Source organism: Leifsonia sp. NCR5 (genome assembly GCF_002105485.1).
Lineage (GTDB): Bacteria > Actinomycetota > Actinomycetes > Actinomycetales > Microbacteriaceae > Leifsonia.
This window is the reverse complement of the sequence record NZ_NCSR01000012.1, coordinates 57,264-113,330: the sequence shown is the minus strand read 5'-3', so window position 1 is coordinate 113,330 and position 56,067 is coordinate 57,264. Positions and strand designations below refer to the sequence as shown.

Annotated in this window: 51 protein-coding genes and 1 pseudogene (2 of these 52 running past the window's edge); 30 read left to right on the top strand and 22 right to left on the bottom strand. The window is 69.6% G+C overall.

The features are described from left to right. Positions 1-506, top strand: the 3' portion of a protein-coding gene (locus B7438_RS11870; RefSeq protein WP_085369804.1) for a LysR family transcriptional regulator ArgP. The gene continues 394 nt to the left of window position 1, outside the view; the window shows 506 of its 900 coding nt (coding positions 395-900); its start codon lies beyond the left edge, outside the window; its stop codon occupies positions 504-506. Positions 507-557: 51 nt separating this feature from the next. Here the strand turns inward: B7438_RS11870 and B7438_RS11865 are convergent, their stop codons facing one another. Then, entirely contained in the window at positions 558-1,718 is a 1,161-nt protein-coding gene (locus B7438_RS11865) for an epoxide hydrolase family protein (protein ID WP_085369803.1), read from the bottom strand. 89 nt (positions 1,719-1,807) lie between these two features. Next, entirely contained in the window at positions 1,808-4,687 is a 2,880-nt protein-coding gene (locus tag B7438_RS11860) for an aminotransferase (RefSeq protein WP_085369802.1), read from the bottom strand. Between the two features lie 97 nt (positions 4,688-4,784). Here B7438_RS11860 and B7438_RS11855 point away from each other — a divergent pair, with 97 nt between their 5' ends. Further along, positions 4,785-5,168, top strand: a complete 384-nt coding sequence (locus B7438_RS11855) for a DUF3054 domain-containing protein (RefSeq protein WP_256921998.1) — start codon at positions 4,785-4,787, stop codon at positions 5,166-5,168. 71 nt (positions 5,169-5,239) lie between these two features. On the opposite strand, the gene B7438_RS11850 is transcribed toward B7438_RS11855, so the two are convergent. From B7438_RS11850 to B7438_RS11835, 4 genes are read right to left on the bottom strand one after another with little or no spacing between them, the layout of a single operon-like run. After that, positions 5,240-6,511 (bottom strand): DUF445 domain-containing protein, encoded by a 1,272-nt coding sequence (locus tag B7438_RS11850; RefSeq protein WP_085369801.1) that lies wholly within the window; start codon positions 6,509-6,511, stop codon positions 5,240-5,242. Then, positions 6,508-7,620: an aminopeptidase P family protein gene (locus B7438_RS11845; RefSeq protein ID WP_085369800.1), complete on the bottom strand. Its 1,113-nt coding sequence runs from the start codon at positions 7,618-7,620 to the stop codon at positions 6,508-6,510. Before B7438_RS11845 ends, B7438_RS11850 begins: the two co-directional genes overlap by 4 nt. Continuing rightward, positions 7,617-8,795 (bottom strand): acyl-CoA dehydrogenase family protein, encoded by a 1,179-nt coding sequence (locus B7438_RS11840; protein ID WP_085369799.1) that lies wholly within the window; start codon positions 8,793-8,795, stop codon positions 7,617-7,619. Before B7438_RS11840 ends, B7438_RS11845 begins: the two co-directional genes overlap by 4 nt. A gap of 52 nt (positions 8,796-8,847) precedes the next feature. Next, complete coding sequence (locus B7438_RS11835) at positions 8,848-9,603, bottom strand: SDR family NAD(P)-dependent oxidoreductase (RefSeq protein WP_085369798.1); 756 nt, start codon at positions 9,601-9,603, stop codon at positions 8,848-8,850. A 60-nt stretch (positions 9,604-9,663) separates the two neighbouring features. Between B7438_RS11835 and B7438_RS11830 the strand changes: the two genes are divergently transcribed. Next, positions 9,664-10,239 carry a TetR/AcrR family transcriptional regulator gene (locus B7438_RS11830; protein WP_085369797.1) on the top strand — a complete coding sequence of 192 codons (576 nt, stop codon included), beginning with the start codon at positions 9,664-9,666 and terminating at the stop codon, positions 10,237-10,239. Positions 10,240-10,252: 13 nt separating this feature from the next. Further along, positions 10,253-11,047 carry an alpha/beta fold hydrolase gene (locus B7438_RS11825; protein ID WP_085369796.1) on the top strand — a complete coding sequence of 265 codons (795 nt, stop codon included), beginning with the start codon at positions 10,253-10,255 and terminating at the stop codon, positions 11,045-11,047. Between the two features lie 20 nt (positions 11,048-11,067). Here B7438_RS11825 and B7438_RS11820 read toward each other — a convergent pair whose 3' ends face one another. After that, on the bottom strand, positions 11,068-11,661 hold the full coding sequence (locus B7438_RS11820; RefSeq protein WP_085369795.1) for a TetR/AcrR family transcriptional regulator: 594 nt from the start codon (positions 11,659-11,661) through the stop codon (positions 11,068-11,070). A 100-nt stretch (positions 11,662-11,761) separates the two neighbouring features. Here B7438_RS11820 and B7438_RS11815 point away from each other — a divergent pair, with 100 nt between their 5' ends. Beyond that, positions 11,762-12,856, top strand: coding sequence for a hypothetical protein (locus B7438_RS11815; protein WP_085369794.1), 1,095 nt, complete (start codon positions 11,762-11,764; stop codon positions 12,854-12,856). 41 nt (positions 12,857-12,897) lie between these two features. Continuing rightward, the gene (locus tag B7438_RS11810; RefSeq protein WP_085369793.1) at positions 12,898-13,881 is read left to right on the top strand and encodes an aldo/keto reductase; all 984 of its coding nucleotides are present in this window, start codon (positions 12,898-12,900) and stop codon (positions 13,879-13,881) included. A 408-nt stretch (positions 13,882-14,289) separates the two neighbouring features. On the opposite strand, the gene B7438_RS11805 is transcribed toward B7438_RS11810, so the two are convergent. After that, a complete protein-coding gene (locus B7438_RS11805; RefSeq protein ID WP_085369792.1) occupies positions 14,290-15,501 on the bottom strand; it encodes an MFS transporter in 1,212 nt (403 codons plus the stop codon). A 281-nt stretch (positions 15,502-15,782) separates the two neighbouring features. On the opposite strand from B7438_RS11805, the gene B7438_RS11800 reads away from it, so the two are divergent. Together B7438_RS11800 and B7438_RS11795 are read left to right on the top strand one after the other, a co-directional pair. Beyond that, a complete protein-coding gene (locus B7438_RS11800) occupies positions 15,783-18,254 on the top strand; it encodes a ribonucleoside-diphosphate reductase subunit alpha (RefSeq protein ID WP_179150798.1) in 2,472 nt (823 codons plus the stop codon). A 106-nt stretch (positions 18,255-18,360) separates the two neighbouring features. Continuing rightward, positions 18,361-19,350, top strand: a complete 990-nt coding sequence (locus B7438_RS11795; RefSeq protein ID WP_085369791.1) for a ribonucleotide-diphosphate reductase subunit beta — start codon at positions 18,361-18,363, stop codon at positions 19,348-19,350. Between the two features lie 91 nt (positions 19,351-19,441). Here B7438_RS11795 and B7438_RS11790 read toward each other — a convergent pair whose 3' ends face one another. Next, on the bottom strand, positions 19,442-20,428 hold the full coding sequence (locus B7438_RS11790) for an AraC family transcriptional regulator (RefSeq protein ID WP_085369790.1): 987 nt from the start codon (positions 20,426-20,428) through the stop codon (positions 19,442-19,444). Positions 20,429-20,492: 64 nt separating this feature from the next. Here B7438_RS11790 and B7438_RS11785 point away from each other — a divergent pair, with 64 nt between their 5' ends. The 4 genes from B7438_RS11785 to B7438_RS11770 all read left to right on the top strand — a co-directional run bounded on the left by B7438_RS11785 (position 20,493) and on the right by B7438_RS11770 (position 25,241). Next, positions 20,493-21,335 carry a sulfurtransferase gene (locus B7438_RS11785; RefSeq protein WP_085369789.1) on the top strand — a complete coding sequence of 281 codons (843 nt, stop codon included), beginning with the start codon at positions 20,493-20,495 and terminating at the stop codon, positions 21,333-21,335. A gap of 91 nt (positions 21,336-21,426) precedes the next feature. Continuing rightward, complete coding sequence (locus B7438_RS11780; protein ID WP_085369788.1) at positions 21,427-22,455, top strand: PLP-dependent cysteine synthase family protein; 1,029 nt, start codon at positions 21,427-21,429, stop codon at positions 22,453-22,455. Between the two features lie 21 nt (positions 22,456-22,476). Next, positions 22,477-23,778, top strand: a complete 1,302-nt coding sequence (locus tag B7438_RS11775; RefSeq protein ID WP_085369787.1) for an NtaA/DmoA family FMN-dependent monooxygenase — start codon at positions 22,477-22,479, stop codon at positions 23,776-23,778. Then, the gene (locus B7438_RS11770) at positions 23,778-25,241 is read left to right on the top strand and encodes an aromatic amino acid ammonia-lyase (RefSeq protein ID WP_085369786.1); all 1,464 of its coding nucleotides are present in this window, start codon (positions 23,778-23,780) and stop codon (positions 25,239-25,241) included. Before B7438_RS11775 ends, B7438_RS11770 begins: the two co-directional genes overlap by 1 nt. Here B7438_RS11770 and B7438_RS11765 read toward each other — a convergent pair. Next, positions 25,214-25,720 carry a GNAT family N-acetyltransferase gene (locus B7438_RS11765; protein WP_256921997.1) on the bottom strand — a complete coding sequence of 169 codons (507 nt, stop codon included), beginning with the start codon at positions 25,718-25,720 and terminating at the stop codon, positions 25,214-25,216. The two genes, B7438_RS11770 and B7438_RS11765, sit on opposite strands and share 28 nt — an antisense overlap. A gap of 231 nt (positions 25,721-25,951) precedes the next feature. Between B7438_RS11765 and B7438_RS11760 the strand changes: the two genes are divergently transcribed. The 3 genes from B7438_RS11760 to B7438_RS11750 are packed head-to-tail and all read left to right on the top strand — an operon-like array spanning position 25,952 to position 28,631. Further along, positions 25,952-26,851, top strand: coding sequence for an ABC transporter substrate-binding protein (locus B7438_RS11760; protein ID WP_179150797.1), 900 nt, complete (start codon positions 25,952-25,954; stop codon positions 26,849-26,851). A gap of 5 nt (positions 26,852-26,856) precedes the next feature. Then, positions 26,857-27,843 carry an amino acid ABC transporter permease gene (locus tag B7438_RS11755; protein WP_085369784.1) on the top strand — a complete coding sequence of 329 codons (987 nt, stop codon included), beginning with the start codon at positions 26,857-26,859 and terminating at the stop codon, positions 27,841-27,843. A 35-nt stretch (positions 27,844-27,878) separates the two neighbouring features. Next, a complete protein-coding gene (locus tag B7438_RS11750) occupies positions 27,879-28,631 on the top strand; it encodes an amino acid ABC transporter ATP-binding protein (RefSeq protein ID WP_085369783.1) in 753 nt (250 codons plus the stop codon). A 166-nt stretch (positions 28,632-28,797) separates the two neighbouring features. On the opposite strand, the gene B7438_RS21020 is transcribed toward B7438_RS11750, so the two are convergent. After that, positions 28,798-29,163 (bottom strand): SdpI family protein, encoded by a 366-nt coding sequence (locus tag B7438_RS21020; protein WP_085369782.1) that lies wholly within the window; start codon positions 29,161-29,163, stop codon positions 28,798-28,800. A gap of 144 nt (positions 29,164-29,307) precedes the next feature. Between B7438_RS21020 and B7438_RS11740 the strand changes: the two genes are divergently transcribed. The 4 genes from B7438_RS11740 to B7438_RS11725 all read left to right on the top strand — a co-directional run bounded on the left by B7438_RS11740 (position 29,308) and on the right by B7438_RS11725 (position 32,822). After that, on the top strand, positions 29,308-29,892 hold the full coding sequence (locus B7438_RS11740; protein WP_085369781.1) for a hypothetical protein: 585 nt from the start codon (positions 29,308-29,310) through the stop codon (positions 29,890-29,892). A gap of 88 nt (positions 29,893-29,980) precedes the next feature. Continuing rightward, complete coding sequence (locus B7438_RS11735; protein ID WP_179150796.1) at positions 29,981-30,484, top strand: SdpA family antimicrobial peptide system protein; 504 nt, start codon at positions 29,981-29,983, stop codon at positions 30,482-30,484. Continuing rightward, on the top strand, positions 30,370-31,416 hold the full coding sequence (locus tag B7438_RS11730) for a sporulation-delaying protein SdpB family protein (RefSeq protein WP_085369779.1): 1,047 nt from the start codon (positions 30,370-30,372) through the stop codon (positions 31,414-31,416). Before B7438_RS11735 ends, B7438_RS11730 begins: the two co-directional genes overlap by 115 nt. Beyond that, positions 31,413-32,822, top strand: coding sequence for a serine hydrolase (locus tag B7438_RS11725; RefSeq protein WP_143465847.1), 1,410 nt, complete (start codon positions 31,413-31,415; stop codon positions 32,820-32,822). The genes B7438_RS11730 and B7438_RS11725 overlap by 4 nt, the downstream gene beginning before the upstream one ends. Before the next feature lie 36 nt (positions 32,823-32,858). On the opposite strand, the gene hrpA is transcribed toward B7438_RS11725, so the two are convergent. After that, positions 32,859-36,707, bottom strand: a complete 3,849-nt coding sequence (hrpA, locus tag B7438_RS11720; RefSeq protein WP_085369777.1) for an ATP-dependent RNA helicase HrpA — start codon at positions 36,705-36,707, stop codon at positions 32,859-32,861. Positions 36,708-36,828: 121 nt separating this feature from the next. On the opposite strand from hrpA, the gene B7438_RS11715 reads away from it, so the two are divergent. Continuing rightward, positions 36,829-38,391 (top strand): long-chain fatty acid--CoA ligase, encoded by a 1,563-nt coding sequence (locus tag B7438_RS11715; protein WP_085369776.1) that lies wholly within the window; start codon positions 36,829-36,831, stop codon positions 38,389-38,391. On the opposite strand, the gene B7438_RS11710 is transcribed toward B7438_RS11715, so the two are convergent. The 3 genes from B7438_RS11710 to B7438_RS11700 are packed head-to-tail and all read right to left on the bottom strand — an operon-like array spanning position 38,388 to position 40,215. After that, positions 38,388-38,870, bottom strand: a complete 483-nt coding sequence (locus tag B7438_RS11710) for a hypothetical protein (protein ID WP_085369775.1) — start codon at positions 38,868-38,870, stop codon at positions 38,388-38,390. The two genes, B7438_RS11715 and B7438_RS11710, sit on opposite strands and share 4 nt — an antisense overlap. 55 nt (positions 38,871-38,925) lie before the next feature. Continuing rightward, positions 38,926-39,336 carry a hypothetical protein gene (locus tag B7438_RS11705; protein WP_085369774.1) on the bottom strand — a complete coding sequence of 137 codons (411 nt, stop codon included), beginning with the start codon at positions 39,334-39,336 and terminating at the stop codon, positions 38,926-38,928. Positions 39,337-39,381: 45 nt separating this feature from the next. Next, positions 39,382-40,215 (bottom strand): aldo/keto reductase, encoded by an 834-nt coding sequence (locus B7438_RS11700; RefSeq protein ID WP_085369773.1) that lies wholly within the window; start codon positions 40,213-40,215, stop codon positions 39,382-39,384. A gap of 177 nt (positions 40,216-40,392) precedes the next feature. On the opposite strand from B7438_RS11700, the gene msuE reads away from it, so the two are divergent. The 3 genes from msuE to B7438_RS11685 all read left to right on the top strand — a co-directional run bounded on the left by msuE (position 40,393) and on the right by B7438_RS11685 (position 44,425). Further along, positions 40,393-41,004 (top strand): FMN reductase, encoded by a 612-nt coding sequence (msuE, locus tag B7438_RS11695; protein ID WP_085369772.1) that lies wholly within the window; start codon positions 40,393-40,395, stop codon positions 41,002-41,004. A 46-nt stretch (positions 41,005-41,050) separates the two neighbouring features. After that, the gene (locus B7438_RS11690) at positions 41,051-42,475 is read left to right on the top strand and encodes an NtaA/DmoA family FMN-dependent monooxygenase (protein ID WP_085369771.1); all 1,425 of its coding nucleotides are present in this window, start codon (positions 41,051-41,053) and stop codon (positions 42,473-42,475) included. Positions 42,476-42,541: 66 nt separating this feature from the next. Further along, entirely contained in the window at positions 42,542-44,425 is a 1,884-nt protein-coding gene (locus B7438_RS11685; protein ID WP_085369770.1) for a thioredoxin domain-containing protein, read from the top strand. A gap of 23 nt (positions 44,426-44,448) precedes the next feature. Here the strand turns inward: B7438_RS11685 and B7438_RS11680 are convergent, their stop codons facing one another. From B7438_RS11680 to B7438_RS11670, 3 genes are all read right to left on the bottom strand, one after another. Next, positions 44,449-44,832 carry a hypothetical protein gene (locus B7438_RS11680; protein ID WP_373270195.1) on the bottom strand — a complete coding sequence of 128 codons (384 nt, stop codon included), beginning with the start codon at positions 44,830-44,832 and terminating at the stop codon, positions 44,449-44,451. Positions 44,833-44,912: 80 nt separating this feature from the next. Further along, a complete protein-coding gene (locus B7438_RS11675; protein ID WP_085369768.1) occupies positions 44,913-45,803 on the bottom strand; it encodes an aminodeoxychorismate lyase in 891 nt (296 codons plus the stop codon). A gap of 49 nt (positions 45,804-45,852) precedes the next feature. Beyond that, complete coding sequence (locus B7438_RS11670; protein WP_085369767.1) at positions 45,853-46,128, bottom strand: acylphosphatase; 276 nt, start codon at positions 46,126-46,128, stop codon at positions 45,853-45,855. A gap of 48 nt (positions 46,129-46,176) precedes the next feature. Between B7438_RS11670 and B7438_RS11665 the strand changes: the two genes are divergently transcribed. After that, complete coding sequence (locus B7438_RS11665; protein WP_143465845.1) at positions 46,177-47,766, top strand: methyltransferase; 1,590 nt, start codon at positions 46,177-46,179, stop codon at positions 47,764-47,766. Here B7438_RS11665 and B7438_RS11660 read toward each other — a convergent pair whose 3' ends face one another. Next, complete coding sequence (locus B7438_RS11660; RefSeq protein WP_085369765.1) at positions 47,767-48,279, bottom strand: metallophosphoesterase; 513 nt, start codon at positions 48,277-48,279, stop codon at positions 47,767-47,769. A gap of 115 nt (positions 48,280-48,394) precedes the next feature. Here B7438_RS11660 and B7438_RS11655 point away from each other — a divergent pair, with 115 nt between their 5' ends. The 3 genes and pseudogenes from B7438_RS11655 to B7438_RS20845 all read left to right on the top strand — a co-directional run bounded on the left by B7438_RS11655 (position 48,395) and on the right by B7438_RS20845 (position 50,901). Further along, positions 48,395-49,426, top strand: coding sequence for an aldo/keto reductase (locus B7438_RS11655; protein ID WP_085369764.1), 1,032 nt, complete (start codon positions 48,395-48,397; stop codon positions 49,424-49,426). Positions 49,427-49,475: 49 nt separating this feature from the next. Beyond that, a pseudogene (locus B7438_RS20850) lies at positions 49,476-50,138 on the top strand (MFS transporter); the annotation flags it as partial. A 172-nt stretch (positions 50,139-50,310) separates the two neighbouring features. After that, positions 50,311-50,901 (top strand): MFS transporter, encoded by a 591-nt coding sequence (locus tag B7438_RS20845; protein WP_256921994.1) that lies wholly within the window; start codon positions 50,311-50,313, stop codon positions 50,899-50,901. Here B7438_RS20845 and B7438_RS11645 read toward each other — a convergent pair. Further along, complete coding sequence (locus tag B7438_RS11645; RefSeq protein ID WP_085369763.1) at positions 50,876-51,469, bottom strand: NADPH-dependent FMN reductase; 594 nt, start codon at positions 51,467-51,469, stop codon at positions 50,876-50,878. The genes B7438_RS20845 and B7438_RS11645 overlap by 26 nt on opposite strands. 144 nt (positions 51,470-51,613) lie before the next feature. Between B7438_RS11645 and B7438_RS20550 the strand changes: the two genes are divergently transcribed. Together B7438_RS20550 and B7438_RS11635 are read left to right on the top strand one after the other, a co-directional pair. Further along, the gene (locus tag B7438_RS20550; RefSeq protein WP_179150794.1) at positions 51,614-51,967 is read left to right on the top strand and encodes a hypothetical protein; all 354 of its coding nucleotides are present in this window, start codon (positions 51,614-51,616) and stop codon (positions 51,965-51,967) included. Positions 51,968-52,065: 98 nt separating this feature from the next. Further along, the gene (locus B7438_RS11635) at positions 52,066-55,017 is read left to right on the top strand and encodes a helix-turn-helix transcriptional regulator (RefSeq protein WP_085369761.1); all 2,952 of its coding nucleotides are present in this window, start codon (positions 52,066-52,068) and stop codon (positions 55,015-55,017) included. Between the two features lie 28 nt (positions 55,018-55,045). Here B7438_RS11635 and B7438_RS11630 read toward each other — a convergent pair whose 3' ends face one another. Further along, the gene (locus B7438_RS11630) at positions 55,046-55,516 is read right to left on the bottom strand and encodes a TraR/DksA C4-type zinc finger protein (RefSeq protein ID WP_085369760.1); all 471 of its coding nucleotides are present in this window, start codon (positions 55,514-55,516) and stop codon (positions 55,046-55,048) included. A gap of 93 nt (positions 55,517-55,609) precedes the next feature. Between B7438_RS11630 and B7438_RS11625 the strand changes: the two genes are divergently transcribed. Continuing rightward, the gene (locus tag B7438_RS11625; protein WP_373270194.1) at positions 55,610-55,903 is read left to right on the top strand and encodes a hypothetical protein; all 294 of its coding nucleotides are present in this window, start codon (positions 55,610-55,612) and stop codon (positions 55,901-55,903) included. A 78-nt stretch (positions 55,904-55,981) separates the two neighbouring features. On the opposite strand, the gene B7438_RS11620 is transcribed toward B7438_RS11625, so the two are convergent. Beyond that, positions 55,982-56,067, bottom strand: the 3' portion of a protein-coding gene (locus tag B7438_RS11620) for a glutathione peroxidase (protein ID WP_085369759.1). Its footprint extends 403 nt past the window's final position; 86 of the gene's 489 nt are visible here — the last part of the coding sequence; its start codon lies off the right edge, out of view; it ends in the stop codon at positions 55,982-55,984.

Here is a 56,067-nt window from a genome sequence, read left to right as displayed (position 1 = left end):
ACGACCAGGAGCACACCCTCGACCGGCTGCGCGACGGCACGGCGATGGCCGCGATCAGTTCCGACAGGGAGCCGGTGCAGGGCTGCACCGTCACGAGACTCGGCGCGATGCGCTACCGGGCGGCGGCGAGCCCGGCGTTCGTCGCGCGGTGGCTGCCGGACGGTTGGACGCCCTCCGCGATGGCCGCGGCGCCGATGCTGGTGTTCGACAGGAAGGATGCGCTGCAGGACAGATACCTGGCCGCCCGGGCGCCGGACGCGCATCCATCCCGGCACTACGTCCCCGCGTCGGCGGAGTTCGTGCGGGCGGCGGAACTGGGCCTCGGCTGGGGGATGCTCCCCGACCTGCAGACGGCGGAGCAGCTGGCCGACGGGCGCCTCGTGGTGCTCGACGACGCCGCGCCGCTCGAGGTTCCGCTGTATTGGCACCAGTGGTCGCTGCAGTCGACCACGCTCGCCGCCGTCGCCTCGACGCTCGCAGCCGCGGCGCAGACGGCGCTGCGCTGACGGCGCTGCGCTGACGCCTGCCGCTCGCGAGCCGCCCAGAGGCAGGTCGCCCTACGCCGTCGCGCGCACGATCTGAAAGAAGGTGCGCATGTCGGCCGCCACCAGCTCGGGGGTCTGCTTCGCGGTGAAGTGCCCGCCGGTGGGCAGGTCGTTCCAGAACCGGATGTCGGTGTACGTGCGCTCGGCGTAGCTGCGCGGGAAGCCGCGCTCCCCGTACTGGATGGACACCCCGACCGGAACGTGGATGCGCGGCATCGGGGTTTCCTGCGCGTCGTCGAAGTATGCGCGGAACGAGGTGCCGATCGTTCCGGTGAACCAGTAGAGCGCGATCGTGGTGAGCAGCTCGTCGGTGGTCCACCAGGTGTGCAGGTCGTCCGACCCGCTCCACTCGCGGAACTTCTCCAGCAGCCAGGCCGCGAGCCCGGCGGGGGAGTCCGTCAGGCCGACCGCGAGGGTGTCCGGCCTGGTCGACTGCTGGGCCGAGTATGCGCTGGCCCTCGCCCACTTGTCGCCCAGCCAGGTGACGAAGGCCTGCTCGTCGTCGGTGAGGTCTGCTGCGCGCTCCTTCGGCGGGAACGCGGCGTGCGTGGCGAACAGGCCGAGCACCGACTCCGGATGCAGGGCGGCGAGGCGGTCGCTGGTCCAGGTGCCGACGTCTTCTCCGTATGTGGCGTAGCGCTGGTAGCCGAGCACGTCGGTCATCAGCGTGTGCCAGCGCTCTGCGACGGCGGTCGAGACGAACGGCTCGGCCAGCGGCTCGGAGAACCCGAACCCCGGCAGCGACGGCACGACCACGTCGAAGGTCTGCCCCGAACCGTCGTCGCGGCTCAGCAGCTCGGCGAGCGGCAGCATCTCGATGAACGAGTACGGCCAGCCGTGGCTCAGCACGATCGGGATGGGGTCTTCCGCTCCGGATCGACGCTGCCCGCGCAGGTGCGCGAAGTGCACGACGTCACCGCCGATCACGGAGGTGAACTGCGGGATCGCGTTCAGGCGCGCTTCCGCCGCGCGCCAGTCGTAGTCGTCGCGCCACGTGTCCAGGAGCGTGCGGAGGGTCGGCAGGTCGACGCCCGCCGCCCACGGCGCCGCCGGCGTCTGCACGGGGTAGCGGGTGCGGGAGAGTCGCGAGCGCAGGTCGGCGATGTCGTCGTCCGGCACGGCGATGCGGAACGGCTCTGCGGGGGTGAAGGAGACGGCTGACGAGGCGACCATCCGCCCAGCGTATTCCCGGCCACCGACACCGCCGCGGCCGCCACCGACGCCGCCACCGACGCCGCCACAGCCGCCGCTACCGCCCCGCCTCAGAGCGTCGCGAGCACCAGATCCAGTGCATCCACGAACCGGTCGGCGCTCTCACGCGTGATGCAGAGCGGCGGCTTGATCTTGAGGACGTTCTTGTGGTCGCCCGTCGGCTGCACCACGCATCCCTCCGCCAGCATCCTGTCGCAGATCGTCGCCGCCTCCTCCGTGGCCGGTTCGAGCGTCTCGCGGTCGCGCACCAGTTCGACGCCGAGGTAGAGCCCCAGCCCGTGCACAGCGCCGATCAGGGCGTGCCGGTCGCCGAGCGCGCGCAGCCGCGCAGCGAGGTGGTCGCCGACCTCCGCGGCGTTCCGTTGCAGCTCCTCGTCGCGCATGATGTCGAGCACGGTCAGCCCGACGGTCGCGCTGACCGGGCTGCCGCCCGCCGACGAGAAGAAGCTGCCCTCCGCGGCGAACGAGTCCGCGATGGCCTTCGTGGTGATCACGGCGCCGAGCGGGTGCCCGTTGCCCATCGCCTTAGCCACCGTGATGATGTCCGGCACGACGTCCTGCTGCTCCGAACCCCAGAAGTAGTGCCCGAGCCTCCCGTAGCCGACCTGCACCTCGTCCGCGATGCACACGCCCCCGCGATCCCGGATGCGCTGGTACACGCCGCGCAGGTAGCCGTCCGGCAGCATCACCCCGCCGGCGTTGCCGAACACCGGCTCCGCGATGAACCCGGCGACGGACTGGCCGGAGGCGTCCAGGGCGGCGAGGTCCGCATCCAGGTCGGCCAGGTATGCCGGGGTGGAGTCCGCGCCCCGGTGGCGCCCGCGGAAGGTGTGCGGCGACGCGACCAGCTTCACCCAGTCGGGCCGGGTCTCGAGCGCGCGGGGGTTGTCCCCGATGGACGACGACACCGCATCCGCCCCGACCGTCCAGCCGTGGTACGCCTCGGTGACCGCGAGGATGGTCCGCCGTCCGGTGTGCGTCTGCGCCAGCCGCAGCGCCAGGTCGACGGCCTCGCTGCCGCTGTTCACCAGGAACACGGTGTCGAGCGGTGCGGGCGCGAGTTCGGCGAGGCGCGACGTGAACCGGGCGAGCTCCTCGTAGTGGAACCGCGAGTTCGTGTTGAGCAGCGCCCATTGGTCGCGCACCGCTTCGACGAGCCGGGGATGCGCGTGGCCGACGGCGGTGACGTTGTTCACCATGTCGATATAGCTCTGCCCGCGCGTGTCGATCAGGTGGTGCCGCCAGCCGCGCTCGATCAGCGGCGGCTCGGCGAAGTAGTGCTCCTGCACGGCGGCGAAGGTGTCGTCGCGGCGGGCGAGGGCGAGCTGCTCATCGCTCTCCGGCGCTGCCAGGTCGGCGCCGAACAGGGCGGACGGGTCCGGCGCGATCTCCTCCCACAGCCGGCGCGGGATGGCCGGGGTGACGAACGCGGGTGGGCGGCGCCCGCGCAGGCGGCTCAGCTGCACCGTGAGGGTGACGGCCGCGCCGATGCTCTCGCCGGCCGCCACCCGTGCGGTGGTGAGCGGACGGCTCAGCCCGTCGAGCCAGAGGTCGGCGTCGCCGCCGCGCAGCCGCCACGAGCCGTCCACGAGGGCGAGTTCTCCGGGGAACGGGGCGGCGATCTCGACCCCGCCCGGCGCATCCAGTGTCACGGCCAGCGCGCGGGTCGCCGACGCGGCGCTGCGGTCGATGGTCGCCCGGGTGATCCGATGCTCGGCGTAGCGGGTGACGGCGTGGCCGTGCGCGCGGCAGACGGCGGAGAGCACCTCAGTCTCAGCGTCGTGGTCGAGCCAGCGGCCGGCGTCGAGCGCGCGCGACGTGACGGAGAGGTCGGCGAGGTGCCGCTGGTCGGTCGACAGGGGGACGAGGGGAGCTTCGACGCCCACGACGCCGGTGGATGCGCGCTCCAGCCGCCAGCGCAGCGCCGCCTCGAACTCGTCCGGATCGATCCGCCGGGCGAGGTCGAACGCCAGCCACTCGTGCGCGCGGTTCTCGTCGGCGTACCGGTTGTCGCCGTCGAGCGCGACCTGCTGCTCACCGCTGACCACGAGGACGGCCCCGCGCAGCAGCACGAGCGGCCAGAGCGCGGCCAGGTCGGCGTCGTCGAGCGGGGACTCCGCCGCGAACGCCTCTGCGACATCCAGAACGGCGAGCGGGTCGGCGGGGACGTGGTGCAGCGCGCTCGTGACGGTGGCGGCCAGTTCGCCGACCAGCCAGCCGTCCGCGACGTCGCCGAAGTCGATCACGCCGGCGCCGTCCGCACCGCCCGCCAGCACGATGTTGTCGTCCGTCACATCCCCGTGCACCGCCTGCACGCGCAGCCGCGAGCGCAGCGGTGCCAGCCGGGCGAGCGCCGCGTCGGTCGCCGCCCGCACCGTGGCGCGCTTCGCCGGGTCGGCGACATGCTCGATGAGGAGGTCGACCACCTCGCCGCCGATCCGCGCATCCCATTGCGTCGTGCGGGCGAGCCCGGGATGCCGGAGCGGCGCCAGCCCGGCGGCCACCGCTCCTGCGAGTGTGCCGAGAGTGCGCAGCTGTTCCCTGGACGGTTCGGCCACGCCGGTGAGCGGTTCGCCGTCGAGGTAGCCGAGCATCCGGACGAGCAGCGTCTCGCCGTGCAGCTCCACCGCCACCAGGTCGCCGCCGTCCCGTGCGGGCACCACCTCCGGGATGCGCAGCCCCGACCCGGCGAGCGTCGCCATCGCCGCGTTCTGGGCGTGCAGCTCATCGGCCGAGAACACCGGATTGGCGAGCTTCAGCACGTAGCGGGCGGTTCCGGAGTCGATGAGGAAGTTGCGGTCCTGCTGGCTGCCGAGCTCGGTCGCCGACCCCTGCACACCGAAGTGATCCGCCGCGATGGCGACCGCGTCGTCTGCGGTCACGTGCGGCCGGGGGAGGGACGGCTGGGCGAGGAAGTCGAAGTTGGGCACGGGGGACTCCAGGGCTCGGCGTCAGGGTGACGACAGTCTAGTGACGGCGGGCCAGCATCCAGGCAATGCACGGGTGTCCGCGCGTAGCATCAACCCCGTGAAATCCTGGAAGACTCCGCTGCTGGCGTTCGTCGTCGACGCCGCGCTCGTGCTGGTCTTCGTGCTCATCGGTCGCCGCAGTCACGCGGAGGCGGCGAGCTTCACCGGGATCGTCGACACATACTGGCCGTTCCTCGTCGGGCTGCTCGGCGGCTGGCTGGTGACCATCGCCTGGCGACGTCCGCTCGCGATCCTCTGGCCGGGCATCCCGGTCTGGCTGATGACCGTCGCACTCGGGATGCTCATCCGCACCTCGGTCGGGCAGGGCATCGAGCCGAGCTTCATCGTGGTGGCGACCATCGTGCTCGGGGTGTTCCTCGTCGGCTGGCGCCTGCTCGCGCTGCCGTTGGTCCGGCGCCGCCGCCGCGCGCTCGCGCGCTAGCGCGTAACGAGACTCCAGTAACTGCGCCGCATCCCGGGCGTTTCGCGACAGATGGGGGCATCTCGCCGCGGCTAGGCGGGGAGCAGGGCCGTTGCGATGGTGAAGATGGCGAGCCCGGCGAGCGAGCCGACCACCGTGCCGTTGATGCGGATGAACTGCAGGTCCTTGCCCACCTGCAGCTCGATCTTCTCGGTGGTCTCGCTCGGATCCCACGCCGTGACCGTGTCGCTGATGACGCTCGCGATGTCGTGCCGGTACGTCGCGACCAGGTGCACGGCGGCGTCGGTGAGCCAGGTGTTGACCTTCGCGCCGAGCTCCCGGTCGGCGGCGAGTCGGGCTCCTGCGTCGGCCAGGGCCGCCTGGGCACGCAGCCGCAGTTCGCTCTCCGGGTCGGCCAGCGCATCCACGGCCGCCGCCTTGGCCGCCTGCCAGGCCGAGCCGGCCAGCTCGCGCACCCGGGGGTCGTCGAACGCGTGCTGCTTGGCGGCCTCGAGCTTGGCGATGGTCGCCGGGTCGTGCTGCAGGCGGTCGACCAGCTCGGCGAGGTAGCCATCGATGGCGGCGCGGAGCTTGTGCTGCCGGTCCGAACGCACCTCCGCGATGAACCGACGCACCTCCGTGTACACGCGGTCGTCCACCAGCCGGTCGACGAACGACGGCAGCCAGGACGGCAGGCGGGCCGAGACCACCGCGCCGAACGCATCCGGGTTGGCGGCGATCCAGTCGTCCAGCCGGTCGATCACCAGATCGACGGCTTCGTGATGACCACCGGAGTCCAGGATGCGCGCGCCCAGCCTGCCGATCGGCGGCGCCCACTCCGGCTCGATCAGGTGCGTGCGGACGACCGCCTCGATGGCGTCCCGCATGGTCTCGTCGTCGAGCATCGTCGCCAGCCCGCGCACCGCGGTCGACGCCTCGCCGACCACCCGGCGCGCGTTCTCCGGCTTCGCCACCCAGGCGCCGAGCGCCCCGGCGATGTCGATCGAGCCGAGCTTGCCGGCGACCACCTCGTCGGAGAGGAAGTTGGTCTCCACGAACTCACCGAGGCTCGCGCCGATCTCGTCCTTGCGGTTCGGGATGATCGCCGTGTGCGGGATGCGCAGCCCGAGCGGGTGCCGGAACAGCGCCGTCACCGCGAACCAGTCGGCGAGCGCGCCGACCATGCCGCCCTCCGCCGCCGCGCGCACGTAGCCGAGCCAGGCGAACCTGCTCTGCAGCGTGAACGCCACGACGAAGATCACCGCCATCAGCACGAACAGGCCGGTGGCGATCAGCTTCATCCTGCGCAGCGCCCTCAGCCGCTCGGCGTCGGACGGGCTCAGGATGCGCGTGGCCGCTGTCACTGGACGATGTGCAGCTCGCGGCTGGTGTTGTTGAGCCTCCGCGCGCCGGTCTCGGTGGCCACGACGATGTCCTCGATGCGCACCCCGAACCGCCCAGGCAGGTAGATGCCCGGCTCGATGGAGAAGCACATCCCGGCCTCGATCGGCCGCTCCTCGCCCTCCACCATGTACGGCGGCTCGTGCGTGGTCATGCCGATGCCGTGGCCGACGCGGTGGATGAAGTACTCGCCGTATCCGGCATCCCGGATCACCGCGCGCGCCGCACGGTCGATCTCCTGGCAGGCGACGCCCACCTCGACCGCCTCGAACGCGGCCTGCTGGGCGCGCTTGACGGTCTCGAACACCGTGCGCTCCTCGTCCGTCGGCTCCCCGACGTGGACCGTGCGGGTGGTGTCCGAGCCGTAGCCGTCCATGATGCCGCCGAAGTCCAGGACGACCATGTCGCCGTGCTCGATGGTGCGGTCGCCCGCCTCATGGTGCGGGTTGGCGCCGTTCGGGCCGCTGCCGACCACGGTGAAGTCGACCTGCGAGTGGCCGTGTTCGCGCAGCAGCCTGGCGAGGTCGGCCGCCACCTCGTTCTCCGTGCGTCCCTCGAAGCGCACGGACACGATCTGCTCGAAGGTCGCGTCCGCTGCAGCTCCCGCCGCGGCGAGCCGCTCGACCTCGTCGGCGCCCTTGACGGCGCGGAGCATGGGGAGCGCGTGCGAGATCGACTCGAACCGCGCATCCGGGAGCTTCTGCTGCAGCGCGAGCAGGTGCATCGCCCAGGCGGCGTCGGAGATCGCGTATCGTCCGTCCGGCTTCAGGAGGGCGGCGGTCGGCACGTATTCGTCCGTGCCGTCCGACCAGTCGACGAAGCGCACGGCGGGGGCTGCGCGGGTGGCGGCGGCGCTGTCGTGCTCGAGGATCGGGACGATCATGGTGGGCTCGCCGTCAGCGGGGACCACCAGCATCGTGATGCGCTCGGTGGTGGCGATCGGGAGGTAGTCGGCGAAGTACGCGAGATCGGGGCCGGGCGCGATGAGCAGACCGTCGAATCCGGCGGCGGCGGCGCTCCGTGCCCCTCGCTTCAGCCGCTCGGCGTAGTCCTCGGCGGTGTTCTGCGTCATGCTGTCCCTTTCGTGGTCTCGTCGGCCGGCCCGAGCCAGGCGTTCGCGACGGTGGAGTGCGCGGACTCGTCGTCCGACGGGTGGAAGATGCCGGCGAGCACGTCGCGGTACAACCGGCCGAGCTCGTTCCCGGCGAAGTAGGTGGACCCTCCGGACACCCGGATGGCCTGGTCGACCACCTGCCTCGCGGTCTCGGTGGCGCGGACCTTCAGGCCGACGAGCTTGGGGAACCACTGCGCTCCGTGGTCGGCCTGCCGGTCCACATCCCGGGCGATCGCGTCGAGCTGCGGCAGCAGAGCATCCTGGGCGATAGCGGCGTCCGCCACCCTCCACCGGATGTCCGGGTCTGACGCGTAGCTGCGCCCGTCGTTCTTGAGGCTCGTCCTGCGGTGCGCGGCGGCGACGGCGAGGTCGAGCGCGCGGGCGCCGATGCCGGTGTACACGGCCGCGAGCAGGATCTCGAAGTTGGCGAAGATCGCGAAGACGAGCGGGTCGGGGTTGGGGCCGGGATCGAGGCGGCGGACGATCCGGTCGGCGGGGGAGGCCGCGCCGTCGAGCACGGTCGTGTTGGACTGGCTGGCGCGCATCCCGAGCGTGTTCCAGTCCTCCCGGATGCTGAAACCGCCGCCGTCGCGGTTGATGAAGCCGTAGACGATCTTCGGTGCGTCCGCGCTCGTCGTGTCGAGGCCCATCGTGCCGAGCCGCGTCCAGGCGGGGGAGAGCGAGGTGAAGATCTTGGTGCCGTGGAAGCGGTACGAGCCGTCCTGTTGCGGCCGGGCGTCGGTGGTCGAGCCGAACAGCACGAGGTCGTTGCCCGCCTCGCTCAGGCCGAACGCGAACACCTCACCGGCGCCCGCCTCGCGCAGCAGGAAGTCGAGGGAGGAGTCTCCCCGGTCGTGCAAAACCTTGGCGACGCCGGTCCAGACGAGGTGCATGTTGACCGCGAGCGCCGTGGCCGGGGCAGCGCCCGCGAGGCGCACCTGTTCCCTCGCCACGCGTTCGAGGCCGAGGCCGAGGCCGCCGAACTCGGCGGGGACCAGCGCTTTCAGGTATCGGGCCTCGACCAGTTCGGCGAAGTCGTCGGCGAAGAACGCGTTCTCGGCGTCGTAGCCGGCGGCGCGGGAGCGGATGCGCTCCAGCAGCTCGTCGCTCAGCAGGGGGATGTGCTCGGTCACGCCTTCAGCCTAGGTGAGCGTGACCGAGCGCGCTCGGCCGGAATCCGCCCGGTTACTGGGCGGTGTATCCGCCGTCGACAAGGTGGTAGCTGCCGGTGATGAAGCTCGCGGCGTCCGAGGCGAGGAAGGCGACCAGTGCCGCGACCTCTTCCGGCTCGCCGAGGCGGCCGAGGGCGTGCTTGGACTCGAGGAAGTGCAGGGCGTCCGCATCCATCGCGGACTCGACCAGCGGGGTCCGGATGAACCCGGGACCGACGGCGGTGACGCGCACCTTCTTGTCCGCGTACTCGAGGGCCGCGTTCTGGGTGAGGCCCACCAGCGCGTGCTTGGCGGTGACGTACGCGGAGGAGCCGGCGAAGCCGACGCTGCCGAGGATGGAAGCCATGTTGACGATGGAGCCGCCGCCGTTGGCGCCGATGGCGTCGAGCTGCGGGCGCATCGAGTAGAAGACGGCGTTCAGGTTGATCTCGATGACTTTGCGCCAGCCGTCGAGCGAGTAGTCACCGACGGGGTTGGCCTCGCCGCCGATGCCGGCGTTGTTCACGGCGATGCGCAGGGGAGCGAGCTCGTTCGCCGCTGCGACGCTCGCGACGGCGAACTCGGGGTCCGTCACGTCTCCGATGAGAGCGGCTGCCGTGCCTCCCGCTGCCTGGATCTCGCCGACCACCGCGGTGGCGTTCGCCTCGTTCAGGTCGGTGACGAGCACGGATGCTCCGCTCTGCGCGAGGAGCAGGGCGACAGCGCGGCCGATGCCGGAGCCGCCTCCCGTCACGATCGCGGAACGGTTGGCGACGTCGTACTGAGCCATGAGTGAATCTCCTTTCAGTTATCCAACACATGTCGGATAACTCGATTGTACGATCGAAACATGGATGCGCGCCAAGAGAAGACCACCGCCAGACTCAGCGCGGCCATCCTCGCCCTCGCCACCGAGCATCCGGTCGCCGAGATCACGGTCTCCGAGCTCGCGCGCACGGCCGGCGTGCACCGTTCGACCGTCTACACCTACGCGCCGTCGCCCACCGAACTCCTGCAGCGCGTGCTCACCGCGGAACTCGACGTCCTCCGCGCCGGCTACCTGGTCGACGTCGGCCCGGACGATGCGGTCTCCGCCGTGGCGGGCGTCACGCGTGCCGTGCTGGTGCACGTCGACGAGCACGACGCGATCTACCGGCGCGGGCTCGGAGCCGACAGCGGATCCGCCAGCCTGCACGCCATGCTCAGCGCGCACTTCCAGGGGTCGCTGGAGCTCTTGCTCGATCAGCACAGCATCACGGTGCCGGCCGAGACGCCGGAGGAGCGCCGGATGATCACCCGCTACCTCGCCGACGGCATCATCGGCGCCATCGACGTCTGGCTCGACGGCGACCGGCCCCGCCAGGTGGATGCGCCGATCGCCGTGCTCGACAGGGTGCTGCCCGCGTGGTGGCCGCACCGCGTGTGAGAGGGTGGGGCGCATGGGGCGAGTGAAGGACGCGGTCGGACGGCTGTTCCGGCGCGCTCCTCTGCTCCACGTCGCCGGCGACGAGGGGACCGGGCCCGTCGTGGTCCTGGTGCACGGCATCGCGTCGTCGTCGGTCACCTTCCAGAACCTGGTGCCGCTGCTCGAACCGACGCACCGCGTCATCTCGATCGACATCCTCGGCTTCGGGCGCTCCCCGACGCCGCCGGATGCGACGTACACGCTGGAAGAGCACGTCGCCGCCCTGCATGCGACGCTGCGGTCGCTGAAGCTCACGCATCCCTTCGTCCTGGTGGGGCACTCGCTCGGCGCCCTGATCGTCGCCAGGTATGCCGCCCAGTATCCGGACGCGCTGTCCCGGCTGGTGCTCGTCGGCCCGCCGATCTACGGCACCCCGGCGGAGATCGGCGACCGGCGGGTGCGCAGCAGGGTCAGTGCATACCTGCGCGCGTGGGAGTTCCTCCGCACGAACAAAGACTTCACGATCCGCAACGCGGCGATCCTCGCGAAGCTCCTGCCGATCAAGGGCGTGTTCGAGATCACGGAGAAGAACTGGACCCCGTTCGTGCTGTCGCTGAAGAACTGCATCGAGTCGCAGACCGTCGTCAGCGACCTGGCGCGGGTGCGCGTGCCGGTGGAGGTGGTCTTCGGGACGCTGGACGCGTTCATCGCGCCCGGCAGTCTCGCGGTGATCGAGGCGATGCGGCACGTCACGATGTACAAGGTGGACGGGAACGACCACATCATCCGGAAGCGGCTCGCCCGGGTGGTGGCCGCCGCCTGCGTGTGACGCGCCCTGTGTGAGGCGCCCTAGGCCGGCCGGATGCTCGACGCGGCGGCGAGGTACGCCGCGCTGTCGAAATCGTCGAACAGGGTGGTCTGCGTGACGTAGCCCTGCACGATGCCGACGTAGAGCGGTGCGTACCGCTGGGCCATGCGGTGTGCCTCGTCGTCCCCCACACCGAGCGATTCGGCGTACCAGGCGGTGAGGTAGTCGGTGAGCATCCCGCGCACCCGATGGCCGATGGAGTCGGTGATCGACCGCAGCTCCGGTTCGTGTGCGACCTCTCCCCAGACCTGCACGAGCATCCCGAGGTCGCCCACCTGGGCCGTCATCCCGCCGATGATGAGGCCGACGATCTCGCCGGGCGCCGGGAGCGGGGAGTGCGTCCTGGCCTCGGCGACCTCCAGGAAGCGGGCGTCGAGCACGTCGGTGATCACCAGCTGGATGATCTCGTTCTTGCTGCTGTAGTGGCCGTAGATCGCGCCGGCGGACAGCCCGGATTCGGCGATGATGTCGGCCATCGACGTGCCCTGGAAGCCGTTCCTGGCGAAGCAGCGCAGTGCGGCCTGGCTGATCTCGTGGCGCCGGGCCGCGCGGTGGGCCTCGGTGACTTTCGGCATCGTCCGCCTCGCTTCCTCGGGAAAAAGAATGTTCGTTCTTGACAGTAGCCGATGGCGTCCTCACAATAAAGAACGAACATTCTTTTTATTTGGAGTCGCCATGACCACGCCACCACCCACTCGCATCCCGCACACTCCCTGGGGTCGCGCCGTCGCCATCGCCGTCGCGGCGGCCGTGATCGTCGCGGTCGTGCTCCTGGCCTTCGTCTGGCCCACCATGACCTCCTCGGTGAAGGACGTGCCGATCGCCATCGCGGGCGACAGCGCGCAGGTCGCCACCGTGCAGAAGACCCTCGAACAGAAGACGGACGGCGTCTTCGCCGTGACGGCGGTGAGCTCCCGCGCCGAGGCCGTCGACCGCATCCGGACCAGGGACGTGTACGGCGCCATCGTGCTCGGCCAGAAGCCGGAGGTGCTGACCGCGTCCGCGAACGGCGCGGCGGTCAGCCAGATCCTCGGCCAGCTCGCCGGGCAGCTGCAGACGCAGGCCAACGCGCAGGCGGCCGCCGCGGTGCAGCAGGCCGTCGCATCCGGAGCAGCACCGGCGGGGACCGTCGCGCCCACCATCACGGTGACCGTCACCGACGTGGTGCCGCTCGCCTCGACGGACGCCCGCGGGCTCGGGCTCACAGCCGCGTCCTTCCCGCTCGTCCTCGGCGGCCTCGTCGGCGGCATCCTGATCTCCTTCCTCGTCGCGGGCAGCTGGCGCAGGCTCGTAGCCGTCACCGCATACGGGATCGTCGGAGGACTCGGCATCGCGGGCATCATGCAGGCCGGGTTCGGCGTGCTGCAGGGCGACTACGGGATGAACGCGCTCGCCGTGGGCCTCGCGATGTTCGCGACGGCGTCGTTCATCGTCGGGATGAACGCCCTGATCGGCCGGGCGGGCATCGCGGTCGGCGGTGTGCTCACCATGCTGGTCGGCAACCCGCTGTCGTCGGCGGCGCAGCCCATCCAGTTCATGCTCTCGCCGTGGGGCGAGATCGGGCAGTGGTTCGTGCCGGGCGCGTCGGCGACGCTGGTGCGCGACCTCTCCTACTTCCCGGATTCCGACACGCTGTTCCCCTGGCTGGTGCTGATCGGGTGGAGCCTCGTCGGGGTGATCGCGATGGTGGCCGGGCATTTCCGCGACCAGGAGGTGGTCGCCGCCGCCGTTCCCGAGCACGAGGAGTCGCGCGTGCTGCAGCCGGCGTGAGCGCCGGGACGTTCGCGCGGATGTTCGCGTAGCCTGGCGGTATGCAGCAGCGCACACTCGGAAGGACGGGCCGCACGGTCTCCGTCATCGGACTCGGAACCTGGCAGCTCGGCGCGGACTGGGGCGACGTCAGCGAAGCGGATGCGCTGGCCGTGCTCGACGCGGCCGTCGACTCCGGGGTGACCTTCTTCGACACGGCGGACGTCTACGGCGACGGGCGCAGCGAGCAGCTGATCGGCGCGTACCGTGCTGCGCATCCCGAGCTGTCGCTCACGGTGGCCACCAAGATGGGCAGGCGCGAGGAGCAGGACCCGGCGAACTTCACGCTCGCGAAGTTCCGCGAGTGGACGGACCGCTCCCGCGCCAACCTCGGCGTCGACACGCTTGACCTGGTGCAGCTGCACTGCCCGCCGACGCCGGTGTTCTCGAACGACGCGGTCTACGACGCGCTCGACACCCTGGTCGCCGACGGCGTGATCACGAACTACGGCGTCAGCGTGGAGACCTGCGACGAAGCGCTCGCTGCGATCGCGCGACCCGGCACGGCGACGGTGCAGATCATCCTGAACGCGTTCCGCCTGAAGCCGCTCGACGAGGTGCTGCCCGCCGCCCGCGAGGCCGGGGTGGGGATCATCGCCAGGGTGCCGCTCGCCTCCGGGCTGCTGAGCGGCAAGTACACGGCGGACACGACGTTCGCCGCCGACGACCACCGCACGTACAACAGGCACGGCGAGGCGTTCGACGTGGGCGAGACGTTCTCGGGCGTCGACTTCGCCGAGGGTGTGGCGGCCGCGCGCGAGTTCGCGGCGCTGGTGCCGTCCGGGCTCACCCCCGCGCAGGCGGCGCTCGCCTGGGTGGCGCAGCAGGACGGCGTCTCCTCGGTGATCCCCGGAGCCCGCTCACCCGAGCAGGCCAGGGCCAACGCGGTCGCGGGCTCCGCGGCGCCGCTCGGCGCGCCCTTCGAGGCGGCCGTCCGCGACATCTACGACCGCCGCTTCCGCGCCGCCGTCCACCCGCGCTGGTAGGGGGCGCGGGCGCGCGTTCCGCCCGCGTCCCGCCCGCGCCCGCGCCCGACCCCCGTCCGCACCCGGCGCGCGTCCTGAGTGCGCTCCGCTGTTGCGGAGAACTCGGCAGCGCGAGCGTACGTTCTCCGTCTGAGCGGACTTCCGCGCGGCGTGGCGCGCGGTTTCTCCGTTCGAGCGGAGACGCTCCCGGAGGGGCTGCTGCGTCGCGCCGCGGTTTCGTAGAACCGGAAGATGTGGCGATTTGGACGCGCGTTCTCCGTCTGAGCGGAGGTGGCAGCGGCGTGGCGCGCGCGTTCTCCGTCGGGACGGAAGGTCTGCGGGCGCGGCACCCGCTGGCGTGCCGGGGCGTCGTCGCCTGCTGCACGTCGCCTGCCGCGCGCCGCCTTCAAGCACGCCGCGCCGCACGCGTCAGGACGGCTGGACCGGGACCGGCTCCGTGTCGGGGATGGGGGAGGCGTCGCGGCCGCGGAGGTCGGGGTGGATGCGGTGCGCGAGTGCCGGGACGATGAAGCCGATGAGGGCGAAGATCCCTGCCACGTAGAAGGCGCCGACCGGGCCGGTGCCGTCGATGAGGAAGCCTGCCAGCGCGGAGCCGAGGGCGGCGCCGATCAGCTGGCCGGTGCCCACCCAGCCGTACGCCTCCGCCGTGTCCGAGAATTTGACGCTCGCCGAGACGATCGCGAACAGGACCGCGAGGGCCGGAGCGATGCCGAGGCCGGCGATGATCAGCGTGAGTGACAGGCCCCACCAGGAGCCGAGCATGAACGTGGAGATGACGACGCCGACGAACACGATCAGCATGCGCCGCGCCGTCGCCCACGGCCCGATCGGCACATGCCCGAACGCGAGGCCGCCGACGAGCGAGCCAAGCGACCAGATCGCCAGCACGATGCCCGCGAACGGCGAGCCCTCGCCGAAGTTGGCGACGACGCCGGCCTCGATCGCCGCGCACGAGCCGATCAGCAGGAAGCCGACCACCGTCGCCAGCAGCACGGGAGGACGCGCGAGCACCACGCCGAACCTCCGCTTGCTGCGCGGGATGCGCACCCGCCCCACCTCGGGAGACGAGATGAACCACAGGCCGCCGAGCAGCATGATCGCCACCGACATCAGGATGCCCTCGACCGTGCCGATCTGGGTGGCCACGAACGTGATCGCCACGGGACCTGCGATCCAGATGATCTCCTGCGCGGAGGCGTCCAGCGAGAACAGGGGAGTGAGCTGGCGCGAGTTGACCATCTTCGGGTAAATGGTGCGCACCGCCGGCTGAATGGGCGGCATGCTGAGGCCGGCGAAGAACGCGATGCCCATCGTCAGCGGGATGGGCATGACGAACAGGCCGATCGCGGCGACGGCGACGGCGCACAGGACGAGCGTCGTCCACAGCACGAGGCGCATCCCGAGGATGCCCATCAGGCGGCTCGTCATCGGACCGGCGATCGCCTGGCCGATGCTCATCGCCCCGAGCACCAGTCCGGCCGCCCCGTAGGAGTGGTGCACGTGCTCGATGTGCAGGAGGAAGGCGAGGGAGAGCATCCCGAACGGGAACCTGGCCAGGAGCTGGGCAGCGATGATCCGCGTGACGCCCGGCGTCTTGAGAAGGCTGGAATACGTGCTCACAAGAGGTCAAGTCTATCGGTGGGATGCGGTTCGCCAAGGGGCGCGGCGGCCTGTGGATAAGTGCATAACTTATGCACATCTGTGGATGACACGCCCACTAGATATGGGGTTCGATAAATGTCGGTACCCCGCTATATAGTGGTCACACGCCGAAACGCACTGCGGTTCTCGCCCAGCGGATTTCGGCCGTGATAAGGGGTTTTGCGGGTGCGTTCTGCGCGCCCGCGGGGATGCACAGACTTCGCCGCTCAGGCAGAGCGGCACATTGAGAGGGAGAGAAAGTGGCAATCACTGTCGTGAAGCGCAACGGCGAACGGGAGCCGTACGACGCGAACAAGATCAACCTGGCCATCGAGACCGCCGCGCAGGGGCTCGACGAGAACATCACCTGGGTCACCCAGATCGCCAGCGAGCTCGAACTGACGCTGTTCGACGGCATCACGACCCAGCAGCTCGACGAGGCCGTGATCCAGGTCGCCCTGCAGAACGTGAAGGACGACCCGGCGTTCGACACCGTGGCCGCCCGCCTCCTGCTCAAGACGATCTACAAGCGCGTCCTCGGCGACTATGAGGGCCACGACGAGCTCGTCGCCCTGCACGCCAGCCACTTCCGTGCATACATCGAGCGCGGCGTCTCCGAGCAGCTGCTCGACCCGCGCTTCACCGACCTCTTCGACCTCGACCGCCTCGCCGGCTACCTCGACCCGTCGCGGGACGGCCTGCTCAAGTACATCGGCGTCGTCACCCTCAACAACCGCTACGGCATCAAGGCCCGCAACGGCGAGACGCTCGAGGTGCCGCAGTACTTCTGGATGCGCATCGCGATGGGCCTGTCCCTCAACGAGGCCGACCCCACCACCCACGCGCTCGAGTTCTACAACAAGATGTCGAAGCTCGAATACCTCGCGGCGGGCTCCACCCTCGTCAACGCCGGCACCGCGTACCCGCAGCTCTCCAACTGCTTCGTCATGGAGATGCAGGACGACATCGAGCACATCGCCAAGAGCGTGCGCGACGTGATGTGGCTCACCAAGGGCACGGGCGGCATCGGCCTCTCCGTCACCAAGCTGCGCGCCCAGGGCTCGCCCATCCGCTCCAACAACACCACCTCCACCGGCCCCATCCCGTTCATGCACACGATCGACTCGGTGCTGCGCGCGGTCAGCCGCGGTGGAAAGAAGTTCGGCGCCCTCTGCTTCTACATGGAGAACTGGCACATGGACTTCCCGGAGTTCCTCGACCTCCGCCAGAACTCCGGCGACCCGTACCGCCGCACCCGCACCGCCAACACGGCCGTGTGGATCAGCGACGAGTTCATGAAGCGCGTTCAGAACGACGGTGACTGGTACCTCTTCGACCCGCTGGAGGTCGCCGACCTCAACGAGCTCTACGGCAAGGAGTTCTCGGAGCGCTACGCGTTCTACGTCGGCGAGGCAGAGGCCGGCCGCCTGCACATGTTCAAGAAGATCAGCGCTCGCTCGCAGTTCAAGGACATCCTGATGAGCCTCCAGACCACCAGCCACCCGTGGCTGACCTGGAAGGACACCATCAACAACCGTGCCCTCAACAACAACACCGGCACCATCCACCTGTCCAACCTCTGCACGGAGATCACCCTCCCGCAGGACCGCGACAACGTCTCCGTCTGCAACCTGGCGTCGATCAACCTTTCGCGCCACCTGGTCGACGGCAACATGGACTGGGCCCGCATCGAGGAGAGCGCGCGCAGCGCCGTCCGCCAGCTCGACAACCTGATCGACATCACGATCTCCAGCGTCGACGAGGCCGACTTCTCCAACCAGCAGAACCGTGCCATCGGCCTGGGCGTCATGGGCTTCACCGACATCGTCGAGCGCCTCGGGTTCAGCTATGAGAGCGAAGAGGCGTACGACCTGATCGACGAGATCATGGAGCACGTCTCGTACGCGGCCATCGACGAGAGCGCCGACCTGGCGAAGGAGCGCGGCGCGTACCCGAACTTCGACGGCTCGCGCTGGTCGCAGGGCCTCGTCCCGTTCGACTCGATCGCCCTCACGGAGGCCGACCGCGGCGTGCCGATCAAGGTCAACCGCACCACCCGCCTCGACTGGGACCGCCTGCGCGAGAAGGTCAAGGGCGGGATGCGCAACGCGACCCTCATGGCCATCGCACCGACCGCATCCATCGGCCTGGTCGCGGGCACCACGCCCGGCTTCGACCCGCAGTTCTCGCAGATCTTCAGCCGCTCGACCTCGTCCGGCAAGTTCCTCGAGGTCAACCGCAACCTGGTCGAGGCCCTGCAGGCCCGCGGCCTGTGGGAGTCCACCCGTGAGTCGATCCTGCGCTCGCAGGGCGACATCCAGAACGTGGCCGAGATCCCGGACGACCTGAAGGCCGCGTTCAAGACGAGCTTCCAGCTCTCCCCGTACGCGTTCCTCGAGGTCGCGGCCCGCGCCCAGAAGTGGATCGACCAGGCCATCAGCCGCAACATGTACCTGGAGACCAGGGACATCGGCGACATGATGGACATCTACTACGCAGCGTGGGAGCGTGGCGTCAAGACCACGTACTACCTGCACATGAAGCCGCGTCACCAGGCCGAGCAGTCCACGGTCAAGGTCAACAAGGCCGAGGAGATCTCGGGCGGACGCAAGGGCTTCGCGACGGTCGGGGCAGGAGCTCCCGCCGCATCCACCGAGAAGGCGGAAGCGCCGGCGGCACCGGCTCGCCGCGGGTTCGGCTTCGGAGGACTCTCGACGGGTGGTGAGAAGTAATGAACACCAAGATCGAGGAATACTACGTCCCCGTCGACCCGATGGACGACCTGCAGTGCGAATCCTGCCAGTAGCCAGCTGACCCGAAAGAGAGAGAAGAGACACGATGCCGATTCTGGGAACGGGAATCGAAGAGGGCCTGCTGCTCAAGCCGGTGAAGTACAAGTGGGCGATGGACCTGTACGACCAGGCGGTCGCGAACACGTGGTTCCCCAACGAGATCCAGCTCGGTGAGGACATCGCCGACTTCAAGAAGATGACCGACGAGGAACGTCACGCGGTCACCTTCCTGATGAGCTACTTCAACCCGAACGAGCTCCTGGTGAACAAGGCCCTCGCGTTCGGCGTGTACCCGTACATCAATGCGGCGGAGGCGCACCTCTACCTCGCCAAGCAGATGTGGGAGGAAGCGAACCACTGCATGTCGTTCGAGTACGTCCTCGAGACGTTCCCGATCGACCGCGAGCAGGCGTACAACTCCCACGTGGACATCCCGTCGATGGCCCGCAAGGAGGAGTTCGAGGTCAGCTTCATCAAGCGGATGACGGAGCAGACGCTCGACATCACGACGACGGAGGGCAAGCAGGACTTCATCCGCAACCTCGTCGCGTACAACGTGATCCTCGAGGGCATCTGGTTCTACTCCGGCTTCATGGTGGCGCTGTCGTTCCGCCAGAGGAACCTGCTGCGCAACTTCGGTTCGCTGATCGACTGGGTGGTGCGCGACGAGTCGCTGCACCTCAAGTTCGGCATCAACCTCATCCTCACGGTGCTCGAGGAGAACCCCGACCTGCAGACGCCGGAGTTCGCCAACGAGATCCGCCAGATGATCCTGGATGCGGTGGAGATGGAAGAGGAATACAACCGCGACCTCCTCCCCGGCGGCATCCTGGGCCTGAACGCCAACTACATCAACCAGTACGTCAAGTACCTGGCCGACCGCCGGCTCGAAGAGCTCGGCTTCGAGGCGGAGTACAAGGTCGCCAACCCGGCCAAGTGGATGGCGACGGCGAACGACACGCTCGAGCTGGTGAACTTCTTCGAGTCCACCAACACGTCGTACGAGTCGAACGCGAAGGCGTCGACCGGCCACTGAGTCCGGCAGGACAGCGCGAACAGCGCGACAGCGCGAACGGCGCCGGGGAGTGATCCCCGGCGCCGTTCCGCGTTTCTGCGCGCGTCCCGTCTCAGCGGGTGATGCCGGTGCTGCGGAGCGTCTCCGACGGGCTCATCCCGTGCTGCTCCCGGTAGCGCGCCGCGAACCGGCCGAAGTGGTAGAAGCCCCACGCCGCCGCGATTTGCGACACCGACGTGTCCTCCGGGGCGCCGCTGAGGAGCTCGCGGTGCGCGCCCTCCATCCTGACCCGGGTGAGATAGGCGAGCGGGCTGGTGCCGAGGTGCTCCTTGAAACCGCGGTTGAGGGCGCGGACGCTCGACCCGACGGACGCGGCGATGTCCGGCACGGTGATCGGCTCCCGCACGTTGTCCTCGATGAAGTGCATGGCGCGGCGGACGGTGGCGGGCGTCTGCGGGGCGGGAGGCGCATCCAGTGCTGTGCGGTACTGGTGGTCGGCGGCCAGGAGCAGCCCGGTCGACAGGATGCTGGAGACCTGGGCGGCGACCAGCGGATTGAGGGCGAGCGCGCCGGGACGCCCGACGGCATCGAAGATGGTCTTGGCGTACGCGTACCACTCCGCCCCTCTGCCGTCGCGGAGGTCGAGGAGACGTGGGAAGGCGATGACGACGGGCGCGTCGATGCCGAGGAGGCGGCCCAGGTCGGCTTCGAGGGCGCGCCGGTTGAACCAGACCATCGCCAGAGACTCGTCCTCGGCCGCCCAGCCGCTCACGGTCACCCTGTCGACCGGACTGCCAACCATGGCGAGCTCCGGGGTGGACTCGGCGTCCACGCCTCCGCCGCGGAAGCGGATCGTCCCGGTGCTCGGGATGCTCACGGCGTAGGAGTCCTCGGCGCCGGTGACGTCCACGGACACTTCGCAGCCGTAGCGGAGCCGCCCGAACGCGACGGTGCCGACGCGGGCGGCGGTGAGGCTGTACGAGAAGGCTGCGCGCGCGTGGAGCGGCCGGACATGGTGATCGTTGAAGAGACGCGAGCCGATCTCGATCGACTCGTCCACATCGTTCGTGACGAATGAGTGGATACGTGTTTCCGTCACTGGTGGTACCTCCGCCTTGCTGCGAGAACTCTACTCCGAAGGACGATGCGCCAGGATGGGAGATATGACGCAGCTCATCGACGCTCCCTCGCTCGCCGCCGCACTCGCCGAACAGCCGACCGCCCGCATCCCGCTCCGCGTTCTCGACGTGCGGTGGAAGCTGGGCGGCCCTCCCGGCCGCGACGAGTACGCGGCCGGCCACATTCCCGGAGCGGTATACGTCGACCTCGACACGGAGCTGGCCGGGCACGGTCTGCCGACGGACGGCCGGCATCCCCTGCCTGCCGTCGACGATTTCCGGGACGCGGTGCGCCGCTGGGGACTCGACGACGGCGACGATGTCGTGGTCTACGACGACGCCTCCGGCACGTCCGCCGCGCGCGCGTGGTGGCTGCTCCGCCACGCCGGATTCGAGAACGTGCGGCTGCTCGACGGCGGCCTGGCCGCGTGGCGTGGTGCCGGTGGCGCCATCGAGACGGAGCCGACCAGCCCGGAGCCGGGATCGGCGACCGTCGAGTGGGGAGCAATGCCCACGATCGACGCGGATGCGGCAGCGGCCTTCCCGGAGAGCGGCGTGCTGCTCGACGCCAGGGCCGGCGAGCGGTTCCGCGGCGAGGTCGAGCCCGTCGACCCGCGCGCCGGGCACATCCCCGGAGCGGTGAGCGCGCCCACCACCGGCAACCTCACGGACGACGGCACCCTGCTGCCCGCCGACGCGCTCGCCGACCGGTTCGCGGCGCTCGGCGTCACCCGGGATGCGCCGGTCGCGGTCTACTGCGGCTCCGGCGTGACGGCCGCGCACGAGATCCTCGCCCTCGAGGAGGCGGGCTTCGTCGCCGCGCTCTACCCCGGATCGTTCTCCGCGTGGTCGAACGACGACGACCGGCCGGTCGCGACGGGCGCCTGATCGCAGCAGCCGGGCCGCGATGCTACGGCGTGTGACGTAACAGTCGGCAACAGCCGCACGCCGGTCGGGGATGCGCGCCTACTGTCTCTTCATGACCACCGTCGATGTCCGCCCCGCAGAGGCAGCAGGCGCCGTCGCCGCGCCCGGCGAGGTGCTCGACTCCGTTGCCGCACTGATCGGCAACACTCCCGTCGTGGAGCTGCGTTCGCTGACGCGCGGCCTCTCCTCCCGCGTGCTCGTCAAGCTGGAGGGGCGCAACCCGGGAGGGTCGTCGAAGGACCGCATCGCCCTGAACATGATCCGCACGGCCGAGGCGGACGGGTCGCTCGCCCCCGGCGGGACGATCATCGAGGCGACGAGCGGCAACACCGGCATCGGCCTGGCCCTGATCGGCCGGCTGACCGGGCATCCGGTCGTCATCGTGCACGCGGGCGACATCTCGGACGAGAAGCGCAAGGTGCTCGCCGCATACGGCGCCCGCCTGGTGGTCGCCGACTGGGAGGCCGGGCCGGACGATCCGGCCAACCCGCGCGCCGTGGCCGACCGGATCGCGGCGGAGACTCCAGGGTCGTGGCGCCCGGCGCAGTTCGCGAACGCCGCCAACCCGGCCGCGCACTACCAGGGCACCGGCCCGGAGGTCTGGCGTCAGACGGCGGGGTCCGTGACGCATTTCGTCGCGGCCATCGGCACCGGCGGCACGGTCAGCGGCACGGGCCGCTACCTCAAAGACGTGAGCGACGGAGCGGTGCGCGTGATCGGCGCCAACCCCGTCGGCTCGACATACGCGGGCGGGGCTCCCGGCCGCATCCTGGTCGACGGCGTCGGCTCGGCGTGGCCGCGCGAGTGGTGGCCCCACACCTTCGACTCCGACGTGCTCGACGAGGTGCACACCGTCGACGACCGCGAGGTCTACGCGACCGTGCGCGGGCTCGCCGCCGAGGAGGCTCTGCTGCTCGGGCCGTCGTCCGGCCTCGCCGTCGCGGTGGCGTTGCGCACGGCACGGGATGCGCGACCGGGCTCGACCGTCGTGGCCATCGCGCCGGACGGCGGCATCAACTACCTGACCAAGGCGTTCGACCCGGACTGGCTCTCCGCCTCCGGTCTCGACGGCGACGGATAGTCGACGGATAGAAACGGACTCATGACTCTTCTCCACTTCGGTTGGTTCCTCGGCGCCGGGTTCGGGGTGCAGGGCTGGGGCGACCCCAGCTACGGCATCGGCTACGACTGGAAGCAGCCGCAGGTCTACCAGGACGCCGCACGCGTCTTCGAGGCGAGCGGGTTCGACCTGTTCATCATCGAAGACGGCGTCGCCGTCCCGGACACCTACGGGGGCACCGCGGAGGTCAACCTGTCCGCCGCCCGGTTCGTGCCCAAGCACGACCCGCTGCCGCTCGTTCCCTACCTGCTGGGCGCGACGCGCGACCTCGGCATCGTGCCGACCCTCAGCGCCAGCTTCTACGAGCCGTTCACCGCCGCGCGCCTGCTGTCGACGCTGCAGCACTTCGCCGGCGGACGGCTGGGGTTCAACGTGGTCACGAGCGGCTCCGACCTGGCCGCGCAGAACTACGGCCTCGACAAGCAGGTCGACCACGACCTCCGCTACGACAGGGCGGACGAGTGGGTGGATGTGGTCCGCAAGCTCTGGCGCAGCTGGGAGCCGGACGCCATCGTCGAGGACACCGAGCGCGGTGTCTTCGCCGACTTCCGCAAGGTGCACACCATCGACCACGACGGCCGGTTCTTCCGGGTGCGCGGGCCGCTGAACACCGCGCCGGCCGCCGACGAGCCGGTGATGGTGCAGGCAGGCGCCTCCGGGCGTGGCCGCGACTTCGCGGGCAAGAACTCGGACGTGGTGCTCGCGCTCGCCTCGACACCGGAGAGGATGCGCGAGTACCGCGACAGCATCCGGGAGGTCGCAGCATCCACCGGCCGCGACCCGGACAGCATCAAGGTGCTGTTCGTGGTCAACCCGATCGTCACGGCCAACGCCGAGGAGACGGCGAGCGTGAGGGCGGCCAGGGCCGAGCTGACGCAGGCAGCGATCGACGAGGCGTTGCAGTCCATCTCCTACCTGAGCGGCGTCGACTTCAAAGCGTTCGACCTCGACGCACCGCTGCCGGAGCTGAGCACGAACAGCAACCAGGGCACCCTCGACAACTTCGTGAAGTCCGCCCCAGCGGGGTCGACGCTGCGGGAGATCCTGCAGGTGCGGGCCAGGAAGGACGGCCTCGCCATCGTCGGGACCGCCGACGAGATCGCCGACCACCTCGGCGAGCTCGGGGCTGCGGTCGGCGGCGACGGGTTCCTCTTCACCGGGCAGGTGCATCCGGCGAACGTGCACCGCACGCTCGATGCCCTCGTGCCCGCCCTGCGCCGCCGCGGGCTGATCCGCACGGAGTTCAGCGGGAGCGGCCTGCGGCAGAATTTGCTCGACTTCTGATGGTCACGCTCACGACGGCAGCGCCGACGACGGGCGACATCGTCGCCATCGCCGACGGAGCCCCGGTGCACCTGTCCGCCGAGACACGGGATGCGCTGGCGGCGTCCAGAGCGGTCGTCGAGCGGGCGATCCAGGCGGGGGAGCCCGTCTACGGCCTGAACCGCAGGCTCGGCGCCGGACGGGATGCGGTGGTCGACCCCGCGGAGTTCGCCGCGTTCCAGCGCCGCACCATCGCCAACCACCGCGGCGGCACGGGCGAACCGCTGGACGCGCGGGAGGTGCGGGCGGTGATCGCGGCGCGGCTCGCCGGGTTCAGCCGCGGAGGTGCCGGGGTGCGGCCGGAGCTGGCGGAGGCGTACGCCGCCCTGCTCAACGCCGGCGTGCATCCAGTCGTCCCGCGGCGCGGGTCGGTGGGGGCGGCAGACCTCACGGTGCTCGCCGAGGTGGCCGCCGTCGTCACGGGCGACGGGCTCGTGCTGGAGGAGGACGGCGCGCTGCTTCCCGCCGCGGACGCACTCGCCGCCGCCGGCCTGGCGCCGCTCGCCCTCGCGCCCCACGAGGGGCTCGCCGTGCTGAGTGCGAACGCGTACAGCATCGGCGTCGGCTCGCTCGCCGCCGCAGACGCCGCCACGCTGGCGGAGACCGCAGACCTCGCCGTCGCCCTCTCGCTCGAAGCAGTGGGAGCGTCGTCGGCGGCCGGCAACCTCAGCCCGTACACCGCGACCATCGCGGACGCCCGCGGCGGAGACGGGCAGCGGGCGTCCGCGGCGCGCATCCGGGATGCGGTGGCCGGGGGAGACCTCGAACGACCGGATCGTGCGGTGAGCGTGCAGGACCCGCTCGCGTTCCGCACGGCGCCGCAGCTGCACGGAGCGCTGCGCGAGGCGGTCGACCGGCTACGCACCGAACTGGACATCGAACTCGCGGCCCGCAGCGAGAACCCGCTGGTGGATGTGGAGAGCGGCCGGATGGTGTCCGGCGGCAACTTCCAGGCGCTCCCGATGGCGCTCGCATTCGAGAACCTGCGGCTGGTGCTCGCGCACGTCGCCAGCGCGTCGGAGCGGCGCACCGCTGCGCACTCGGTGGCACTCGCCGCCGCGCGCGCGGCGGGGGAGACGCGCATCCCGGGCCTGCTGCTCTACTCGGCGGCGGCAGCGGTGGCCGAACTGCGCCAGCTGGCCGCGCCGGTGACGCTCGGGATCACGACACTCTCCGGCGTGGAGGATCACGCGACGCTCGCGCCCGTGGCTCTGCAACTGGCGCAGCGGTCGCTGGCGCTCACCGCCGAGGTGCTCGCGGTCGAGGCCCTGCACGCCACGGACCTGCTCGGCGTCAGCCGGGCGACGGCGCGCGGAGCGGGCACGGGGCCGCTGCACGCGCGGCTCTCGGCGCTGGTGGCCGAGGAGCTGACGGCGGCCGAACTCGCCGAGCGGGCTCAGAGCGTCTTGCGGAACCCCAGGTAGGAGACGCGCTCCCAGTCGTCGTCGAGGTCGAACAGCGGCTGGTAGCCGAGGGAGAGGTACAGCCCGACGGCCTCCGGCTGCCTGGCCCCGGTGGTAAGCACGATGTTCGCGAGCCCGCGACGGGCCGCCTCGGCCTCGAGCTCTGCCATCACGCGGCGCGCGAGGCCCCTGCGGCGGTACGAGGAGTGCGTCCACACGCGCTTCACCTCGACCGTGTCGTCGTCCTCGCGCATGAACGCGCCGCCCGCGACGGGCTCGCCGTCCACCAGCAGCAGCAGGAACGTGCCGCCCTGCTCGGCGCTGAACCGTTCGGCCGGGTAGCGGGACAGCTCCACCGACGACGGGATGCCGTCGTTCAGCCCGTAGCGCTCGTCGTACTCGCGCGACAGCTCGGCGACGAGCGGCGCGGCGATGGCGTCGTCGGGGGAGGTCACCAGCACGACGGCTGATGCGGCGAAGTCGGCAGTCTGTTCGGTCACTGATCGACGATAACCCGCGCCGCGCATCCCATCCACCGCGTCGTCACAGTTCGTCGTGTTTAAGTGCGCGTGACTGCGGAATCAGTGCAATAAATCCGGAAACCTGTACGAAATCTCCGCGAAAAACTGCGTTGCACGCGTGAATTAGTGTGAATGAACCGCCCCGCGGCTGAGGTATGCTCCCATCACCCGCACCTGCATCCCTGCACAGGAAGAAGGACGAACAACATCATGCGCATCCGATCCGTGGCCACCGTGGCCGCCATCGCCGCCGTTGGAGCGCTCGCGCTCAGCGGCTGTGTCGACAACTCCACGCCCGCCGACAGCAGCTCACCGTCGAGCGCGTCGGGCGTGAAGAAGGACGACACCCTCGCCGGACAGCTGCCGGCCGACATCAAGAAGGCTGGAAAGCTCACCGTCGGCATGGACAACACCTACCCGCCGAACGAGTACAAGGACGACAGCGGCCAGCCCGCCGGCTGGGAGGTGGAGCTGACAAACGCCATCGCGGCCAAGCTCGGCCTGAAGGTCGACTTCGCCATCGCGAAGTTCGACAACATCATCCCGAGCATCACCGGCGGCAAGGACGACTTCGGGATGTCCTCGTTCACCGACACGACCGAGCGCGAGAAGCAGGTCGACTTCGTCAACTACTACACCGCCGGCATCATGTGGGCGTCGGCCAAGGGCAAGACGGTCGACCCGGACAACGCCTGCGGCCTCAAGGTCGCCGTCCAGGCCACCACCTACGAGGACACCGACGAGGTCCCCGCCAAGTCCAAGGCGTGCACCGACGCCGGCAAGCCCGCCATCCAGGGCCTTCGGTTCGACACCCAGGATGCGGCCACCAACGCCGTCGTCCTCGGCCAGGCCGACGCGCTCAGCGCGGACTCGCCGGTGACCCTGTACGCCATCTCCAAGTCGAGCGGCAAGCTGCAGGCAGCGGGCAAGGCGTTCGAGGTCGCACCGTACGGTCTGCCGGTCAAGAAGGACTCCAAGCTGACGCCGGTGCTGCAGAAGACGGTCCAGGCCCTGATCGACGACGGTACGTACGGCAAGATCCTCGACAAGTGGGGCGTCGCCGACGGCGCCGTCACCACCGCCGAGATCAACGCCGCCTCGAAGGGCTGAGTGAGATGACCCTGGGCAACCAGGACCGGCCGGCGACGGGGGCAACCCCGTCGCCGGCCGGCGCACCGCCCTCCGAACCGATCAAGGCGATCAAGCTCAAGCACCCGTGGCGGATCGTCTTCGCCGTCGTGCTGATCCTGCTGGTCGTCTGGTTCGTGATCGACGCCTCCCAGCGCGAGGCGTACGGCTGGCAGTACGTCGGCAAGTACATCTTCGACAAGCGCATCAGTGCTGCCGCGCTCGTCACCCTGCAGCTGACGATCTACTCGATGATCATCGGCGTGGTCCTCGGCCTCATCCTCGCGGTGATGCGCCTCTCGCCGAACCCGGTGGTGAAGTCCATCGCGTGGCTGTATCTCTGGATCTTCCGCGGCACCCCTGTGTATGTGCAGCTGGTGTTCTGGGGCCTGTTCTCGCTGATCTACCCGAAGCTGTTCCTTGGTGTCCCGTGGACGGACTGGGGTGTGACGTTCGACCTCGGCTTCATGCAGAACGCGTTCATCATCGCTGTCATCGGACTCGCCCTCAACGAGGCCGCGTACATGGCCGAGATCGTGCGCGCGGGACTCCTGTCGGTCGACTCCGGTCAGGAGGAGGCCGCGACGGCGCTCGGGATGGGCTGGGGCCGCACGATGACCCGCATCGTCATCCCGCAGGCCATGCGCGTGATCATCCCGCCGACCGGCAACGAAGTGATCTCGATGCTGAAGACCACATCGCTGGTGGCGGCGATCCCGCTGACCACCGACCTGTACGGTGTCGCCCGCGACATCTCGGCCGTCACGTATACACCGGTCCCGCTGCTGATCGTCGCGTCCTGCTGGTACCTGCTCTTCACCTCCATCCTGATGGTCGGGCAGTACTTCCTGGAGCGACGGTTCTCGCGCGGGGTGAACGCCCGCCGGCCGGACAGAGGAGACGGAGCAGCGCTGACCGGCGCCGTGCCCGTCGCCGGCGTTCCCGACGGCAATGACCTGGGAGGTAAAGGATGAGCGACCAGGCTGTGACATCGAAGCCGGGGACCCCGATGGTCCTCGCCGACGGCGTCTCGAAGAGCTTCGGCTCCAACGAGGTGCTGAAGAGCATCTCGCTCTCGGTGAACCCGGGAGAGGTGCTCTGTATCGTCGGGCCGAGCGGCTCGGGCAAGTCGACCTTCCTGCGCTGCATCAACCACCTCGAACGCGTGGACGCCGGGCGACTGTCGGTCGACGGCCAGCTGGTCGGCTACCGCCAGCACGGCGACAAGCTCTACGAGCTGAAGCCGAAGGAGGCCGCGAGGCAGCGCCGCGAGATCGGGATGGTGTTCCAGCGGTTCAACCTGTTCCCGCACATGACGGCGCTCGAGAACGTGATCGAGGCGCCGATCCGGGTGAAGGGCGTGCCGAAGGCGCAGGCCGTCGCCCGGGCGCAGGAACTGCTGACCAGGGTGGGTCTCGGCTCGAAGGGTGACCACTATCCGGCGCACCTGTCCGGCGGTCAGCAGCAGCGCGTCGCCATCGCGCGGGCGCTCGCGATGGACCCGAAGCTGATGCTGTTCGACGAGCCCACCTCGGCGCTCGACCCCGAGCTGGTCGGCGAGGTCCTCGACGTGATGAAGGGGCTCGCCGCCTCCGGTATGACCATGATCGTGGTCACCCACGAGATGGGCTTCGCCCGCGAGGTGGCCGACGAGCTGGTCTTCATGGACGGCGGCGTGGTCGTCGAGTCCGGCGACCCGCGCGAGGTGCTCGCCAACCCGCAGCACCAGCGCACCCAGGCGTTCCTCTCCAAGGTGCTCTAGCGCGCGCTCTCACGAGATCGAGCCCAGGCCCACCCTTCGTTCCGACCGGCGCGTCGCGGTAAAAGGGCCTGGGCTCGTTCGCGTCCAACGATGGCACGAGCGGGCGCGTCCATGCCTGAGCGCTATAGGCATGTGCTTCCGGCGCCCGCGCGGCTGAACATTCTAATCACCCCGCTGGAGGAAGATCCTCAAAGACGGGGGGCATAACGGACCTTGCTGTCCGAGAGGCAACAACGCCTCCGACGATCACACCGACGAGAAGGATGGCCGTGCTCGTCGTCTCCGCGATGCTGCGCGCCTCTTCGCTCAGAGCGAGGCTCGCGAACGCTCCTATCGTCGCGCCACTCGCTCCGATCCAGACCGGGATTCGTGCGGAAGCGTGACCCCGTCGCCATGCTTCATCGGAGGACATGACCGATGGAACTCGAAGCCCTACCAGGCTGTTGATGCCGAGTCGCCCACGAGCGGCGGCTTCGATAGAGACAACAACCGCGACGGAGCCCAGAATGATGACAATGCTGACAAATATCATGGTGTAATCATAGCAAACTCCGGTCTGGAATTTAAAATGATACGATCAATTGTCTCGCGATCGGCAGTGTGTGCCGGGGGTGTTGATCGCGGGAATCACTGTCGTCAAGAAAACTAGGGAACATTTATGAATAGATTTGTCAAAATGCTGGTCACGATCGCGTCTTCGACGGCTCTTGTTGTCGCTAGCACCGTCCCAGCACACGCCAGCGAACCCGAGCCTTCGAGCGCGGCGGGGGAGACGACTTATTCGGGTCGGGATGTCATCGGGTTACTGGCATTCGGGGCTGGTCCTATCTTGGAAGCTCACCCTGAGCTGGAACCGTACTCGCCGACGAGTGAAAGCGTCTCCGAGTCGGCGATTGACGAGATTCACAAGCTGTATCTCGAGGCGGAGCCGGATTTCGATGCGCTCGTAACAGAGCCGCTCCAGTCGGGTGACCCGAGGCAGGCGGAGGCAGCACTCGAATCGTTCGCCGACGTGTCTGTTGAGGTGGCAGGCGAGTTGGGAATTGAGCTTCCCGACAACGTCGAGATTGCACCGATGGCTGCGATCATCTTTGTCGTCGTTGTCGCCGCAGTTGCGGGCGCAGTGGTGGGCACTGTACTCGGCGCCGTCAACATTCGCTACGCGGTCAACACGGTCGAATGGTGGGGTGCAGGGTTAGGTTCGAGTGCAATTACCGCTCAGAAGCGCGCGGCGGGGTTGGCTAAGGCGCTAGGGAACTAGGTTGAGACTCCCTCGAACAGATGAATCCGAGGGGGTCAAGGGATCGGACAGGGCGCTGTGGTCCTTTGCTAGCGCCCTGTCTCTTCTCGTGGCTTGGGGCGGCCTCAGTGTGTTCTTTTCCCTTCCCGACAATGTCCTAAGTAGTCCGGACCCCGGCCACAGGGCGATCAGGGCCGGATTTGCGACCATCTTCCCGCAGTCCTGGGGCTTCTTCACCAATCCGCCGCAAACCGAAGAACTGGGTATCTATACCTCGACGACCTTTGCGTCGCTCTTGCAAACGCCGCAGAACCGAGTGGAGAACGCGTTCGGGTTGAGCCGCGCTCAGCGAGCTCAAGGGCCAGAAGTCGCACTTCTGGCTGAGGAAGTGAAGTCATGGAAGAAATGCGACCTCAAGCAAACTCGACTGGAGTGTCTCGTCTCTGCTTCGAGGTTGGAGGCGCAGGTTGTCGACCGTGATATCCGTTACCGAACGATATGTGGCCTTGTTGTGGTCGCGAAAGAGCCATACACACCTTTCGAGTATCGGGATTTCGACCTCCCCGACCACACGATCGATTCGTACGCGAGATTGGATGTGCGTTGTCACTGAGTTCTCCCCCTCATCTATCTGCTCGGCTGAGACTCACGCTCGCGACTTTCGACATTCGTCGTGGCACGTTCACCGTGTTTCGGGCGGGAATAGCGCTTGCGCAGATCGTCTTCCTCGTCTTCACGCCATTTGATGCGCTGATGCAGGGCGTGGAAGGTTCTGCCGACTTACCAAATTGCGAAGGCTTGCGGTCCATTTCGGCGCTCTGTGTCGGAGGGCCTTCGGTCCCAGACGGAATACGGACCTTCGCAATGATCGCGCTGCTCGCGCTAGTGGTCGTGGGGTTCTTGCCGGCGGTCACGTCCGTCGTGCACGCGTGGATAGCAGTGTCTCTTTCCACAGGACTTGCCCTTCCTGACGGAGGTGACTCTGTCGCAGCGATCGTCTGCATAATCATGGTTTTCATCGCTGTTTCCGACAATCGTCTCTGGGCTTGGAAACTAAAGGACGAGCCCATTGGTCCCACGGCTCGCGGAATCGGATTCGCGGGAGTAGTCGCTCTCAGGATCCAAGTGGCCATTGTTTACCTGAACAGCGCCTTTGCGAAATTCAGCGTCGAAGACTGGGCAAATGGATCGGCTGAATACTATGTGTCGCGGAGTTACATGTTCGGAAGCGCCGGCTTCGTTGGCGAATCGCTTCGGGTCCTAACTTCGAACCCGCTGCTTCTTGCGACTATCACTTGGGGCGTGCTGCTGTGCGAAATAGCGATCGGGTTGTGCATCCTCCAAGGATTGACCGGGCGGAAGGTCGCATTTGCACTCGCATTGCTGCTTCACTCCGGAATCATTCTCTCTATCGGATTGTGGAGCTTTGGAATGATAATGATCGCCTTTGTAGGCATGGCCGCGATGCCGACCGAGCGACGTGTTCCGTTCGTGAAAGCTCCCCGCTGGGTGTCGGTGCGCGGCCAACGAGAGTTGGCCGCGTGACTGTGCTCTCCCCCTCCGGATGGAGCAGCGGTGCGAACATCCGGCGAGGGTTTCGCGTCCTGGTGCTCGTGGCAATTCTCTCAGTACTCACCGCCTGCGGGACAGCTCCGCCGATGGTCGGTTCCGCGCCAGCCTCGACGCAAGACCCTAAACTCGAAAAGCGACTTCATTGGATTGTCGAGAAACTCAACGCGCGCGAGAAGCTCACGCTGGATGAGCTGGTACCCGGGCTCGATGCCGAACGGTTCTCTTCCGAGGACACGGCGGGACTGCTCCAATACCTCAACTCGGTCATTCGCCCGCAAGGCCCGTTCGCGGTCGTCCACTATAGGCAGGTTGCCGGTGACTCCTCTGGTCTTGTTGCTTCGTTGAGGAGCAGATGGGGAGTCATTACCGACCTGATCTTTACATTGTCCGATCGAGAAAAGCTTGCTTCGTGGATGTTCAAGGCATCCGATTCCGTGCCGGACTCTGCGGAATCGCTGGAGGAGGTCAAGCAGCGGCTCCTGAATATCTCGCCTCACCTGAGTTTGCTAGTTCAGCGATCCCGTTCGGGAAAAGTCGTCACGGACATTGGCGTTGATGCCGCAGACTCGAAGCCGATGGCTTCGCTATTCAAGTTGTACGTGCTTGGCGCAGTTGTGAGGGAGATCTCGGAGGCGAGGCTTTCCTGGGGGCACGCCCTTACCGTGCGTGAGGAAATCAAGAGCCCGGGCACGGGCACCCTTCGAGACGCGCCCGATGGTGCTGAGGTCTCAGTCCTGGATGCTGCGAAACGAATGATCGACGTTAGCGACAACACGGCCGCGGACATGCTTATGCAAATTGTCGGGTCAGAAGCGCTTGCGAGCGCGGTCAGGGATCTCGGACATCACGATCCGAAAGCACTGGATCCCTTCTTGTCTAGCCGCGAGATGTTCGCGCTTGCCGTTGGGGAGGCCAACGATGCTGCAGCAGGCTGGGCGGACTATGACCGTGAGGCCAAACGAGCAATCATCGCATCGATCGATAGTTCGCCGATTGAGCTTGATCAGTTGAGTACGGACCAAGCCTTTTGGCCGCGAGGGCTCGACTGGTTTGCAAACGCCGAGGACATTTCCGCGGCACTGCGCCAACTGGGTTCGATGATCAGTGAACATCCGGAACTCCGTGAGGTTCTCCAATTAACATCGGCGAGCGATCCTGCGATCGATGAGCTGGGCATACATGTGTATAAAGCTGGAACGGCTCCCGGTGTATTTTCGTCAGCATTCATGGCGGAGTTGAGGGATGGAACCGTCGTTACCGCGGTCGCTCAGATAGCCGTTAATGACAACGGGGTCTCGCTTGACCTGCAGCGAGATGTAGCGACGAGCCTGGTCGCGGATGCGCTTCGGATCTCGGGGAACCGAGGCGCACCGGGGTAGCCGTTCGTCGAGTCGCAAACGAGGCAACGAGGAAGGTCAGCCGCCGAGGACCTTGCGGATGCGCTGGAGGGAGACGGACTCGGCGGTGCCGAGCGACTGGGCGAAGAGGGAGACGCGGAACTCTTCGAGCATCCACCGGGCGTGAACGACGTTGGCGGGGGCGTCCGGCGCTGGCGGGATGCGGCCGCCCGCCTCGGTGTAGAGGGCGACGGCGGTTTCCACCTGCGTCTGCCAGGCGCGGTCGCGGCCCGGGTTCACCGGTAGGGCGGCGATGCGCTGGCTGATGCCGTTCAGGTAGCGGGGCAGGTGCTGCAGCTGGTCGAGGCCGGTCGCGGAGACGAACCCCGGGTAGACGAGTCCGGCGAGCTGCGCCTTCGCGTCGTTGAGGGCGGACAGGAACACCAGGCTGGTGGCACCGCCGATCGCCTTCTCCGCTGCGCGGGCGGCGGTCAGGATGCGTGTGACCAGCGCCACCGTCGTGAACATCGAGTCCATGACGATGGCGGAGACGCGGTCGCGGACCGCCTCGAACTCGGCGCGCATGAACACCTGGCCGTCCGGCTTCATCCGGTACAGCACGCTGTCGATCACGGCCAGCAGGCAGTCGTCGAAGAGCGCCTTCGTGTTCGGGTACGGGCTCGCAGCCAGGGTCAGCTTCTCGTTCGAGGTGAGGTGCTGCTGCACGTACGCCACCGGCGACGGGATGCTCGCCAGCAGCAGGCGCCGCACGCCGCCGGGCATCGCTCTGGCCTGGTCGGCGGGGGTGCCCATCAGCCGGATGCTCACGCTGTCGCCGTCGTCGACGAGCGCCGGGTACGCCCTGATCACGTTCTTCGAGCCGCCTGGACCCTCCTGGGTGCTGTCGAGGAAGCGAGGGAGCTCGTCGATGTCCCAGGTGGTGAGGCCGGAGCGCTCGATCGCGTTCGGGGTGCGCGCCTCGGCGACGCGGGCCACCGAGTCCCTGGCTCGGGACCGCAGCCTGTCCTGCAGCACCGCGAGGTCTTTGCCGGAGGCGATCGGGCGGCCGCGTTCGCCGACCACCTGGAACGTGGGAGACAGGTGGGCCGGGATGCGCTCCCGCTCGAAGTCGGAGCCGCTCACCCGGGACCCGGTCATCCTGCTGATCGTGGCTGCGAGAGTGTCGGCGAGGGAGGCGGCGGGCTTCTCGCCGTCGTGGGCGTGCATCCCTGCTGTGCCGCTCAGCTCGCCGAGCAGCCGGGTCGCCCAGTCGGCGGCGGGGACCACCTGACGGCGGATCGCCTTCGGCAGCGCCTTGATCATGGCCGTGACCAGGTCGTGGCGGAGGCCGGGCACCTGCCAGTCGAAGCCGTCCGGCAGGAGGCCGGCGAGCAGGGGCAGCGGCACCTGCACGGTCACGCCGTCGTCTTCCGCTCCCGGTTCGAAGCGGTAGCGCAGGGTCAGCTGCTGGTCGCCCTGGCGCCACACCGGAGGGAACGCGTCGTCGTCGACCGGGGCGGAGTCCGCATCCAGCAGCGCATCCTGCGTCATCGTCAGCAGGTCGGGGGTGTCGTTCCTGGCCTTCCTCCACCAGCCCTCGAACGAGCGGGTCGAGACGACTTCGGCCGGGATGCGCGCGTCGTAGAACTCGAACACGGCCTCGTCGTCGTTGAGGATGTCGCGGCGCCGGGTGCGCTCCTCCAGCTCGCGCAGCTCGGCCCGCAGCTTGGTGTTGGCACGGTCGAACGCCTGCTTCGAGTCCCACTCGCCCTCCACCAGGGCGTGCCGGATGAACAGCTCGCGGGACAGCTCCTGGTCGATGCGCGCATACTGCACCCGGCGGCGCGGGATGATGGGCACGCCGTACAGGGTGACCCGCTCGTAGGCGACGACGGCGCCCTGGTTCTTCTCCCAGTGCGGCTCGCTGTAGCTGCGCTTGCAGAGGTCGCCCGCGATCGGCTCGGCCCAGGCGGGGTCGATGGCGGCATTCATCCTGGCGAACAGGCGGCTCGTCTCCACGAGCTCCGCGCTCATCAGTGCGTTCGGCTGCTTCTTGGCGAGCGTCGAGCCGGGGAAGATCACGAACCGGGTCTGGCGGGCGCCGAGATACTCGGCCGATCGGGCGCCGCGCGCGCCGCCCTTGTTGCCGGACGCCGTGAGGTCTTTGAGCCCGATGTGCGAGAGCAGACCGGCGAGCAGCGACTTGTGGATGCCATCCGGGTTGACGGACGGCTGACCCATCGTGAGGCCGAGCGGTTTGGCCAGCTGACGCAGCTGACGGTAAACGTCCTGCCACTCGCGCACCCGCAGGAAGTTCAGGAACTCGGCCTTGCACATCCGGCGGAACGCGCTCGACGACAGCTCCTTTTGCTTCTCCTCCAGGTAGTTCCAGAGGTTGAGCAGGGTGAGGAAGTCGCTGGTCGGGTCGGCGAAGCGGGCGTGCTGCTCGTCGGCCGTGCCTCGGCGCTCCACCGGGCGTTCGCGCGGGTCCTGGATGGTGAGCCCTGCGACGATGGCCATCACCTCGCGGGAGGTGTTGTGCCGCTTGGACTCCACGACCATCCGGGCGAAGCGGGGGTCGATGGGCAGCTGCGCGAGGTTGCGGCCGACCTTCGTCAGCGCGTTCTCGCCGTCCTTGGTCTTCACCACGGCGCCGAGCTCCGCCAGCAGATCGAGACCGTCCTTGATGCCCCGCGAGTCCGGCGGGGTGAGGAACGGGAAAGCGGCGATGTCACCGAGGCCCAGCGAGATCATCTGCAGGATGACGGCGGCCAGGTTGGTGCGCAGCACCTCCGGCTCGGTGAACTCGGGGCGCTTCTCGAAGTCCTCCTGCGAGTACAGCCGGATGGCGATGCCGTCGCTGGTGCGGCCGGAACGCCCGGAGCGCTGGTTGGCGCTCGCCTGCGAGATGGCCTCGATCGGGAGGCGCTGCACCTTGGCGCGGACGCTGTATCGGCTGATGCGGGCCGTGCCGGCGTCCACCACGTACTTGATGCCCGGCACGGTGAGGCTGGTCTCCGCGACGTTGGTGGCGAGCACGACCCTGCGCCGGATGCCCGGCATGCTGGACGGCTGGAACACCCGGTGCTGCTCGGCGGAGGACAGGCGGCCGTAAAGCGGGAGGACCTCGGTGCCCGGCAGGTTGCGTCCGCGCACGGCGTCCGCCGCATCCCGGATCTCGTTCTCGCCGGAGAGGAACACCAGCACGTCGCCCGGCGCCTCGCGGGCGAGCTCGTCGAGGGCGTCGTTGATTCCCTGCAGGTAGTCGCGGTCGGCGGAGGGGACGGGATCGACGTCCTCGTCGTCGTCGTCCGTGAGTGCGTCAGCGACGAGCGGCCGGTAGCGGACCTCGACGGGGTACGTGCGTCCGGAGACCTCGACGATCGGGGCGGGGGTGCCGTCCGCTGAGGCGAAATGCGCGGCGAAACTCTCCGGGTCGATGGTCGCCGACGTGATGATGACCTTGAGGTCGGGACGCTTCGGCAGCAGCTGCTTCAGATAGCCGAGCAGGAAGTCGATGTTGAGGCTGCGCTCGTGCGCCTCGTCGATGATGATCGTGTCGTACTTGCGGATCATCCTGTCGCGGTGGATCTCGTTGAGCAGGATGCCGTCCGTCATCAGCTTGATGCGGGTGTCGGAGGAGACGCGGTCGGTGAACCGCACCTGGTACCCGACAGTCGCGCCGACGTCCTCGCCGAGCTCCTCGGCGATGCGCTCCGCGATGGTGCGGGCGGCGAGGCGGCGCGGCTGCGTGTGGCCGATATTCGTGCGCCCGAGCTCCAGGCAGATCTTCGGCAGCTGGGTGGTCTTGCCCGACCCGGTCTCGCCGGCCACGATGACCACCTGGTTGTCGCGGATGGCGCGGGCGATCTCATCCCGTTTCTGACTGACCGGCAGCTCGGGAGGGAAGGTGATCGTGGGAGACATGAGCCTTCCATCCTCCCATGTCACGGGCGGAATGTTGCAATATCCATTCCGGCAGCCGCGGGAGTAGGTTTCGTAACAACCCGAACGGGTTCTTTTGTCAATGGAGACAGGGAGCACACGCATGAGCCACGGTTTCGCCACGATGTCGGTCGCGAGCATCCTCGCAGAGACGGCCCACCGGATGCCCGACAACGTCGCGCTGATCTTCGGAGATCAGCAGATCGCATACGGAGACCTCTGGGAGCAGACCCGCCAGTACGCGGGGGCCCTCCGCGCCCGCGGCGTCGGGGAGGGGGACGCGGTCGCCCTGCTGCTTCCCAACGTCCCGGACTTCCCTCGCTCGTACTACGCGGTGCTCGCGCTCGGCGCGATCGTCGTGCCCGTCCACGCGCTGCTCAAGGCGGAGGAGATCGCGTACGTGCTGCGCGACAGCGGGGCGAAGCTGCTGATCTGCGCCGCACCGCTGCTCGGCGAGGGCGCGAAGGGTGCAGCGCTCGCCGGCGTCGAGACGCTGTCCGTGCTCGTGCCGGACGAGTCCGTCGGCGCGCTGCCGTTCGCCAGGCTCGAAGACGAGGCACGGGATGCGCAGCCCATCGACACCTACGTCCCTCGCGACCCGCTCGACACGGCCACCATCCTGTACACGAGCGGCACCACCGGCAAGCCGAAGGGGGCGGAGGGCTGTCACTTCTCGCTGGTCGAGCAGGTGAACGTGCTGCTGGCCGGGACGCTCGACATCGGGCAGGACGACCGCATCCTGGGCTGCCTGCCGTTGTTCCACACGTTCGGGCAGACCTGCGTGATGAACATCGGCTTCCGGGCGGGCGCAGCGATCGTGCTCGTGCCGAAGTTCGACGGCGCGACGGCCCTCTCCCTGCTGAACGCCAACGCCTGCACGATCATGACCGGCGTGCCGACCATGTACATCGCGCTGCTCGAAGCGGCCAAGACCAACGACGAGCGGCCGCCGCTGCGCTACGGGATGAGCGGGGGCGCCGCCATCCCGGTCGCCGTGATCGAGCGCATGAAAGAGGTCTACGGGATCGACGTGCACGAGGGGTACGGGCTCACGGAGACCTCGCCGGTCGCGTCGTTCAACCATCGAGGGAAGCCCACCAGGGTGGGAACGGTCGGCACGCCGATCTGGGGCGTGGATGTGGAGATCGCCGACGCGGAGGTCGACGGCAGGATCGAGTTGCTGCCGCGCGGAGAGCTCGGCGAGATCGTGGTGCGCGGGCACAACCTGATGAAGGGCTACCTCAACCTCCCGGAGGCGAACGCGGAGGCGGTCGTCGACGGCTGGTTCCGCACGGGCGATCTCGGCACGAAGAGCGACGACGACTACATCACCATCGTCGACCGCAAGAAGGACATGATCGTGCGCAACGGCTACAACGTGTACCCGCGCGAGGTCGAGGAGGTGCTGTCGACGCATCCGGCCGTTGCGATGGCCGCCGTATTCGGGGTCAGTCACGAGACGCACGGCCAGGAGGTGATGGCGGTGGTCACGGTGATGCCGGGGATGAGCGCGGACGGCGACGACCTGGTGGCGTTCGCTCAGGAGCACATCGCCGCGTACAAGTTCCCGCGGAGGGTGGTGATCCTGGATGCGCTGCCGCTCGGACCGAGCGGGAAGGTGCTGAAGCGGGAGCTGGTGGCGCGGTTCGAGGAGGAGGGCGCCTAGCCGAGGGTCGACACCGTCGGCACGACGGAGTCGCTGAACACCTCGGGCACGCCGGGCTGGAAGTCGCCGGAGAGGTAGAGCCGGACGCCCTTCGTCGGGCGGTCGGCGTCCGCCACTTCCGCCGCATCCCGCAGCGACTGGGAGAACCAGGCGTCGCCGAGCAGCGCCAGGGAGAACGCGAGCGCCTCCGCGTCGGTCGGCGCCGTGCTCTCGTCGTCGCGTGCGACGGCGCTGAGCTTGGTGGCGATGAGGGTGATCGGCTGCCCTTCGCTCGCGCCGATGCAGGTGCAGGCGAACACGCACAGCACGTCGTCGCGTTCGGGGGAGGCGATGGCGATGGGCTCGGTGGACTGGGGATGCCCGTCGGCGGTCGCGGCGTCGATCAGGGTGAACATCCGGTCGCGCATCGTGGCGAACCGCTCGGCGTTGCCGGCCAGGAGTGCCTCGGCCAGGTGGTCGACCTGCTCGCGCGTCGTCATGCTGACGACGCTAGCGCACGCGGACCCCAGGCACGGGTGCGCATCCGGCCGGTCGTCAGGGCGCCGTGTCGAGGGTGCGCAGCCGGTAGGAGGAGTGCAGGTAGAAGGCGGAGAGCGCCGCGTAGACCACGCACGCGACGGTGGGCACGAACGCGTCAGCGGGCTTGGAGGCGAGCGCGCCCAGCAGGGCGATGCCCGCGGCGACGGCCAGCCCGCCGCCGATCCAGAAACCGGCGGCGGGGCGGGCGGTCGCGCGCCACCACACCCGCGGGTCTTCGCGGTTCTCTTCGATGCCGCGGAACGTGCGAACGCCGATGGTGACGTACGCCACGTTGAGGATCGCGACGATCAGCACGTCGATCGTGGGGTTGACGAGCCGCTGGAAGATGAACACGTTCAGCACCAGCAGGAGCCCGTAGCCGCCGATGATGTAGATGATCTTCCCGGTGATCGTCACAATGCGCACACGGCGAGCCTACGGGCTCCGCAGGGAGGGGTGGTGCTGCTGGTGCTAGTTGACCTCGTTGGGGTGCGCGCTGACGCGGCCCTCGCGCTCCATCGAGGTGATCGCGGCGACCTCGTCGGCGGTCAGCTCGAAGTCGAACACGTCGAAGTTCTCCGCCATGCGCTCGCGGCGGTTCGACTTGGGGAAGACGATGTTGCCGGTCTGCAGGTGCCAGCGGATGACGACCTGAGCGGGCGTCTTGCCGTGGGCGGCAGCCGGGCCGGACACCTCGGGGGCGTCGAAGAGCGGGTACTTGCCCTGGCCGAGCGGGCCCCAGGCCTCGATCTGGATGCCGTGCTCGCGGGCGAACGCGGTCACCTCCGGCTGCTGGTGCGCCGGGTGCAGCTCGATCTGGTTCACGGCGGGGACGATGTCCGTGTTCGCGAGCAGCTTCTCCAGGTGCGGCACGAGGAAGTTGGAGACGCCGATCGCCTTCGCGCGGCCACTGGCGTAGATGGTCTCCAGCGACTTCCACGCCTCGACGAAGGTGTCCTTCTCCGGGGTGGGCCAGTGGATGAGGTACAGGTCCACGTAGTCGAGGCCCAGCTTCTCGAGCGACTCGTCGAAGGCGGCCTGCGCGTCGGTCTGGCGGTCGTTCCACAGCTTGGTGGTGACGAACAGGTCGTCGCGGGCGATGCCGGAGGAGGCGATGGCCTCGCCGACGCCGGTCTCGTTGCCGTAGATCGCGGCGGTGTCGATGTGGCGGTATCCGACCTCGAGCGCGTCGGTGACGATGCGCGTGGTCTCGGCCGGGTCGACGCGGAAGACGCCGAAGCCGAGCTGCGGGATCACGGTGCCGTTGTTGAGTTCCAGGGTGGGGATATTTGCGTTTGCAACCATTCTTCTACGGTAATCCCTGGCGTTCAGCAGTTCCAACCGCCATCGCTTATGAATTCACCTGCGCCGGTTCTGAATCGGAGAAGCCTCGGCGGGAGATGACGCCGTGTTGCGCTCCAGGTTTACGCCGCGTGACGCCCAGCCTGGTATTCCGGGATGCACGGGCTTAGCGTCGCAGGCATGTCTCAGCTCTCGCCCATCCCGTCGAACCCGTCCGCCCGGCCGCTGCGCGTCGTCGCGGTGTCCGGCAGCCTGCACACGCCGTCGAAGACCACGGCGCTCGTCAAGGAGATCCTCGCGTCGTTCGGGCGCGAGCTGCCGATCGACGCGCACCTCATCGCCGTGAACGAGATCGGCCCCGACTTCGCCGGGGCGCTCCGCCGCGACGAGCTGCCCGCGTCGGTCGAGGCCGAACTGCAGCGGATCGAGTCCGCCGACCTGCTCGTCGTCGCGAGTCCCGTGTACCGGGCGTCGTTCACCGGGCTGTTCAAGCACCTGTTCGACTTCGTCGGCCAGTATGCGCTCGTCGACACCCCCGTGCTGATCGCGGCGACGGGAGGTTCCGACCGCCACGCGCTCATCATCGAGCACCAGTTCCGGCCGCTGTTCGGCTTCTTCCAGGCGCTCACGCTGCCCATCGGCATCTACGCGAACGACTCCGACTTCACCAACGGCGCCGTGAGCAGCCTCGACCTGCACGAGCGCATCGATCTGGCCGTCGCCCGGGCGATCCCGCTGATCCGCAGTAACGTGGCGGAGGCCGAGTCGATCGCCAAGTACCTGGGACGCTGATGGCGGCGGACGGGGGAGCGATTCGGCGGGGAACGGAGCGTCGCCCGTGACCAGGCAGCTCATCCTCGGCGCGGTGTTCCGTGCGCTCGGCGCCTTCCCGTCCGGCTGGCGATACCCGGGCGCCCACAACGACCCGCTCCGCGACCCCGCCGTGCTGCGCAGGACGGCGCGTGCGGCGGAGGCGGCGAAGTTCGACTACCTCTTCTTCGGCGAGTGGCTCGCCACCGGCCCGGACCTCGAGTTCCGCGACCCCGACCTGCTGGCCAGGATGGACCCGCTGAGCGCCATCTCCTACCTGGCCGGCGTCACCCGGCGCATCGGCCTGATCGCCACGGCCAACACCGGGTACTACGACCTGTTCACGCTGGCGCGGCAGACCGCATCCATCGACCGGCTGAGCGGAGGGCGGGCCGGGATCAACCTGGTCACCGGGGCGGACCCGCGCGCGGCAGCCAACCACGGCAGGGACCCGCTCGGCGGAGCCGAGCCGCGCTACGACGAGGCCGACGAGTACGTGCGGGCGCTCCGGATGCTCTGGGACAGCTGGGAGGACGACGCGTTCCTGCGCGACAGGGCGTCCGGCCGGCTGATCGACCCCGAGAGGCTGCACAGGACGGATGCCGTCGGAGCGCACGTCAGGGTGGCCGGGCCGCTGACCGCACCGCGGCCGGTGCAGGGCCACCTGCCGATCGTGCACGCGGGCGGCTCCGCCCGGGCGCGGCGCCTGGCCGGCGAGCTCGCCGACGTCTCGATCGTGGCCGTCGCGTCGATCGCCGACGCGCAGAGCGTGCGCGCGGAGACGAGCGCGCGCGCAGCTGCAGCCGGACGCACGGACGGCGGCCCCCGCATCGTGACGCCGATCCTCCCTGTCGTCGCCGGCACGACGGAGGAGGCGCAGGCGGTCTACGACACGCTGCTCGGGCTGGTGCCGCTCGCCGGTGACCGTGCTGCACAGGCGGCGGGCATCCAATCCGTGGACTTCCCGGGGAATCGCACGATCAGGGCGCTCTCCGGCATCGTCGGCGTGCCCCTCGGCACCCCGGAGCTCGACGCCGAGGTGCCGCTGCGGGTCGCGCGGCGCTTCTCCGAGGGCGGCCAGCGGCTGCTGGAAGCGGTGCAGACCCGCACCGGCAGGCGGATCGGCGGCGAGCATCCCGTGACGTACCGGAGGCTGCTCGCCGCGCACGCCGCGCCCGCCGGCGCGGTCGTCGGGTCGGGGAGCGAGGTCGCCGACCAGCTGGAGGCGTGGTTCGGCTCGGGCGCCGTCGACGGCTTCAACATCCTCCCGCCGTTCCTCCCCGCCCAGCTCGACGCGTTCACCGCGCTGGTCGTGCCGGAGCTCCAGCGCCGCGGGATCGCCCGCACCGAGTACGAGGGCACCACCCTCCGCGACCACCTCGGGCTGCCCCGCCCAGCCAACCTGCACGTCGCGGACGCCGGCCGAGCGCGCGCCCAGGGCTTCTCGGCCTGAGACTCCGCCACGGGACGAGGCCCCGCCCCGGGACGAGGACTCCGCCACGGGACTAGGGTGGGCGGCATGGCGAACCGGCTCGCTGACGCGATCAGCCCGTACCTTCGCGCCCACGCGGACAACCCCGTCGACTGGTTCCCCTGGGGTGCTGAGGCGTTCGAGGAGGCGCGGCGGCGGGATGTGCCCGTGCTCATCTCGATCGGCTACGCCACCTGCCACTGGTGCCACGTGATGGCCAGGGAGAGCTTCAGCGACGCCGCGCTCGCCGAGAGCCTGAACGCGCGGTTCGTGGCCGTCAAGGTGGACAGGGAGGAGCATCCGGAGGTCGACGCCGGCTATCTCTCCGCCGCCAGCGCGTTCACCGGCAACCTCGGCTGGCCGCTGACCGTGTTCGCCACACCGGATGGGCGGGCCTTCTTCGCCGGGACGTACTTCCCTCCGGTGGCCGTCGACGGGCGGGCGTCGTTCCGTCAGGTGCTCGACGCGGTGTGGGATGCGTGGAGGGAGCGGAGGAGCGAGGTGGAGAGCAACGCCGCGGCCGTCGTCGCGGCGCTCGAAGCCGCATCCACTGCTGCCACCGCCGTCTCCGAGCTGCCGGATGCCCGCGCACTGGACGCGGCGGTGACGGCGCTCGCCGCGGCGGAGGACGAGCGGTACGGCGGATTCGGGACGGCGCCGAAGTTCCCCGTCGCACCCGTGCTCGGCTTCCTGCTCGCCAGGGACAGCGGGAGGGAGCTCGGCGCGCGCACGCTGCGCCTGATGGCCGAATCCCCGCTGCGCGACCCCGTCGACGGCGGCTTCTTCCGCTACGCGACCCGCCGCGACTGGAGCGAGCCGCACTACGAGCGGATGCTCTACGACAACGCGCTGCTGCTGCGCTGCTACGCGGACGCCTGGCAACAGGCGGGGGAGCCGTGGGCGGAGCGCGCGGCGGACGGGATCGCCGCGTTCCTGCTCGGAGTGCTGCGGAGGCCGGAGGGCGGATTCGCGTCCGCACAGGACTCGGAGAGCACGATCGACGGCGCCCGCGTCGAGGGCGCGTATTACCGGCTGCCCGCTGCGGAACGGGCACGCCTGGAGCCGCCACCTGTCGACGCCAAGGTGCTCACCGGCTGGAACGGGTTCGCGATCGGCGCACTCGCCCGGGCGGCGTTCATCCTGGACCGTCCGGCCTGGCTGGCGGCGGCGCGGCAGGCGGCCGACGACCTGCTCGACCGCCACCGCAGTGCGGACGGCCTGCTCGTGCGCGCCTCCCTCGGCGAGCGCGTGTCCGAGGCGGCCGCCACCCTCGAAGACTACGGAGCGTTCGCCTCCGGACTGCTCGACCTCGCGCTCGCGTCCGGCGACCCGCGCTACGCCGCGGCAGCACGCGACCTGATCGACCTGTGCATCGACGCGGCCGGAGACGCCGAGTGCCCGTTCGAGACGCCGGGCGGAGGCGATCCCGTGCTGCAGAGCAGCGGGATGGGCGTGCGCGTCGACCCGTCGGAGGGCGCGTACCCGTCCGGCCTCACGTCGGCGGCGTCCGCTGCGCACACCCTGTTCCTGCTCTCGGGGGAGCGCCGCTACGAGCGAGCGGCCCGCGAGGGAATGCGCGTGGTCGCCGCCCAGGCGGTCGGAACGCCGAGCGCGTTCGGCGCTGCGCTGGAACTGATGTCGCGGCTCGCGGAGGAACCCGAGCAGCTGGTGCTGGTGACGCCCGGCGCGGAGGGCTTCGACCGCATCCGGCCGGCGCTGATGGATGCGCGGGGACGCGACCTGCTCGCCGCCGTGCGGCGCCGGGGTGCGGCGCTCACCGCGGCGGCGGACGATGCGGGTGCTGCGGCGTTCGCGGCCGAGGGCTTCGAGCTGTATGCGGGGCGCGCATCCATCGGGGGAGAGGCGGCGGCGTACCTGTGCCACGACTTCGTCTGCGACCTGCCGGTGACGACGGCGGACGCGCTGGGCTGATCGCGCGCTGCTGGCCGCGTGCGCTACGCGCGTTCGAGCCGGTCCAGCAGCTCCCACACGGCGGCGCTCAGCTCGGGGTGGGTCAGCGCGATCCTGCGCAGCACGTCGTACTCGAAGCGCGCGAACATCGCCCGGCCCGCGGCGGGATGGTGGGCACGGGACTGCTCGTCGGCCAGGTCGAACGCGTCGACGGCGCTGGCGCGCAGGCCGATGACGACCTGCTGGTCGACGCTCGGCAGATCGGGGATGAACTGCCACGGGTCCTCGCCCGCCCGGCAGCGGTGCTCGATGATCGCCGCGAGCTCGTCGCGGGCTTGCTGCCGCAGCACCTCGATACTCGTCGGCACGTGTTCCGCCACGTCGTCCCTCCCCTCCGCGATCGTCCGTCCGCACGCGCCGTCGCGCACAGTGCGTACAGCCTAAACGCCGACGGCCGCAGCTGACGAAACCGCGCCACCCCGCGCATCCGGATGCCCGCAGGCCCCGGTCAGCTGGTGCGGGAGAGCAGGAACGCGTTGAGGTCGGCGGTGAGGGCCGCGTCGACCGGGAATTCGCGCCCGTCGAGCGCCGTGATCGGCGCGGCCTGGCGCACGCTGGACACGAGCCAGAGCGCGTCGGCGCGCGTCAGCTCGTCGGCGGTGATCTCCTCGTAGACCGTGTCGTAGCCACGGGCGGCGAAGAACTCGAAGACGCTGGCCTGGGTGGTCCCCGCGAGGATGCCCTGGTCGGTCTGCGGCGTCCTGATCGTGGTGCCGGAGCGCAGGATCACGTTGGACGTCGGCCCTTCGAGGGCGAACCCGTCCGAGCTGAGGAAGATCACATCGTCCGCCCCGCGCCGAACCGCCTCGCGCTGGGCGGCGCGGTTCACCGCGTAGGAGAGGGTCTTCGCGCCCTGCAGCAGCCACGGAGAGGTCTCGGCGACGTCGTGCCGGTAGCCGCGGTCGAGGGTGACCACCCGGATGCCCTGGCGCGGCGCGGAGAAGTCCTCCCCCTCGTCCACGAACACCCAGCCGCTGGGGACGCCCGCCCCTTCGACGCCGCGCGTGTAGATGAGCTTCGCGAACAGCTCGGCGTCTCCGCCGTTGCGCTGCAGGTAGTCGGCGACGCCGGCCTGCACGGCCGCGCGCCACACGTCGGCCGCCGGGGCGGGCAGGTCGAGCAGGTCGGCGGAGTGCGCCAGCCGGGCGAGGTGCGGTTCGAGCGCCTGCGGGTGGCCGCCGATCACGGCGACGGTCTCGAAGACGCCGTCTCCGCGGGTGACGCTCAGGTCGGTGACGCGCACCTGCGGGGCGTCGAAGTCGGCGAGAACGAAGCCGGCGTCCCCGGCGTCGGGGGTGCCGGTGGGAGTGGTGATGGTGAGCAGCGTCGCACGGGTCATGGTCCTATTGTGACCCTCCCTCGGCTGTGTCCCTAGGTGCGCTGTTGCCCTACCTGGTCTCCCGGATACGGAACGCGTCGTCCCCGGCCGGTGCTGCGTCGCTGACCGCCACGTCCGCCACCTCCGAGCCCGGCGGGCCCGTACGGAGCCAGTCGAGCATCCTGTCGACCGGCTCCTGGTCGCCCTCGACCTCCACCTCGACGCTGCCGTCCGCCCGGTTGCGGGCGAACCCGGTGACGCCCAGCCGGTGCGCGGTCTCCCTGGCGCTCCACCGGAAGCCGACACCCTGCACGGAACCTGTCACGATCGCTCTCTTGCGGACCATGTGCCCATTCTGCTCCGCAGCCCGCCCGCGTGGGACCGCCGGCACCGGATGCGTTTGAATAGTCCGGTGACCGCATCCCCCATCGCCGCCCTCCGCTCCGACCTCGCCGCCGCCGACTTCACCGTGGCGCGCGTCACGGCGCTGTGGGGTGCAGAAGCCGCCGACGCGCTGCACCGCGGGCAGCGCATCCCGGCTCTGCGGGCACTGGACGCCCGCACTGGCGTATCGGGCCCGACCCCGCTGGCGACGCTCGCCGCGGTGTTCCTGCTCGGCCGTCCGGCCACCGGGGACGACCTGGCGGAGGCGTTCCCCGCGCTGGGCGTGGACGGCGCCGTCGCGCTCGGGCTGATCTCCTCGACGGGAGGCGACCGGTTCTTCGCTGCCGTCGACCTGCGGCCGTACAGCTTCGTGGATGCGCACGGCGCGGCAGACTGGTGGATCGTCTCCGACCTCGGCGAGCTCTCCCTCGGCCACGCGCTCCCCGTCGACCACGTGCTCGGCGTCGGCGGAGCATCCACGACCCTCAGCGGGCTGATGCTGCAGAACCCGGTCGACCGGGTGCTCGACCTCGGCACCGGATGCGGCATCCAGGCCATGCACGCCTCCCGCCACGCCAACCACGTGGTCGCCACCGACATCTCGCAGCGCGCCATCGACCTCGCCGCTCTCAACGTCGAACTGAACGGGATCGAGGGCGTCGAGTTCCGGCTCGGCAGCCTGTTCGAGCCGGTGGAGGGGGAGACCTTCGACCACATCGTGTCGAACCCGCCGTTCGTGATCACGCCGCGCGCCGAGGGTGTGCCGGAGTACGAATACCGCGACGGCGGGATGGTGGGCGACGCGCTGGTGCAGGCGGTGATCAGCATGGCGGGGGAGTATCTGGCGCCGGGCGGGGTGGCGCAGCTGCTGGCGAACTGGGAGTACCGCGGGGGCGGTGACGGCGCGGGCGATGGCGCGGGCGAGGGCGCGGGGGACGGATTCGCCAGGGTCGATGGGTGGCTCGACGCATCCACTGTTCCCGTCGACGCGTGGGTGGTCGAGCGCGACGTGGAGGACGCCGCCCGCTACGCGGAGACCTGGATCCGTGACGGCGGCACGCGGCAGGGCACCGACGCCTTCGACCGGCTGATGTCCGCCTGGCTGGACGACTTCGAGAGCAGGGACGTGCGCTCGGTCGGCTTCGGCTACGTGCTGCTGCGCCGTCCGATCACGGGAGAGCCGACGCTGAGGAGGCTCGAGCGCAGGCACGGGGCGCTCGGCTCCAACGAGGCGGGGCTCGGCGTGCATCTCGGCGACAGCCTGGCGGCCCACGACTGGCAGGCCGCCCTCGACGACGCGGCGTTCGCCTCGCATCGCTACGCGGTCGCCGGCGACGTGACGGAGGAACGGCACTTCTGGCCGGGCGACGACGCCCCCACCGCGATGCTCCTGCGCCAGGGCGGCGGGTTCGGCAGGACCGTGCAGGGGGACACCGGCCTGATCGCCCTCGTCGGAGCGTGCGACGGCGAGCTCAGCGTCGCGGCGATCGTCGCGGCCCTCGCGCAGCTGCTCGAGGTGGACGAGAGTGCTCTGTTCGCGGAGCTGGTGCCCGCGGTGCGTGCGCTCGTGGTGGACGGGTTCCTGGTTCCGGTGGAGTGATCAGCGCTCGACCGGCACCAGGCGCACCTCGCCGAGCACCCCGTCCGCGACCGTCGCGGTCAGATACGTGCCCACCGGCTGCCGCCTGCGGTCGGTCGGGGATCCCGGGTTGAGCAGCCGCAGACCGTTCGGCGCCGTCGTGTCCCACGGGATGTGGCTGTGCCCGAACACCAGCACATCCGTGTCGGGGAAGGCCTGCGCGCAGCGCAGCTCGCGCCCTGTCGCCTGTCCGGTCTCGTGGACCACCGCGAACCGCAGCCCGCCGAGTTCCGCCGTCGCGATCTCGGGAAGACGCTCCCGGAGCACCCCGTGGTCGTTGTTGCCGTGGACGGCGATCAATCGCCGGGAGCGCGCCTCCAGGAGGTCGAGCGTCGCCGCATCCACCCAGTCACCGGCGTGCACGACCACGTCCGCGTCGTCGATCGCCGCGAGCAGCTGGGGCGGGAGTGCCTTGGCACGCGCGGGGACGTGGGTGTCGGAGACCAGCAGGAGGCGGAGCGGCGCGTCGGGCATGGCTCCAGCGTGGCACGGCGGCGGCGATCCCTCCACAGCCCACGCTCCCGGCGACTTTTCCACCATTCGACGGCAAACGGTTCGCAATCGTGCGGCACAGGAATAGCGTCGGAGCATGGAACTTCGCACTCTCGGAAACAGCGGCACGATCGTGTCGGAATACGCACTCGGCACCATGACCTTCGGGGCGGAGGCCGACGAGCAGACCTCGCACCTCATCATCGACACCTATCTGGAGGGCGGCGGCAACTTCATCGACACGGCCGACGTCTACAGTGCAGGCACCTCGGAGACCATCATCGGACGCTGGCTGGCGCAGAACCCCGGCCGGCGCGGCGAGGTGGTCATCGCCACCAAGGGCCGCTTCCCGATGGGAGAGGGCCCGAACGACGTCGGCCTGTCCCGCACCCACCTCCGGGCGGCGCTCGACGCGTCTCTGTCCCGCCTCGGCGTCGACCACATCGACCTCTACCAAATGCACGCCTGGGATGCGCTCACCCCGCTCGAAGAGACCCTCGGCTTCCTCGATCAGGCGGTGCGCGACGGCAAGATCTCCTACTACGGTTTCTCCAACTACCTCGGCTGGCAGCTGACCAAGGCCGCGCAGCTCGCGCGCGCCAACGGCTGGGCGGCGCCGGTCACCCTGCAGCCCCAGTACAACCTGCTGGTGCGCGGCATCGAGCACGAGGTCGTCCCCGCAGCTCTGGATGCGCGCATCGGCCTCCTGCCGTGGTCGCCGCTCGCCGGCGGCTGGCTGAGCGGCAAGTACACGCGCGACCAGACCCCCACCGGAGCCACCCGCCTCGGCGAAGACCCCAAGCGCGGCATGGAGGCGTGGGACAAGCGGAACGCCGACGACCGCACCTGGCAGGTCATCGACGCCGTCGCGGCCGTCGCAGCGGAGACCGGCGCGTCCTCGTCGCAGGTCGCACTGGCCTGGCTCGCCGACCGCCCGGCCGTCACGTCGGTCATCCTCGGAGCGCGCACCGTCGACCAGCTCACCGACAACCTCGCCGCCGCCGAGCTCACCCTCACCGACGAGCAGCGCTCGACCCTCACCGACGCGAGTGCTCCCCGCACCGACGACTACCCATACGGCGCTCCGGCCATCGCCCAGCGCCACCGCAAGCACGAGGGCGGCCGGTGACCCCAGCCCGCCCGCGGCGCGCGGAGGCTCCTGCTCGACGCACCGCACCATGAACGACCGCCGCCAGCTGGCGCTCACCCTGCTCGTCGCCGGAACGTTCTTCATGGAGAACCTCGACGGCACGATCCTGGCGACCGCCGCCCCCACCATCGGCCGTGCGTACGGCATCGACTCGGCGACCGTCGGCGTCGCGATCACCGCATACCTCGTGACGCTCGCCGTGCTCATCCCGATCTCTGGATGGCTGACGCAACGGCTGGGGGCGCGCGCCGTCTTCACCGGGGCCATCGCCGTGTTCACCGTCGCGTCGGTGCTGTGCGCGGCGAGCACCGACCTCGTGCAGCTCACCGCGATGCGGGTGCTGCAGGGCGCCGGCGGCGCGATGATGGTGCCGGTCGGACGCCTCGCGGTCCTGCGGGTGACGGAGAAGAAAGACCTGGTGCGGGCCATCGCGTGGCTGACCTGGCCGGCGCTCGCCGCCCCGATCGTCGCGCCGCTGGTCGGCGGCCTGCTCGTCACGTACGCCAGCTGGCACTGGATCTTCCTGCTCAACGTCCCGCTGGGCGCTGTCGCCTTCGTGGCAGCGCTCCGGCTGACGCCGCGCGAGCTCGACCGGCAGCGGGTGCCGCTCGACTGGCTGGGGTTCGCGCTCACCTTCACCGGCGTCGGCGGGGTGGTGGTGTTCGGCGCGCTGCTCTCCGATCCTGCCGCGCCCGCCGCTGCGACGATCGCCGCGGGCGTTGCCGGGGCGGTGCTGACGGGGTGGGCGATCCTGCATCTGCTGCGGGCGGCGCATCCACTGCTCGACCTGCGGGCGTTCCGGATCGAGACGTTCCGGGTCACGCACGCGGGAGGATCGCTGTTCCGGCTGACCCATCTCGGCCGTGCCGTTCCTGTTGCCGCTGTTCTTCCAGGATGCGCTCGGCTGGTCGCCCGTGCAGGCGGGTGCGATCGTGCTGACGCTGTTCGTCGGCAACCTGGTCATCAAACCGGCCACCACGCCGCTGCTCGTCCGCTGGGGGTTCCGGCGCGTGCTCATCGCTTCGACGGCCGGCGCGGTGCTGAGCATGGTCCTCGCGGCGTTCATCGCGCCGCTGACGCCGATCGCGTTCGTCGTCGTGCTGCTCGTGTTCAGCGGAATGACCCGTTCCACCGGGTTCACCGCGTACAACACCATCGCGTTCGCCGACGTGCCTGCGGAGGAGATGACGGCGGCGAACACGCTGGCGTCGACCGTTCAGCAGATCGCCGCCGGGCTCGGGGTCGCCGTCGGCGCTGTGGCGCTGCGCTTCGGGGAGCCGCTGGCCGCGTGGACCGGCCTGCAGGAGCCCGCGGGCGCATACCGGATCGCCTTCGTGCTGATCGCGGTCCTCGCGCTCGGATCGGTCGTCGAGGCCGTGCGGCTGTCGCCTGCGGCGGGAGACAACATCCGTCCGCCGCGGCGGAGGGTCAGCGCGCCTTCGGCACCACGGTGAGCACGCGCTCGATGAACTCGAAGAACGCGTCGAGGTAGCTCTTCAGGAAGGCCTCGGTTCCCGGGTCGGTGACGGAGCCGTCCTCGGTGATCAGCCCGGGACGCATCTGGATGTACGCCTCCGGCGCATTCATCTGCGGCGCCTGCAGGAACCCGAGGACGCTGCGCAACTGCTGCTGGGCGACCGCGGTCCCGATCGCGCCGGGGGAGGCACCGATCACGGCCGTCGCCTTCCGCGCGATCACGTTCTCCCCGTGCGGCCGGCTCGCCCAGTCGATCGCGTTCTTGAGCGCGCCAGGGATGGACCTGTTGTACTCGGGCGTGACGAACAGCAGCGCATCCTGGGCGGCGATGCTCGCCTTGAAATCGAGCGCCACCTGCGGGAAATCGCCGTCGAAATCCCTGTTGTAGAGCGGAAGTTCGCCGATGTGGATCTCGGTCATCACCAGATCCTCCGGAGCGAGGGAGACAAGAGCGTTCGCGAGCATCCTGTTGATCGAATGGGCGGAGAGACTGCCGACGAAATAGCCGACCCGATACGGCGGCGTGAGCTCGTTGATGGTTGCCATGACCCCAGCATCCACCCCGCCAGGAGCCGTGTCGAGAACCATCCCGAACCGAAATAGGGCATCTGCCCGATGTCCGGCCCCTGCCTTAGAGACGAGAGTCGAACCACTCAGAAAAGAGAGCGACAGCAACCAGGGGAAGACGAAATGCTGCTAGAAGAATATGTGGCCGACAGGGTGCGGGCGTCGGAGACGGCCGCCACCACCAGGGAACTCGAACTGCTGCGCGTCATCCGCGCAGACGACGCGCAGGAGCCGACCGGCGGCTGGCTGGCGCGGCGGCGCGCAGCGCGGGCGCAGCGGGCGCAGCGACGAGATGCGTCGGCGCAGGCGGCATCGGCCGGTGCCTCGGTTCGGGAGGCGCCGGCGGCTCCGGATGCGCCGTCCGCGGCGCTACCGGACGCTCCGTCCGCAGCGGTTCCGGCGGATCCGGGCGCGCCGAGCGCGGCCGTTCCGGCGGAGCGTGCGACCCAGCGCGAACTGCAGCACGCCGGTCGGTGAGCCCCGCGAGAGACTCACTCACCCCGACCCGGATCGACCGCCCCATCGGCCAGGACTCACCCGCTCCGAGTGTCGGTGGTCGATGGCATGATCAATTCATGCGATCACCGGCGTCGAGCGCTTCCTTGATCGGGCGGGAGCCCGATCTCGAAGCGCTGCGCGACGAGCTCGCCGCGGTCGCCGACGGCCAGCCGCGGGCGGTCGTCATCGGCGGCGAGGCGGGGATCGGCAAGTCCCGGCTGGTCTCCGAGTTCCTGTCGGAGGCCGCATCCGGGGCCACCGTCCTGGCCGGCCGCAGCGTGGATCTCGGCAGCGACGGCGCCCCGTACGCCCCGTTCACCGCCATCCTCCGTCAGCTGGTCGACGCCATCGGGCTGGATGCCGTGCTCTCGGCGGCTGGTCCGGGTTCCGGCGTGCTCTCCGTCCTCCTGCCGGAGCTCGCCTCCGCCGACTCCGTGCCCGCGCGCACCGGGGCGGAGCGGCTGTACGAGCTCGTCACCGTGCTGTTCGAGAACGTCTCGGCCGCGCATCCACTCGTCGTCGCGATCGAAGACATCCACTGGGCAGACACCGCCACGCTGGAACTGGTCCGGTTCGTCATCCGCATGATGGAGCGCGGGCGATTCCTGCTGCTGCTCACCTACCGCAGCGACGAGGTGCTGCGCGGCCACCCGCTGCGCTCCTATCTGCCCGAGCTCGACCGCACTCGGCGGGCGACACGCTGGGAGCTGGCGCGACTGAGCCGCGCGCAGGTGACGGCCCAGGCGGAGCAGATCCTCGGCTGCCCGGCAGACTCCGCCACCATCGACCGCGTCTACCAGCTCAGCGAGGGCGTGCCGTTCTTCGTCGAGGAGCTGATCGGCATCGAGCACCTCGGCACAGGAGAAGACCTCCCTGAGACGCTGCGCGATCTGCTGCTCGCCCGCTACGAACGGCTCAGCGAACCAGCGCAGGGGCTGCTCCGGCTGCTCTCGGCGGCGGGCGTCTGCGTGGAGCACGACCTGCTCGCCGCCGTGTTCGACGGCACGGCCGACCAGTTGGATGCTGCGGCGCGTGAGGCGGTCGTCGCCCACGTCCTCGCCGCGGACACCACCGAGTACTCGTTCCGGCACGCGCTCGTCCGCGAGGCGATCCACGCCGACCTGCTGCCGGGGGAGCGCACGCGCTTCCACACGCGCTACGCGCTCGCCATCGAGGAGGCGGGCGGCTCCGCCAGCCAGATCTCCTACCACTGGATGGCGGCGCACGACCTGCGCAGGGCCTTCATCGCCACGCTGGAGGCGATGGAGGAGTCGCGCCTCTCCTACGCATACCGGGCGGCGGCCGCGGCGGGCGACAGAGCCCTCGAACTGTGGGATCGCGTCGACGACGCCGAGGCGCTCGCCGGGCGCAGCCGCACCGAACTGCTGTCGCGCACGGCGTCCGCGCTCCGCAACGCCGGCGACAGCGAGCGCGCGCTCGCACTGGTGAACGTCGCGCTCTCCGACACCGACGGGCTCAGCCCCGACCGGCACGCCCGGCTGCTGCGTGACAAGGCGCAATACCTCGCCAACCTCAGCAGGCCGGGATCGGTCGAGCTGCTGCAGGAGGCGCTCGCCATCGCCCCGCACGACCCGGGCGACGGTCTGCGCGCCCAGCTGCTCGCCGAGGTCGCCGGGCGGCTGATGCTCGAAGCGCGCTACGACGAGGCCATCCAGACGTCCACGCTGTCGATCGCGGAGGCGGCGGACGACGCCAGCGCCCGGCGTTCGGTGGCGCACACCATCCGGGGCACGGTGCTCGTCAATCACGGTTCGATCGACGACGGGCTCGCCGACCTCGACGCGGCCCGCGTGCTCGCGGACGGGGAGAGCGGCCCGCTCCTCCGCAACGCGGTGAACGCCTCCGACGTGATGAACCTGCTCGGGCGCTTCGACGAGGCCGTCCGCATCGCCCAGGCCGGGGTCGCTCAGGCGAGGCTGCGCGGCGTCGAGCGCACGTCCGGCGTCATGCTCGCCTCCAACACGGTCGAGCCCCTCCTCGCCCTCGGCAAACTCGACCTCGCCGAGAACATGCTCGACCCCGCGCTCGAACTCGATCCCCCTCCCGGTTTCCGGGTGCACTTGCAGCGCATGAAGCTGTGGCTCACCCTCTGGCGCGGCGACACGCAGCGGGCGGAAGACCTCCTGCGCCGCTGGCGAAAAGGGATGCTCGTCCAGGCCGAGATCGAAATGCAGTCCCGCCTCGGCTTCGCCAGGGTCGCCGCCGAGATCGCCATCGCGCGCGGCGACGCGACGACCGCCTGGCGCGACGCGAGCGTCATCATCTCCGACGTGCGCCGCTCGATCCCGGCCTACGACCTGCCGCTGCTCGCGGTCGCCGCCCGCGCGCTCTCCGAACTCGCGGCGGGCGGGGCAACGGTCGTGAGCGCTGCACCGGTCGCTGACGCGGCAGGTGGGGTGGTCGGCACAGATGTCGCCACCTCAGACCTGCCCACCGAGCACGCGGCGCACGCGCTGCTCTCCGTCCTCGCCGACCTTGCGTCCTGGCCCACCCACCCCGTGTGGGCGCCGCTCGTCGAGGCCGAGCTGGCCGCCGTGCGCAGCGTCCCGTCCGTCGAGCACGTCGAGGCCTGGGACCGCGCCGCCGCGGCCGCGCTGGCCGACGGCGCTCCCGCGCACCTTCGTCCGTACGCGCTCCTCCGCCGGGCCCAGGCGCATGCCATCTCCGGGGACCGCGCCGCGACGGAGCAGTCCGCCGCCGAGGCACGTCAGCTCGCCGCCGACCTCGGCTTCGGCCTGCTGGTCGACGCGGCCGACCAGCTCATCGCCTCGGCCGCCCCCGCCCGCCACGTCACGGCGCGCGGTGCCGAACCGGTGCTGACGGACCGCGAAGTCCAGGTGCTCGCTCTCATCGAACAGGGCCTCAGCAACAAGCAGATCGGCGAACGCCTCTACATCAGCGCCAAGACGGCGAGCGTCCACGTCTCCAGCATCCTCAGAAAGGTGGGAGCCTCCTCCCGCACCGAAGCCGTCTACCGCGCGGCGCGCGTGGGCGCGCACGGAGGGTAGGAGCTACGAGGCCAGCGCGCCCCGCAACTCAGCTGTCGACGACCAGCGCGCACCCGATGCACAGCTCGGCGGTGGGCCGGGCGCGCAGACGGTCGACGCCGATCGGCGAGCCGCAGCGCGCGCATGCACCGTACGTTCCCTGCCTGATCCGGTCGAGTGCCGCATCCACTGCCCGGATGTCGTCGCTGGTCTCGCCCCGGAGCGCCTGCAGTCTGCTCCACTCGGACGACAGCGTCGGCCCTTCCGGGTCGTGTTCGTCGTCGGCCGTCGCGTCGGAGCGGGCCGAGAGCACGATGCCGAGCGATTCGGCGAGCCGTTCCGCCTCCGCCTGGTCACCGCGTCGTCGCTCGAGCAGCAGGGCGGTCAGTTCCTCGATCTGCTCCCTGGTGAGATCACCGGCTGCAGGGCGGGAGGCACCGTGGCCGTGGGCGCCGCGCTCCGGCGCATCCAGGTCCTGCCCCCGCAGTCGTCCGTCGTTCAGGCTCGTCGTTCCGTCCATTCGCATCATTGCGCCCCCATCACGCGTGTCCGATCCAGGACAGGGTACGCCTCATCCGCCCGAAATCGGGATGCGGCGCTCGCGTACTCTCGAATGGTGCCGTCGTTCCGTGTCATCGTCTCCGTAGGTCTCCTGCTTCCTGGCGTCCGTCCCGACGCCGTCGTTCCCGCTGCCGCCGCTGCCGTCGCCGAGCTCGCGGTCGTCGAGGCCAGCAGCCTCGACGTGGTCGCCGGCGAAGCCAGGGTGACCGTGCGGTTCACGGCCGACACCGTCGACGACGCGATCCCGGTGGCCGAACACGCGGTGGAGCGTATCCAGAGCCTGGCGCACACCGGGCCGTGGCGGCTCACCGAGCGTGTCGCCGGGCGGTGGTTCCGGCGCGCGTGACCGCGGCGCGACCAGAGCGCGCGCCGCTCACACGCACCGCAGCGCGGCCGAGACGCGCGCCGCACCCGCGGACGACCGTCAGGCGGCCTCCGCCAGCGCGCCCTCGATGAGGCCGACGATCGCGGGGTCGTCCGGCTCGACCGTCGGGCGGAAGCGGTGCACCT

Excerpts from the sequence above, each read along its gene's own strand:
- B7438_RS11865 (WP_085369803.1), bottom strand. The coding sequence starts at position 1,718 with ATGGTCGCCTCGTCAGCCGTCTCCTTCACCCCCGCAGAGCCGTTCCGC.
- B7438_RS11830 (WP_085369797.1), top strand. The coding sequence starts at position 9,664 with ATGGATGCGCGCCAAGAGAAGACCACCGCCAGACTCAGCGCGGCCATC.
- B7438_RS11635 (WP_085369761.1), top strand. The coding sequence starts at position 52,066 with ATGCGATCACCGGCGTCGAGCGCTTCCTTGATCGGGCGGGAGCCCGAT.
- msuE (WP_085369772.1), top strand. The coding sequence starts at position 40,393 with ATGTCTCAGCTCTCGCCCATCCCGTCGAACCCGTCCGCCCGGCCGCTG.
- B7438_RS11740 (WP_085369781.1), top strand. The coding sequence starts at position 29,308 with ATGCTGGTCACGATCGCGTCTTCGACGGCTCTTGTTGTCGCTAGCACC.
- B7438_RS11625 (WP_373270194.1), top strand. The coding sequence starts at position 55,610 with ATGGTGCCGTCGTTCCGTGTCATCGTCTCCGTAGGTCTCCTGCTTCCT.
- B7438_RS11685 (WP_085369770.1), top strand. The coding sequence starts at position 42,542 with ATGGCGAACCGGCTCGCTGACGCGATCAGCCCGTACCTTCGCGCCCAC.
- B7438_RS11700 (WP_085369773.1), bottom strand. The coding sequence starts at position 40,215 with ATGGTTGCAAACGCAAATATCCCCACCCTGGAACTCAACAACGGCACC.
- B7438_RS11755 (WP_085369784.1), top strand. The coding sequence starts at position 26,857 with ATGACCCTGGGCAACCAGGACCGGCCGGCGACGGGGGCAACCCCGTCG.
- B7438_RS11810 (WP_085369793.1), top strand. The coding sequence starts at position 12,898 with ATGCAGCAGCGCACACTCGGAAGGACGGGCCGCACGGTCTCCGTCATC.
- B7438_RS11845 (WP_085369800.1), bottom strand. The coding sequence starts at position 7,620 with ATGACGCAGAACACCGCCGAGGACTACGCCGAGCGGCTGAAGCGAGGG.
- B7438_RS11820 (WP_085369795.1), bottom strand. The coding sequence starts at position 11,661 with ATGCCGAAAGTCACCGAGGCCCACCGCGCGGCCCGGCGCCACGAGATC.
- B7438_RS11750 (WP_085369783.1), top strand. The coding sequence starts at position 27,879 with ATGGTCCTCGCCGACGGCGTCTCGAAGAGCTTCGGCTCCAACGAGGTG.
- B7438_RS11835 (WP_085369798.1), bottom strand. The coding sequence starts at position 9,603 with ATGGCTCAGTACGACGTCGCCAACCGTTCCGCGATCGTGACGGGAGGC.
- B7438_RS11645 (WP_085369763.1), bottom strand. The coding sequence starts at position 51,469 with ATGGCAACCATCAACGAGCTCACGCCGCCGTATCGGGTCGGCTATTTC.
- B7438_RS11785 (WP_085369789.1), top strand. The coding sequence starts at position 20,493 with ATGACGCAGCTCATCGACGCTCCCTCGCTCGCCGCCGCACTCGCCGAA.
- B7438_RS11815 (WP_085369794.1), top strand. The coding sequence starts at position 11,762 with ATGACCACGCCACCACCCACTCGCATCCCGCACACTCCCTGGGGTCGC.
- B7438_RS11660 (WP_085369765.1), bottom strand. The coding sequence starts at position 48,279 with ATGCCCGACGCGCCGCTCCGCCTCCTGCTGGTCTCCGACACCCACGTC.
- B7438_RS11730 (WP_085369779.1), top strand. The coding sequence starts at position 30,370 with ATGTGGCCTTGTTGTGGTCGCGAAAGAGCCATACACACCTTTCGAGTA.
- B7438_RS11670 (WP_085369767.1), bottom strand. The coding sequence starts at position 46,128 with ATGGTCCGCAAGAGAGCGATCGTGACAGGTTCCGTGCAGGGTGTCGGC.
- B7438_RS11655 (WP_085369764.1), top strand. The coding sequence starts at position 48,395 with ATGGAACTTCGCACTCTCGGAAACAGCGGCACGATCGTGTCGGAATAC.
- B7438_RS11775 (WP_085369787.1), top strand. The coding sequence starts at position 22,477 with ATGACTCTTCTCCACTTCGGTTGGTTCCTCGGCGCCGGGTTCGGGGTG.
- B7438_RS11710 (WP_085369775.1), bottom strand. The coding sequence starts at position 38,870 with ATGACGACGCGCGAGCAGGTCGACCACCTGGCCGAGGCACTCCTGGCC.
- B7438_RS21020 (WP_085369782.1), bottom strand. The coding sequence starts at position 29,163 with ATGATATTTGTCAGCATTGTCATCATTCTGGGCTCCGTCGCGGTTGTT.
- B7438_RS11795 (WP_085369791.1), top strand. The coding sequence starts at position 18,361 with ATGCCGATTCTGGGAACGGGAATCGAAGAGGGCCTGCTGCTCAAGCCG.
- B7438_RS11630 (WP_085369760.1), bottom strand. The coding sequence starts at position 55,516 with ATGGACGGAACGACGAGCCTGAACGACGGACGACTGCGGGGGCAGGAC.
- B7438_RS11715 (WP_085369776.1), top strand. The coding sequence starts at position 36,829 with ATGAGCCACGGTTTCGCCACGATGTCGGTCGCGAGCATCCTCGCAGAG.
- B7438_RS11825 (WP_085369796.1), top strand. The coding sequence starts at position 10,253 with ATGGGGCGAGTGAAGGACGCGGTCGGACGGCTGTTCCGGCGCGCTCCT.
- B7438_RS11675 (WP_085369768.1), bottom strand. The coding sequence starts at position 45,803 with ATGACCCGTGCGACGCTGCTCACCATCACCACTCCCACCGGCACCCCC.
- B7438_RS11760 (WP_179150797.1), top strand. The coding sequence starts at position 25,952 with ATGCGCATCCGATCCGTGGCCACCGTGGCCGCCATCGCCGCCGTTGGA.
- B7438_RS11780 (WP_085369788.1), top strand. The coding sequence starts at position 21,427 with ATGACCACCGTCGATGTCCGCCCCGCAGAGGCAGCAGGCGCCGTCGCC.
- hrpA (WP_085369777.1), bottom strand. The coding sequence starts at position 36,707 with ATGTCTCCCACGATCACCTTCCCTCCCGAGCTGCCGGTCAGTCAGAAA.
- B7438_RS20550 (WP_179150794.1), top strand. The coding sequence starts at position 51,614 with ATGCTGCTAGAAGAATATGTGGCCGACAGGGTGCGGGCGTCGGAGACG.
- B7438_RS11770 (WP_085369786.1), top strand. The coding sequence starts at position 23,778 with ATGGTCACGCTCACGACGGCAGCGCCGACGACGGGCGACATCGTCGCC.
- B7438_RS11665 (WP_143465845.1), top strand. The coding sequence starts at position 46,177 with ATGCGTTTGAATAGTCCGGTGACCGCATCCCCCATCGCCGCCCTCCGC.